The sequence below is a fragment of the Shewanella waksmanii genome (assembly GCF_043643685.1).
Classification (GTDB): Bacteria; Pseudomonadota; Gammaproteobacteria; order Enterobacterales; family Shewanellaceae; genus Shewanella; species Shewanella waksmanii_A.
Genome location: NZ_JBHZSN010000001.1, coordinates 484,113 through 541,783 on the forward strand (window position 1 = coordinate 484,113; position 57,671 = coordinate 541,783).

Consider the following 57,671-nt stretch of genomic DNA (forward strand, 5'->3'; position numbering starts at 1 on the left):
TAACTTTGTTGCCAATAACAACATTACCCTGTTCATCTCGGCTTAGGCCAGCAGCACGGTAGTATACAATTTGTGGTGTGAGACCTAAGAACGCTGAGGCTTCAACGGTGCGTACCTTGTGCTTTAGAAATAGTTCTACACTGCCACGCTCAAGTGCGGGTTCACTTGGGCTGTGAATGAGGTTAAACATATATGGGCCATTTGGCAGTGCCGCTTGAATGCGGTTAATGGCGGCTTCTACACGCGATGGAATTAAACCCGCGGCACCAAATGAGCACAATATACCTGCTTTACCCAGGGCGATAACTAGCTCTTCAGAGGAGATTCCGTTGGCCATCGCACCAGCGTAGTAGGCATATTTTACGCCGTGTACTCGACGAAAGTTGCTATCGCCTAAGCTTTCTGTGCCTAACGCTGGGGCAAAAGCGCTGACCGGATGTGCTTGGCTATCAACTTTGCCACTAGCTGCAACTTGAGCATCATGAGCAATGCCGATGCCTTTTTCAGCATGGTTTATCACATAACAGCTACGGCTAAAATCTTTAAGCTGCTGTCCCATTGCCTGGGTGTCAAACTGGATGTTGCTTTCAGTGACTGACCATGGCCAAGGAGAGAGCTGTTCATTGGTTGTCGTCGAATTCATAATATTCAAAACCTTTTCATTTTTATCGTTCTAGCGCGAATTTTTTATGCAGCCAAAAGTGACCTTTTGGCTGCCAATGGGGTTAGACAGACTCTTCAATGCAGATAGCAATATCCGTCACTTCATAAATACGTAAGCCATCTTTACTTAAACTTGCGTTACCTGTGATGACTTTCTTACCGTCAACATCTTTTACTGAGGTAATGCTGACATCCATCGACATTTGCTTGTTAAGTGGATTAATTTGGCCACGGTATTTCCATTTAATATTGGAGAGGATTTGACCAAATTTAGGGTTGGTAAATCCAGCACCAAGGTCCTGATTAATCGCATAAGTCTGCATGGTTTCAATAATGGCTTCAACACCCAATGAACCTGGCATAACCGGATCTTGATGGAAGTGGAACTGGAAGAACCAATCACTTGGGTCAATGGTGCGCTCAGCGTAAAGGTAGCCTAGGCCCTCTGTGCCGCCTTTTTCAACAATTTCAACGCTATCGATGAAGTTAAGTTGACCACCAGCAAGACGATAGTGTGGCTGGTTAGCAGGCGCTGTAAAGTAACGGCTATGTTTGTCTAGCAGATTAACTTTGTGGTCGGCGCTCACCGCATTTTTCACATGCCACGGTTGAGTCACTTTGCCGTTGTCCAGTCCGAGCTGATCTTTTAGTGCTTCGGCTTTGAAATAACCAAACACTGCAGTACCGCGGTAGAAAGGTTCGCCATCTGTACTCAATTCAAAACTAAAGCTTTGAATGATATTGGTGCCCGCCATCACAGTCGACAGCAGACGCGAGTCGTTGACAATGGTTTTACCGCGCAGATCTACATCACGTAGTAGTTCGCCACTACCGTCGAGGTTACGGAAAAACAGCTCAAGGCCTGGGAACCCTAGGGTTGTACCCATGTAGCCAGAGATAAAGCCATTTGGTTGCAATGAAATTTCCATCAGTACCGAATAAGGCATCACAGCATGGTGGCTATTCTTGTCGAAATACCATGCATCTGTTGGCACTTCATATTCGGCAATACAAGAAGACGGGTTTTTGAAATCGCCACGTTCGCCATTAACCTCAATCACTCGAGTGGTGAGCTGTAAGTCACCACAAGGTGTACGCGGTGGGATCATGCCGCGGTAGATAGAAAACTCCGGACCAAAACAGTTTTCGATATTGCCAGTAGCAAACTCAAACATATGGTAAGGCGTAAACGGTACAGTATCTGGCACTCGGTTTGGATAGTCCGGTGTGATAGGGGCTTCCACATGCTTAATGGGGATCACGCCTTTGTTAGGCGTTTTGCTTAAATCAGGGATTTGAGCCATCAGTGGCGCGTTAACTGAAGCGCCTTGATATTGTTTTTGAGCTGTTTCAGTTGGTGCTTTTTGCTCACTGTTTTGCAGAAGTGGGTATAGCGTACACTCATCTTCCTCTTTGATCATTACCCCTAAGTTTTGGAAATCCACGACAGCTTTGCCATCAAGTAAAATATCGATGTTAGCTTTGGCATATGGACGTGGGCTAAAGCCAATTTCTGTGACTTCCATACGGTAAGTTAGCTGGGCTGACTGTGGGATAACCTGACCGCGGCAACGCACTTTTTGCGAGGCGTTTTCTAGCGGCTGGAAACGACCATTTTTAGTATGGGTGTGCATACCTAAATGCAGCATGTAGAACTGCAGTAGTTGGCCACAGCCTTCGGCCATCAATGAGCCGGCCATGACTTGGTCACCTTTAAAGTGGCATGGGAAGTACCAATGATCGGGCTCAAGTTGCTTATGGCCTTCAATCAGACCAAGTCCCCATGCGCCGCCTTGGCGATCAACTTTGCTCACCTGTTCAATCATTAAGAACTTTTCTGAGGCAAAGCATAGTGAGGGTTGTGCCGCTCCCGCATGGCTTGGACCAAAGCAGCCTTCGATGTTAGCTGAAAGTAGCTGGTGGATTTCCGGGTAGCTAAACTGGGTTTTAGGGCAGTCGAGTAGTGGCTTGAACACCCGTTTTGTCGCCATTTCACGCGCCTTGATCTCATCTTCGGTGCGGATAACCCCTTTGCCATCGGCAAGCTCTTCGTCGGTGAAGAAGCCTGCGCAACCGCCATCCATTTTCAGGATCATCTTATCGCCCACAAAACACTCGTAAGAGAAGAAGAACAATAAGGTATCGCCGTTACGGGCATAGTTATTGATCTTAATATCGTAACGTAGGGTATCGCCGCCACGAGGCAGATCGCCCAAGAAGGTAAGGGTACAATCAAGTAGGCGATAGACGCGCTCACCCTTGTTTTCAAAATCAACACCTAAGTAGCTGATCAGCATTAAGTCGCACTGACCAGATTCCACCGCCACGGCCCAAGGGATCTGACCATCAACCAAGTAAGGTGCATCCACTGGAATGTCATATTCAGTGGTCATCGAACATGGCTTAAACTCGTTCATCGTCGCATCAAGTTTAGTCACGCGAGATACTAGCAAGTAATCTGTGGTGGGTAGACGTACGCGACGAGAGTAACCGTCGATAATGGCGTAGTCTTGGCCAAATACGTTGGCGATATCACCTTCTGCATATTCAACGAGGTCATCATAATTCCAGATGCAAGGTTTCAATGCTGGAACTGGCGCCGTGTAGGGCGGCACGTTGGCATGATCCGGTTTAACTTCTGCCAAGGTTGATGTTGGTAGCGCGGCAACGCTCGCGGCTGGCGCAGGCGTTGAATTCAAAGCTTGGCTGCCAGTGGCTTGGGCAAGTTGCTGCTTTAGCAGTGCATCAGCGACTTTCATACCTGAGGCGCGGCTTTGTAGGAAAGCTTGGTGTGCCTGTTGAGTCAGCTGTTGGTTTTGTTGAAACGCGTTGAGATCACCCTGACTGACATTAATTGTCGTCGGGTTTGTTTTAAGAGTATCTGTTGTCATTGGCGTAGGAGTACCTAATAGCGGGTTGGGTTGCAATGTGGCCGAGGCTTGGTTTCGAGTTTGCGGTTGACGAGCGACGAAACGTAGCGGCGGCTTGCTAACGCTAGAATGTTGAGATTGAGCCAGTTTTTGTTGAATTGTTGGCAACTGCTCAAGGGGCGTGTCGACGATATGCTGATAAATATCACGGCCGCCTAAGTGGACTTGTTTAATCAGTTGGTGTTTGGCGTCCGATTGCAATTCTTGGCTTAGTCGTTGGCTCAATGCTTGTTGTTGCGCCTGGTTTTGGCTAAGCAATAATTGCGACAGCTGATTTTCGCTGATATTGGTGACCAGCGCATGTTGCTGATCTTGAGCCGTGACGGTCTGTTTAGACAAGTTGAGTAAACCATGTAATAAACTCGCCATACCGGCCGCTGCGAAACAGTGACCGATACGCTGTTCAGCACAGGTTTGTTGGGCGCGACTTAAGCCAATTGGACTATAGGCCAAGCTGCCCGGGGCGATGCTGGTTTCAGCCACTTTAATTTGGTTGCTATGGGTGTGAGTCATTGATAGCAAGTCATCACTTATCTGGTTTGCATCATTGACGTGACCAAAGCTGAGTCCGTTAAGTGTTGCGTAACCGGTTTGCCGCTCGGCCAATGCACTGCCTTGTTTGACTAACACCATCGCACCGGCACCTTCACCCACATTCCAGCTACCTGGCTGTGGTGAACTTGGATCAGCAGCAACAGGGGCGATATGGTTTTTCAATATCACTTGCTCAAAGCTGGCAGATAGGTCTACCGCAGCAATGACTACCGCATCGATATTGTCTTCTGACATCAAGTTTTGTGCGACATCGACACAGCGGCTTACCGACTGCTCAGCAGCAGAAATGGTAAAGGCTGGGCCATTGAAATCCCACAGTGATGCAATGCGTGACGCCATGATATTGCCAATAAAACTGGTGTACTGATTAAGCTTGGCTGCATCCAGTACACTGTCCATGGCGATGGCTTCAAGTGCTTGGTATTCACTGTCAGATAAACTCACGCCCATGGCCGCTAAACTTTGTGCCAGCTGGGTATGTAGATTGACTCGACCACGGAATTGATGCAGTTCCAGTTCTGTTTCCATAGCGACCAAGACGGCCACGGTTTGTCCCGGTTGCAATTTTGCATCGCGAATGGCTTCGTCGGTGACCCGCATTAGCATTAATTGCTGTGAAATCAGGCGATCATCTTCATTCGGTGGCAGTTTAAAGCGCAGGAAGTCCAGCTCAAATTTTTCTACATAGGCGCCTTTAGGGGCATCTGCTAAGCCAAACTGGTTGAGCAGTTCTCTGTGTTGTTCTAGCCCTTTCCAACGTTGTTTTGGAAGCGAGATAAAGCCGTTTGTTTGCTTACTGATAGCACTATCAAGCTGGTCGATGCTACTAAGAGGCCCGAAGTGACCAGCCAGGCCGGTGACTTTCATCGCGGCGGGAGTGGTTGGTTTTGGGGTCGCGACTAAGGTTTCATCGGCACAATACGACTCTAACAGCAGGTGCGCATTGCAGCCGCCAAAGCCAAACACTGACACCCCAGCATGACGCGCTTGGTTATCAACCTTAACTGGCCAAGGTGTCACCTGATTCGGCAGGGTGCGGCTGCCAAATAATCCATTGGGTGAACTGATGGCATCGCTGATGTTAATGCTTGGGGGCAGGGCGCCTTCGCGCATGGCGAAAATCATTTTCATGATCCCTGGCATTCCCGCCGCAGTCAGCAAGTGACCAAGATTAGATTTAGCTGAGCCAATCATTGGTGCTGGGTTGCCTTCAAGCTTGTCGGCAAAGAACTGCTCCATTGAAGTTAATTCAATCTTGTCACCCAGCGGTGTTCCGGTGGCATGACATTCGATCACTTCAATGTCCTTAGGCGCAATATCGCTTGCTGCATAGGCGCGTTCGAAGGCCCGCACTTGGCCTTTAGGGTTTGGGCTAAGAACGAACTGGCCTTTACCGTCATTAGATAAGCCAACACCGTTGACGACGGCATAAATCTTATCGCCATCACGTTGGGCATCATCGAGGCGTTTTAGCACTAATACCCCTGCGCCTTCACCTGCAAATAAGCCTTTACTGTCTGCATCAAACGGAACTGAAACACCGTGATCCGGGTAAGCATGGAATATTGAAAAGCCCATGTTGATGAAGAAGGGATCTGCACCTGAAACCGCCCCGGCCAACATGACGTCGGCTTTACCTGTGGTGAGATAATCACAAGCCAGCTTAAGCGAATACACCGAGCTTGCACAGGCAGCATCTAGGCTAAGCTGCGCGCCGCCTAAACCCAGAGCATCAGCCACAACCTTGGAGGTATTATGGGCAATAGCGCCATTGGCGACATCAACCGCTTGACCTTGCTTTGCGCGTGCTGAGTTGGCATTGGTTGGGTTTAATTGGAATGCACTATTACCTAGCTTATCTTGTAACGCTTTTTCGACAGCACTGTGGTAAATAGGCAGAAACAGATCGTTAGAGCGTGCGGTTGGGAAGCTTAACGCACCCATTATTACGCCAGTGCGCTGCAGTGTTTGGCTATCATCGAGCGTCACACCCGCGTCTTCCAGCGCTTTACGGCTGGTGTCGAGTGCCCAAAGAAAACTATCATCTAGTCCATTGAGGGTATCGCTACTTAGCTGATAGCCGTCGGCATTAAAGCTAAAGTTTTCAATGTAACCGCCTTTATCGCAATAAAAACGGTCCGATTGGCCCTGAACACCTTGGTAATCTTGACTGTTAGCGCCTAACTTCTCATCAGTGAGCGTTGAGCGTGAATCACGCTTATCTAGTAGGTTTTGCCAAAACTGTTGTGGTGTTTTGGCATCCGGATAGAGCGTGGCTAGGCCAACAATGGCGATTTTGTTTTGTTTGGTTTTACGTTGGTCTGAAGACTTGTCTACTAACGACATGAGACTTCCCCTATCGGTAAAGTAATGTCATTGGCTCTATCATTGCTGGCGAGCAGCTGCTCACGACATAGGGCAATTTCACGGGCTAGGCCGTTTAATAAAGGCTGTAATGACATCGGCACTTGGTGACTGATTAACTGTCCCAAGGCTTTAAGTAAATGAGTTGCGTCACTGCCACCTTTGGCATTTAACGGAACTGTGCAACAGTGACTGGCATCCGCGCCATCTTGCTTGACGATTTTGTCAATTAAGGTGCAGTTTTGTCTGTCTGCACCAATTTCAACAAATAGCTGCGCACCTTGACGTTGGGCACTATGAATCAGCGCGGTAAAGTCTAAGGGTTGGCAGAAAGTATCGGCGATAGATTTGGCTACCACACTACTGGATAGTGACTGATGTTGATTAACAGCTTGATCATCAGCATTGTTTAAACATGCAGCACTGATGAATTTGACTCGGTTATCAATATCATCACACAGTGGCTGATCGTAGAAGTTGATGACATTAGCATGCTCAGTCAGAGCGGGTGTCGTGTGCATTGCCGTGACTCGGTTGGCGGCAATGCCCCGTTTACCTAATTCGCTTAGCAATGCTTTACATTGCTGCTGACAGCCTGCAATCACACAGGTATCCCCTTGCACAATGGCGAGATAAGCACGCGGATAGTTGGGTAGTAGCGCAGCAATATCTGCTTTGTTACTGCGCACAACGAAACTATTCCAGTCGATGCTGTCATGCTCATCCAGTTGCCAAGCTGCTCTTACCGCCGTTAACGGCCCCGAAATTGCTGAGGTGAATAGCGGATCGGTTTGTGTTTTAGCAATCAATGCATGGGGGTTTTGCCAAACACCTAAACTTGCCCACATAGACGCTTCACCCATCGAGTAGCCTAAGGCAAAGTCTGGGGTAATATTAAACGTCTGCGTTAACAGTTGGGTCAGCATATAACTACTGCCCACCCCAGAAATGGCGAGATCGCCAAGTGACATCTTGGCAGCGACGTTGGAATCGAGGTGATAAATTGACTCGGCTTGTAACATCGCTTTGAGGTTACCAGCTCGCTCAAGTTCAGCGTATAAGGCTGGAAAGTATTGATGCAGCTCACTGAACATGTCCGCATAAACTGTTCCCACCCCAGGGTAGACAAAAGCAAGTGCTTGATGCTGGGTATCGCCTAAGGCCTCCTTTGCAAAATAGCTGCCTGCTGGCGTGCGATAAGGCGCGCTAGCGTCATCGGTAAATTGCCCCTCAAGCGCGGCCATCAATGCATCAATTTCAGCTTGTAGTGCCGTGACCGATGTGGCTTGCAATACCGCGCGATATTTGGCTGTGGCTTCACTGACTGCAAGTAAATTAGCCTGCATGGCTTCAAGCAGTGTTAATGGCTCGCCAATAACTTGCTGCTTGAGCTGCTGTAAACTGCTGCTTAACTCAGTGTGACTATTACCTTGGACCACAAATAACAGTTGTTCGAGGCCCAGTAACGATTTTGCCGGTAACTGACCACTGGCTTGAGACAGCACATAACTGACGGCATGATTTTGCTTATCGGTAAAGCTTATTGTGGCAACACGAGCTTGATGGTGCTCGGTAAACCAGTAATGGCTTTTCGCTTGCTTTGGACTCAGCGATACCCCTTGGTTACTGGGCTCACGCTGCCAAGTCCGTGACGCAATCGCCTCAATCAAACCGTAGACTTCAGCAAATTGAGCTTGGCTGTTTAGGTCATGGAAATCTTGGCTGCGGCTAACATCAGTCGCGCTGCGTTTTGCTTGTTGTAGCGCGGCATTTTGTGCTTGCTCAAGTCCTTGGGCACTTTGTTGCATCGCTGCAAGTTGTGCGTGGGGGTGAATGCGCAGTTGCGCCGCTTTTAGCGCAGGCATCATCAGTAATGATAATGGCTTGCTCGTCTGCGGACATTGGGCGGTTAAGATCACTATCTGATCTTGATTAATCGCCTCAATTGTCGCGGTTAAGTTAGCTTCAAAATCATCCACATTGATGCGAACGATGGTATGTTCAATAGTCTGCTTAAAAACTGCGCTGCGATGCAGGTCCGGTAATACCTGCTCTAGCAACGCATCTGACGGCGAAGCGTTAGGCAGTGCCAATAAGGCGATGCGCAAAGGCATCACCTTATTGGTTGTCGAGTTAACGCTAGAATCATAATGAGAGCTAGCCATTAGCGCGTCGCCTCACTCGCTGGTTGATGGGCAATAAACGCATCATTTAAGCCCTTACTGATGGTGACTTTCGCCGCCGTCATTTTAGCGCTCAGTTCACCGTTGGCGTGATACAAGGCGACATCGGCTACCAACGCGCGATGGCTGTGCTTAACGACACTCATTTCAATCACGGCATCATCACCAAAGTTAAGCGGCGTAAACAGATCAAATTGTTCAATACTGCCAGGTAAACTCGCAGCCCCATATTGCATTCGGGCCCATACCAACATGGCTTGTAACATCAAGTCTTCAGCAAACACTTGATTACCACCTTGGTACTGGCGTGGCGCAAATTCACCACAATCACTGAGACTGACATCGGTGATACGGCAATTTGCCGATAACCCTTGCTCGTCAAAGCGGGTGATTGCACTAATGCCTTGTAAACGCGGTCCATGGAACAAGGTGCCGTCCTGGTACAAGCTCGCCCCTGGAGCGATGACTCCAGTGTATTTGCTGAGTTTGCTTACCAATGGTAGCGGCTGCTTATCAGCAACTAAGTTAGCTTTATACTGGGGTCGATCATTAGCACTGATTAAAGCCTGTAGTGATTGACCATCATCACCGGGCGTCAACGCCAAGGTCAATTGCTGTGGTGCAGCGCTATCAAATACGATGCCCTTGAGCAGCTTATAGTCGCGGACAGAAACGCGTGAACCTAGCATCTCGCTAGCGGCTTCACGCATCCACTGAATCGCGCACACGGTAGGCAATACTGGGTTGCCACCTATGCAATGGTCATTAATAAATGCCAATGCTTTAAGGTCAAGTGTGCGCGTGACCGACGTAGCCGCAAGCGGGCGCGATGCGTTTAGCACCTCACCCGCATTAAGCTTTTTTACAGCAGTCTCTCCAGCTTCATTGCTGCTGTTACCTTGCATTGAGGTACCGATAAGCAGTTGCACACCTGTTTCGTTAAGTAGCTGGTTAGCGAACAGTTCAGCACCAGCTTTTAGCGGAATGACATACACGCCGCGTTCGGTAAACATCTTCTTCAATGCTGGATTAACCATGCCGCCGTCCCAAGGACCCCAGTTAAAGCTCATCACTTTAGCTGGGTAACGAGCACTAAATTGCAGCGCCGCTTTGTTGAGAATGTCATTGGACATGGCATAGTCACTTTGACCTGTATTGCCATAGAAACCCGCCGCTGAACTAAACATCGCTAGCAACTTGAGGTTACTCGGCTCTATCGCAGCCAGTAACGCTTTTAAACCATTGACTTTTGTGCCATAAACGCGAGCAAGCTCGGCAGAGGTTTTATCTTGAATATGTTTGTCTGCCAGTACCCCAGCACCGTGAATGATACCGGTAATATCACTGGCCTGGCTGACGCCTTTTAGTGCCGCAAGGGCTTGGCTGATAGCTTGGCTGTTAGTGACATCCATGCTGACATATTCTGCGCTCGCACCGACCTTTTCAAACTCAGTCAAAGCATGGCTAATTTCTAGACTACTTTGTACCGGCCACACTAGCGCATCGACTTGCTTAGGTGTCGGCTTTTCGCCGCTAGCAATGATATGGGCAATGGCAGCAGGTTTTAGCTCGCTGGCTGTTTTGCCTGCGGCCCACTGTGGAATGGCTTGGTGTTCACTGCGACCTGCCAAGATGAAGTGTGATTGACTGCGCGTAGCAAGCGCCAGTGCACATTCAAAGGTTACGCCTTTTGCGCCCCCGGTCACCAGTATTTTATCTGCGCTATCTAGCTGAGCTGCTGCGGTTTTATTGACCGCTGTATCAGCCACTAAGGTATGACGCAGTAGCTGCTCACCTTGAGCGGCAATCGCTACTTCTGCCACGCCTTTTTGGTCAAATAGTTCGGCAACAATAGCATCTGCAATTTGCACTGCTTCAAGCTTAGGCGCAATATCCAACGCGCGACAAAATACCGTAGGCCATTCATGGCTAAGGGTTTTGGTTAACCCTGAAAGTGCCGCTTGGTTTAGCTCTGCATTTGCTAGCAGATCAGCATTTAGGTAGCCGAACCCGCCATCAATGCGACTGACGGTGATAAAGCTGCGGCGTGCGCCACTGTCTTTACAAAGGGCAGGTTGTAGTAACTTAGCCCAAAGGAAAGCTTGATTGACCTGCTCAAAGCTTGCGTCGTTTAAGTTGATTGCCTGTGACTCATCTGAGCTAAACTCCGGCTGCAGGTGAATGAAACCTGCTATATTGCCCAGTTGTTGCTCGATTTGGCCTATGACAATTTTAATCCCTTCTTCGTCACTGGTTTTGGCTTGAAAACTTGCCACATCACTGCTTAGTGGTGATTGCGGTTGACCTTCAGGTAAGCGAACCACAGCGACTTGCAGTCCCTGTTTAACTAGCTTCTCAGCTAAAACACCGGCGTTGTGACCATCATCGGTGATCACAACACTGCTGTTAGCGGCGAAGCAACCTGTTACTTTGCTCGCCGCATCAAGCTTTTTTAGCGCTACCTCATCATGGGGTGGCAACTCAACACTCGGTTGATTTGGTGCTGCAGCTGGCTTTGCAACAGCAGTTGGCGCGCTGCCTAGTTTGCTGTTCATGTAATCAACAATTTCACCTAGAGTACGACACTCGGCAAGATCTTCTGGGTTGAGTGCAGGTAGTCCTGGCAGCTCGTCTTGCACTGTCCCTAGGATTTCAACACGCTTAATTGAATCGATACCTAAATCGGCTTCCATATCCATGCTCAGTTCAAGCATCTCGGTTGGATAACCGGTTTTATCAGCAACCACACTCATCATGGTGGACTGTACTTTAGCTGCATCTATGTCAGCAGAGGCTACTGCGGCCGTCGCGTCAGGCGCTGCTGCAACAGGGGCTGTTGCCGGTAGTTTGCTGTTCATGTAAGCAACGATTTCGCCTAGGGTGCGACATTCGGCGAGATCTTCTGGATTTAGCTCAGGAAGGCCAGGTAGCTCATCTTGCACTGTACCTAAGATTTCAACTCGTTTAATTGAGTCAATACCTAGATCTGCTTCCATGTCCATGCTCAGTTCAAGCATTTCAGTTGGATAACCGGTCTTGTCAGCGACCACACTCATCATGGTAGCTTGTACTTGAGTAGCGTCTAGTCCGCCAGTTGCTGCGGGTGCAGCACTTTGTTGCGCAGGAGCCACTGCTGCGACGTTGCCGCCAGCAGGTAACTTGCTGTTCATGTAAGCAACGATTTCGCCCAATGTGCGGCACTCAGCAAGATCTTCTGGGTTTAGTTCTGGTAAGCCTGGAAGTTCATCTTGTACTGTTCCGAGAATTTCAACACGTTTGATTGAATCGATGCCTAAATCGGCCTCCATGTCCATGCTCAGTTCAAGCATTTCAGTTGGATAACCGGTTTTGTCAGCGACCACACTCATCATGGTAGCTTGCACTTGAGTCGCATCTAACCCGCCAGTTGCTGCGGGTGCAGCGCTTTGTGGTGCAGGAGCTACAGCCGCGACGCTGCCGCCAGCAGGTAGCTTGCTGTTCATGTAAGCAACGATTTCACCTAGGGTGCGACACTCGGCAAGATCTTCTGGATTTAGCTCAGGTAGGCCTGGAAGTTCATCTTGCACTGTACCCAGAATTTCAACACGCTTGATCGAGTCGATACCTAAATCGGCTTCCATGTCCATTTCAAGCTCAAGCATTTCGGTTGGGTAACCGGTCTTGTCGGCGACCACACTCATCATGGTGGCTTGCACTTGAGTCGCATCTAACCCGCCAGTTGCTGCGGGCGCAGCACTTTGTGGCGCAGGAGCCACAGCAGCCACGTTGCCGCCAGCAGGCAGTTTGCTGTTCATGTAAGCAACGATTTCGCCCAATGTACGGCACTCAGCTAAATCTTCTGGGCTAAGCTCCGGCAGACCGGGTAACTCATCTTGTACCGTCCCTAAGATCTCAACACGCTTGATAGAATCGATACCTAAATCGGCTTCCATATCCATCTCAAGCTCAAGCATTTCGGTTGGGTAACCCGTCTTGTCAGCGACCACACTCATCATGGTAGCTTGTACTTGTGACGCATCTAACCCGCCAGTTGCAGGTGCACTTACTTGTGCAGCAGAAGCTACCGCTGCAACACTATCAGCTGGCAGTTTGCTGTTCATGTAAGTGACGATTTCGCCTAGGGTACGACACTCGGCTAAATCTTCTGGGCTCAGTTCTGGCAAGCTAGGTAGCTCATCTTGTACCGTACCTAAGATCTCAACGCGCTTGATAGAATCGATACCTAAATCGGCTTCCATATCCATTTCAAGTTCAAGCATTTCCGTTGGGTAACCGGTTTTTTCTGCGACAACTGCCATCATGGTAGCTTGAACTTGATCGGCATTTAAGCTCGCTGTTGCAGGAGCCGCGGGTGCCGACATTGCTTGCGCAACAGGAGCTACAGGTGCAACAGGAGTCACTTGAGGCTCTGCGACGGTTTTAGCTGCCATCGGCGCTGGTGTGGCTGTTGGTACCGGTGCGGCAGGGGCTTGAGTTTGCGCTGCTGGTGCTTGAACTGCTGAAGCAGTTACAGGAGCCGCCGATACTGGCGCTGTTGTTACAGGCACAGTGCTAGCTACTTGTGGTGCAGGGGCTGCATTGATCACTGGCGCTGTAATGGCTGGGGCTGTAACAGCATGTACTGCCTGAACGCCAGACAGCGCAGCCAGTGCTGCATTGTTGCTGTTAGCTTGCATCTCAAGGAACTGGGTGTGGCTCTGCACAGTTTGCGCTTGCAACTGATGGAATTGCTCCATAGAGCGCTGTAGGCTTTCTGGTAATGCAACGCCATTGTTAGCCAGTTTAGTCTGCTCGGCCATCAATGTGGTGAAGGTATCACCATATTGCTGCGGGATCTGTAGGAAGTCTTGGTGCAGCTGCGCAGCTTGTTGTTGTGCTGCAAAGAATTGCGATAGCGCATCGGTTGATACACCAACGTTTGGTTTTTTATCTTGAGACACAGATACGGCACTCTCATTGATGGGATGATTAACAGACTGAGCAGCATCTTGATGCGGTGCAGCCACTTCGATAACTTTTTCCACAACCGTTGGTACTTCAACGATTTTTTCTACTTCAACAACTTTCTCTACCACTTTTTCTACGATCTTTTCTTCAACAACAATCGTGCTAGAAATTTGGCCTTGGTTTAGCGAGTCTTGCATCTTCTTGCGTGTGGCAGGACTAATGTAGTTCACCGCATTTAGGGTGATATTCATTGGTGATGCTTTGGCTGGCGCGGCAATATCGGCCTGATATGGATCGATACTGTCTAGGCTTACCCCTGCAACAGCAAGTTGCAATGCAGCTTGCTTAAGTTGAACGTCGCTATCCGCTTTCGGGTTGGTGTTAACCGCAATGGCACAAATTTCTTCGCCTTTGTTGGCTAAGGTGCCTTGTACCAATTTTTGTAGAATGTTCTTAGGGCCAAATTCAACAAATACACGGGCACCAGCGTCATACATTGCTGCTAACTGGTCGGTAAAGCGGACCGATTGCAACATGTGTTTCTTGAACGCTGTTTTAATTTTTGCACCACTATTTTCATAGGCTTTACCCGTGGCATTTGAATAAAGAGTGCGGCTTGGCTTAGTGAACTTAGCAGCGTCGATGGCTTTGGCAAATGGCGCTTGGGCATGACCGACTAACTCGGTATGGAACGCACCAGATACTGGCAGATTAATGGCTTTATAACCTAGTTCTGCTAACGCTTTCGCCGCTTCTGCGGTTGAGGCGGTAGGACCTGCGATAACAGATTGTGTTGGCGCGTTGTAGTTGGCAACTTTCACACCATCGAATTTTGCAATCGTTGCTTCTAGGGTCGCAAGGTCATCATCGGTTTTGGTGATGATGGCGTACATGGCGCCGCTATCAGCTTTAGATTCGCCAGCTTTAGGTTCAGCTTTTGTTGCCATGGCGTCACCACGGGCAAAGGCTAACTTGTAGTAATCTTGCTCGCTAATGACACCAGCGGCACATAAAGCGCTCAGTTCACCAAAGCTGTGACCAGCGACCATATCGGCATTAAAGCCAGCTGCACTGAATAGCGCATATTGCCCCATAGACATAGCACCAATTGCGCTTTGGGCATTGGCGGTATTGGTCAGTACACTTTCTTGGGCTTTAACATCTTGTTTGTTAAATACCGGCTTTGGATAAACGATTTGCGAAAGCGGAGTTTTATCATTGCTGGCAAATACTTTGTCGGCGCTGACCCATTGCTGACGCATTTCTGGGTAGTAACAAGCTAGCTCGCGTCCCATATTTAGGTATTGCGAACCTTGACCTGCAAATAGGGCTGCGACTTTGACTTGGTCGTTGACTAGGGCACTATCACGATAGCTGGTGCCGCTTGGTAACTGCCAACTTGTCTCTTCGCTGCTTTGTAGCTTACTAATTGCTTGGGTTAGCTGATTTTGCAGGCTAGCAGCATCTTCAGCAACAATACCGATACGTGCTGCGGTTGCCTCTATTGCCTTGACGGCATAATTAGCGGCACTGTCTTTGATAATGAAATCAGCTTGCGCTGCTTGTTGGTTTAACTTAGTCAGTTCTGTGATTAGCTCAGCTTTGCTACCAGCACTGATTAGGAAGCTTTGAGCTACCTGACGCTGGCGATATTTTGCTTTATCTGCATCGTCACGGCTATGTTCAGCTTGATACTCTTCCAATACAAAGTGGAAGTTTGTGCCACCAAAACCAAATGAGCTAATGCCGGCACGACGTGGCGTACCATCAACACGCGGTAGCCAAGGGCGAGTTTCAGTGTTGAGATAAAATGGCGAATTCTCAATATCAAGTTTCGGGCTAGGCTGGCTGACATTAATGGTTGGTGGCAGCACTTTATGATGCAGCGCCAATGCCGCTTTAATTAATCCGGCGGTACCTGCGGTTGATTTAGTGTGGCCAATTTGCGATTTAACCGAGCCTAAAGCGATGTGTTGTTTATCATCACAGTCTTGTTCAAACACCGAGCAAAGACCGGCGAACTCAGCCGCATCACCGGCAGCGGTGCCTGTGCCGTGGGCTTCAATCAATCCAAGGGTATGCGGTGCAAATCCCGCATCTTCATAGGCCCGGTTAAGGGCTTTTGCTTGGCCAGATGGGCGCGGCGCGTAAATGGATTTAAACTTACCGTCCGATGATGAGCCGATACCTTTAATCACAGAATAGATTCTGTCGCCATCGCGCTCGGCATCTTCTAGACGCTTGAGGGCAATCATACCGATGCCTTCACCAATCATCATGCCTTTAGAGTCGACATCAAATGGTTGAATAGTGTCATTGGTTGTAAACGCTGGTGTTTTTGAGAAGCTCATGTACATAGAAGGTGAGTTATCGGTACACACACCACCCGTGATCATCATTTCAGAGCGACCTTCAACCAACTCGCTTAGCGCCATGCGCATTGCTGCTAATGAGCCTGCGCAAGCGGCATCGACCACGCAGTTCATGCCGCCAAAGTCAAAACGGTTAGCAATACGGCCCGCAATCACGTTACCCAGTGAACCTGGGAAAGAGTTCTCTTCCCAATGGATGTACTGATCTTGGAACTTTTTGATCAGCATTTCGCTGTCTTCGTCACTGATACCGCTGCTAGCAAACACTTTTTTTAGTACAGGATATTGCAGACGTGCTGTTAGGCTGTGGCTAATTTTCTGGCCGCCACCAACACCCAGTGTGATACCGATTTTATCTCGGTCATAATCTGCTGGCAGATTGGCATCTTCTAGGACTTCTTTGGCAACGATAAGCGATAACAGTTGCGATGAGTCAGTCAGCTCAAGGATATTTGGCGGTAAACCAAATTCCATTGGGTTGAAGTCGACATCGGGTAAAAAACCGCCGCGCTTACAGTAACTTTTATCAGGCATGCTTTTATCAGCATCATAGTACTCTTCTGGTTGCCAATGGCTTGCAGGCAACTCAGTGATCGCATCAATTTTTTCGCTAATAAGATCCCAAAATTTATTGAGATAGCGAGAGTTAGCAAAGATGCTGGCCATGCCGACAATTGCAATGGGCATATCTTTTAGGCGTTTGTTTAAACGAGAATCAGCTTGGCTATCTTGCACTGCGTCTACCGACTTAGGGGCAGACTTTTTTGCTGATGATTTTGAAGGTTTAGAGGTCTGGCTCATTATGAGTCTCCAGTGGATACCCGCTCATCGGGTGTCTTGTTGTTAGTGTCAGCGGGTTTCGGTTGGAGGCCCTGTGTTAACTGAGCTCCAGGAAAGCGCTGCAAAAAAGTGTGGTAGTTGCGAACCAGCAACTTCCTTAAATGAAAAGGCCCATGTCGAAGGACATAGGCGATATAACGTAGTGTGGCTTGGGTATTGCCATCTTGGTATATGTCTAAATAAATCCAATCACTGCTTGGGTCGATGCCCAATAGCACTGAGCTGGGGGATTGTTCCGTTAACTGTGGTGGAATCGTTAACGAGGCCACTTGCACGACGTTGTTGGTATCGTCTGTTGGCAGAGCCAAGGTCCTTGCCAATGTTTCTGGGTTAAGCGTATAGGTGGCAATATCACTGCCTTGGGCAATCGGGAGTTGATTGAAATAACGCTCCGGCACATGGGGTGGCTCAATGCCGGCAATACGCGATACCCCATAACGCTTCAGGCAACGTGCTAAACCTGAACGGGAAACATTGGGATTGATGAACTGTTGGGTCACTTGTAGCAGCCTGTCTAAAGGCAGCTTTAACTGAAATCGTAAGCCGACAACCACATACTCTTGCAGCGGTGTGAGTGTTGTATTGAGGTGATGGGGGGTAGTTGGACTGTCGTCAATCGAGTCGCGCTTGCGCCATTTGCGCACGGTGGCTTCGCTAATATTGAGTACTTTGGCTAATTGCGCCACAGGCAGATCCGATTGCTGGATAAACTGGCGCATCTCGGGTGTCGTTGTAGCATTGCGGTGCCGGGCATGACTGGCACTGTGCTTACACTCATCCGTTTTTGCTGACGGTGGTGCGTTGAGTTGACGAGCTTGTTCTTCCATCAGTTTAGCGGTAACCCGTTAATAATCTTCTGGGACAAATCCGTTAGCTAAGTCATTGGGCGCTGCAGAAACCCTATTAACTGGCGATTTTGTCTTGAATTGGTAGCTAGTGGTTGAGCAGACTACCTGAGGATGACAGGCAATACAATCTCCTGGGACTTATTTAATACTCTTTAGACCAGTTTTAGCGAACAAGTGTGCACTAAAGCAGGTTTTGCTTGTTAAATTTTTGCTGATATTGCTACTAACTAAGTCAGTGGCGTTAAGGGCTTAGCGCCTTTCTGGAGATTTTGCTAACAGGTTATGTCGGTGAAAATTAAACATTGTTAATTAATGTGTCTGTTAGCTGGAGTTGCGAGAGACCAGTTTGCTTTATAGTTAGCTAGTACCAGTAAATTGTTGACGCCATTGACTGGGGGAAAGAGCAAAGGCGGCCTTAAAGTGTTTGCGATAGACACTTTCTGAACCAAAGCCTGCGTGCTCTGCGACCCGAGCAATCGAGTAGTTACTACTCTCCAGTAGTTGCTGGGAAAAAATTAATCGTCGATTCAACAGCCAATAGCCAAACGTACAGCCATAGGCTGCTTTAAAATGGCGGGTGAAGGTTCGCCGGCTCATGGCACAACGTTTAGCGACACTCTCGAGATTATGGGGTTGGTTAAGTTGTTGCTCAATCTGCTCCATTACCTTGGCTAATGCACTGTTTGACGATGCGGCTTCGGCGATAGGAGTCGGTATATATTGTTGCTGCCCACCAGAGCGATAGGGCGCCGTGACCATAACTCTTGCAAGCTCTGCAGCAAGTTCGCTGCCGCATAGTTTACGCACGATATGTAAGCAACAATCGAGTGATGCGGCAATTCCAGCTGAAGTGATGATCTGCTGCTGGTCAATAAATAGTGGTTGGCTATCGATATTTATAGCAGGAAATTGTTGACTAAAACGTTGGCATAACGCCCAGTGTGTGGTGGCCGCTTTGCCATCTAACAGTCCTGTATGGGCAATAACAAATGCCCCTAAGCATAACCCCACTAATAGTGCTCCGCGCTGATGGGCTTTGATTAAGCTGTCAATCAAGTGTTGTGGCGGTGTGGGCAAAGCATTAGGCCAACTGGGAACAATAATGATATCGGCTTGATCAAGTGCTGTTAGGCTATCGTCGCTAATGTGTAGGCCAAAACCAGAAATGGAATGTAAATCCACACTGTCTATACTGCATAGGGACAGCTTAAATCTAGGTTTTTGTTCTACAAATGCATCTTGAAACACCATGCAGGGAACAGACAAGTGAAAAGCGCTGATGCCTTCAAAAGCAACAATGGCGACATGATAAACCTTAGATGAATGCATTTGGCCTGATTTGAGCGTTAGTTGTCCTTAGGGACAGTTTTGCATAATTTGTCTGCATTGCATACTAGGAGCCGTTGACCTTTTGAGCTGATTTTTACTTAGCATGCTAGGCGACAAATCATGTTTAACCGCGAAAAATCAATACGCCCAGCGTGTTTTTAACTAAGTAGATAGCCTCATGAAAATACATCACCTTAGAAACGCCACCATGATCATAGAGTCAGGTGACCATTTTATCATTGTTGACCCTATGCTGGGTCAGCGTGGCAGTCTGCCGCCATTTTCGTTTTTACGTTTTGAACGTCAACGTAATCCGTTGGTCAGTTTGCCTGATAATGCCGATGCACTATTGAGTAAGGTGACTCATGGCATTGTTACCCATAGTCAAACAATGGGAATACGGGCACTACAACATACCGACCACCTCGATGCTGCGGGAGAGAAGTTGCTGCAAACGCGGAATATTGCGGTGGCAACGCCGAAAAAAGATCAGGCTTATTTGCAACGGATCGGCATAACGGTGTCCCATGGTGTTGAAGATTGGCAAACCGTGGACTTCTTGGGGGGGAAAATCACCGCAGTACCAGCGCAACATGGTCATGGCTGGATCCACAAGGTGATGGCCAATGGTAGTGGTTTCTATCTGGCCCTACCTAATGAACCAACACTATATATTAGTGGGGATACGGTGCTCACTGCCGATGTAGAGCGAGCGTTAACCGAGTTGAAACCTGATATTACCGTGGTCGCTGCAGGTCAGGCGCAGATGGACGTTGGTCAGCCTTTATTAATGCCCAGTGATGAGGTGATTAAATTTATCGAGCTGTCTCCGGGTAAAGTCGTTGCCAACCATATGGAGGCCTTGAATCACTGTCCGATAGATCGCCCAGCCCTTAAACAGTATTTACAACAACGTGGATTACTGCAAAAAGTGCTTATCCCGCAAGATGGCGAAACACTCGAGTTTTAAAGCGTCGACGTATCAGCAGTCTGTATAGCCAGTGCAATTACTGTGCAGGCTGCTGATCACCATGCTTAACTCGGCAAATGTAGCTAATTAATGTTACCCGTGTCACAAATTTTACCTCTTTGATAATCTTTACAATTTAAAGTTAAATAAAAACCATTCTCAATAACAATTATTACTGTAGAATCGCCAATTCATCATCCTTGTATCATTGCTTTGTTTGTAGTTGGGAATGAATTGACCGTGTTAGTGACTCAATCAAAATGGCAGCTATTGTTGAATAGGCCAAGTTCTACTGTTTTCTTGCGTGCAACCGCCGCTATCTTTGGCGGTTATCTTTTAGCGGCAAACAGTGTTGGTTTGTTAGCGTTAATGCTGCCGCTTTCTCCTGTTGACAACGTACTGGTGGCAACCATGTTGTCTTTTGCTATTTATGCTGGCGCTGCGCTGTGGAGCTTTAGTGTCAAAACCAGTTGGCAAGCATGGCGCGATCTACTCGCCGTGAGTGCAGGGTTTTATGTGCTGATTTTGTTATTGGGCTAAGCAATGAAAGAGAATTTTTTTCGCACTATGACCTGGCTTCATACCTGGGTTGGATTGTTAGTGTGTTGGGTATTACTGTTGGTATTCTTTGCTGGGACATTAAGCTACTACCGCTATGAAATCTCACTGTGGACTCAGCCAGAGGTGCATCAGGATGTTATCCAGCCTTATCAAGCGCAAAAGCTTGTGCAGCAAGTCGATCAAGCTCAGCAATACCTGTTTGAAACTGCGCCAGATGCCAAAGATTGGCGGGTTTACTTCCCGACCGAACGCAAACCCTATTTGTCCTTTGGTTGGCAAACACAACCTGAGGAGGGTAAGCGGCGAGGCAAGTTTGTTCAGCATATTGTAAAAGCCGATGGCGAGGGCGTGGTCACGGATGTTCGTGAATCACGTGGTGGCCACTTTTTCTATCGATTGCACTTTGACATACATTACATGCCAGCAAAATTTGCTCGCTGGATTGTGGGTTTTTGTACCATGTTTATGCTGCTAGCAATTATTAGCGGCATAGTGATACATAAACGCATATTTAAGGACTTTTTCAGTTTCAGGCCAAGCAAGGGCAGTCGCTCATGGTTAGACGCCCACAACGTTAGTTCTGTGTTAGCGCTGCCATATCATTTAATGATCACTTATACCGGGCTTATCACCTTGATGATGATGTACATGCCATGGGGGGTAATGACCGCTTATGATGGAGATAGTCGCGAATTTAGAGCAGACTTCAAACCCCACCGAGTGAGTGCTAAACCAGTTGGAAGTGAAGCGCAGGTGGTTGCGCTTAGTAGTTTATTGCCGCAGGTCACGTCACTTTGGGGCGATGTGCCGCTTAAAAGCATTGTGGTGAGCAATTTGGGGGATAAAAACAGCCAAGTGAGTTTTTATCAAAATACCCAGCAACAGGTGACAGATCAGCGAATCCCGCTAACGTTTAGTGCGGTAACAGGGGAGCTATTAAATGCTGAGCAGTATGCAAGCTCAGGCGCTAAGCAAACCCATGACACATTAATGGCGTTGCATACGGCGCGCTTTGCCGAACCTGTGCTGCGGATTTTGTTCTTTGTTTGTGGGCTTATGGGGTGTGCCATGATCGCTACTGGCACGCTTTTATGGGCAATTAAAATTCGTCAAAAGCAACAAAAAGCCATTAAGTCGGGACAAAAGCCCAGCTTGGGGCTGCGGATTGTTGAAGGGCTCAACTTAACTTTTATTGCCGGCTTACCATTGGCGACTTGCGCATTCTTTTATGCCAACAGATTGTTGCCAAGCGCTTTGGCAAACAGGGCGCAGTGGGAGATAAATTGCTTTTTCATTGCATTAGCAGCAGTGGCTTTATTGGCCGTATATCGCCGTGACCGTCAATGCTGGCGTGCCGTGCTGAAATTATCTGCGCTGGCATTGATGGCGATTCCTGTGCTTAACGGCTTAACCTCTGCTCAACATCTGCTTGATAACCTATTGTCGCAGCAGTGGACCTTAGTTGGATTCGATCTTATGTGCGTGATATTTGGCATTGGGCTGTGGTTTGCTGCGGCTCGGCTTAAGTTGCCTCAGTCGCAAACTCGTCGAACATTGCGCCGACCAAATAGGGCAACTAATTCGCTAGGGCAAACAGCGAAAACCGAGGAGGTATCATGACAGGTTCGGTATTGGTGACAGCGACCAGTGTCTCACTGCTTTGTTTTGGCTATTTAGCCTTAGGCTGTATGGCATTAGCGATGTTCGGCCATTTTAGGGCGAGTTTTAATCGCTCGCCTAGTTCGCTGCAAAGCCATGGTTTGTATTGGTTTGGCTGGCTAATGATGCTCATCTGTTTTGGCTTGAATGTGCAGCAATTTGGCTGGGCATACGGCAGTATATTTTTTGTTGGTATTTTGTCTTGTGCCGGCTTATTGGTGATACTCACCGCCAGTTACCAGCCTAAGTTTATGCCACACTTTATGTTGGCCTTGGCAGCATTAGGCTGCTTGGCGCTATTTGTCTAGTGTTTAAATTCAAGCCGTAGAAAATCAGCGTTTAAAGGTAAGCAACTAATACCACTGCTTGCTATCAATGAGCAGATTTAGCCAGGCGTGTTGAAGCCACTGCAAAATGAGCTTGCAGTGGCGGGATTAGCTGGCTGAGTGCTTATTGAAAGGTAGCGTGTAAGCGCAGGCCGTCTGGGTCTGGCAAGTCGTCGTTTGGTATCCACTGTGATAAACATTCGCTGTCATTCACTTGCGCGACGCACTCATCGGATAAACTTGTTAAAAATGCGCTGAGCTGAGTAATTTGCTCATCACTTAATGCCACATCTTGCAGTACTTGTTTGTTAGGATCATTACGATCGTTATTGAGTTTATCTAATGCCGCTTGGGTATTTTGCTGCATATCTTGTTGCTGCACATTCATTTGATAAACTTGGCCGCCATTGGCGTAGTTGGCAACTGAGCTATTAACATCTAGGTGGTGCTTAATCACTTCAACTAAGGATACAAAAGCGCCGCTGTGACCGTAGGGACCCGTGAAGGCGACATTGATGAGAGAAGGGGTTCTAAAGGCAAATCGGTCGGCTTCATTTTGGGTGGTACGGAAGCGGCCAAAATCATTGGTGCCAGTGACACCATCACCTTTACCTCGACCAATTTGCGGCATGGCAATGTTGTGAAAAAGCTCATCACTGAAAAAGTCGCCGCTATGGCATTGGACGCAGTTTGCACCACCATTTTCAATGTCGGTAAAAAACAGTTGTGCGCCACGTTTTTCCGTTAGACTTAATGCGCTATCGTCACCCTCAACAAAGGCTTTCCAGGCGGTTTGAGTAAAGGTTTGGCTGCGCTCAAATTCGGCGATTGCGTTAAATAGATTGGCTTGGGTGATCAAGCTATCGGCATTGGCGTTTGGTTGCTGGTAACCCGTCCTGAATGCCGCTAACCATTGGTTATTTGTCAGTTCATTGGTCTCGCCTTTTAGCCTAGCAACTAGGTGCTGACGGATCCCGGCATTGTCTAGATTGCCAAGGTTATGGCCTTTCATCTCTTGTGCTGAGGTAACTGGGAACCGAGCTTGCGTGGCCGTGAGAGAGCTAGCATGGGGATCGGCACTACTGCGATTTGCAGAGTCTGGGCTGATAATGGTGTCGCCAGAACCATTCATTCCAGCGGTGGCTTCAAGACTTTCTAGGCGACCATCATGGAAAATACTGCGATCCCACAATGCGATATTGAAGGTGGTGGGGGCATTTCGTGGTACGGTTGGGCCACCATCGTGTTGGGTGCCACTGCTGCTGTGAGCTCGGCCCAGACCAAGATGGTCAGGATCCACCGCTTCTACGCCAATAGATAAGGCGAGGTTATCGCCACCGCCAAGCAATGGATGATGGCAAGATACACAAGCAGTATCCATTTCACCACTTAGGGCTTTGGAGTAAAACAACTGCATCCCTAGTTGGGCTAATGGCTGATCAATGCTGGGTAAATCTCGCCCTGCACTAGGATCGCCACTGAGCTGCAGAGGGGCAATGAGTTGGCGTAAATCAGCTGTTACTTGTGCTTCAATTTCTGCTTGGGTGGGTTCTGCTGGGGTTACTGTGTCGTTGTTGTCACTATCTGAACATGCGCTGAGTAGCAAAAGGGTACTGAGGGTTAGCAAACGTCCTGTATGCATGGGTGGCCTATCTAGTTGTATTTCAGTAATGACTGATCATAACGTCTTTACATCTGTTATCAAAATGTAAACAGCGTTCTCAATAGCAAACAAACTGGCTTAAGTTCGGCGTATCCTTATGCCGATTGATATAACAGTAGCATTTTATCAGAACTTCAAGGTTGCTTTCTAACGAGATAGTATGCCAAATAACGTGCTTTGGGTTATTACAGCAGTTGGTTTAAACCTTGCTGTAAATCCTCGTGTGAGCAAAAACCTAGTGTTATTGGATATGCGTGGTTAGCTTCATCAATAAAAAATAGCGCAGGAAACCCTGTCACTTGTAACTGGCGCGCGAGCGAAAGGTGTTGCTTAAATTGTTGTTCAGTATTCGCTGATTTGAGAACAGCTAAAAACTGATTAGCATCGATGCCAATTGAGCTGGCACAATCCACTAAAGTAGCTTCTAAAGAGGGGTTTTTAGCTTCCAAGTAATAGGCGGATTGGATAGCCTTAACCATCTTATGTGAGCCGTGTTCGATAAGTTTTTCAGCACTAATGACAGCGCGGCAAGCCAGATAGGTTGAACGGTAAGGGGTGTTTAATTGCCAAAAATCATGGTTAAACTTAACTTGGGCGCGTTTTTCAATCTGATACCAATAGCTAGCGATGGTCTGTTTTAGCGTGTTATCCATAGGCTCAGTCGTGTCTGGGGCTAAGCCACCCATGACCCACTCAATGTTTGCCGAAGGGTAATGTGTTAGAAATTTTTCTAATTCTGGCTGAAAACCATAGCACCAGCCACACATAGGGTCCATTACGTAGATTAATCGCATTTTTCTATATTCGTTTTGTTAGGTTAAATGCAGAGGTTGGTGAGTACCATAACGTAAACGCAAACCTGTGCACAGGGGGAGTTAATGGTTCAATAAAAAGCCTGATAGCATGCACACGCCCCAATAAAGCGGAACCATAAATAAAGTCCGAATAAGGTAAACCATCTTCTGCTTATTTAGGGGCAGGGATTGATCCCGAATCCAGCTAGACAGTGTAACGTTTTGACATGTCTGCTACCTGTCAGCCGGGTGGTGTATTCCGTCGACCGTAGCGATATCACCTAAATCGAAAGGGTTTACCCCTTCAAGACAGCCAATATTAAAACCATAGAGATCGGGGTTTGAACGGCGCTGATGATGAGTATAAATACCGCAGTTACCGCAAAAATAGTGGCGCGCAGTATTGGTATTGAATTGATACAGTTTCAATACGTCTTCCCCCTTAACAATGCGCAAGTCACTTAATTTTACAGATCCAACAATGGCCCCTTTTCTGCGACATATTGAGCAATTACAACGCCTAGGATCCTCCACGCCATTAGGTAAACTCAGTTCCAACTCAACCGCGCCACAGTGACAGGTCGCTTTATGTTTAGCTTTGATTTCTGTATTGCCAATAACTTTAAACATAACGACAGCCTCTCTTGGTTCGCTAATGCCTTACTAAGAGCTACACAATACTTGTTTAAACCTGAGTACGGAAGTGGAGCGGAGCCAATTAAGGCTGAATTACCGAAACTATAAATATAGTGCTGATGTGGCTGAGGCCTTCGACCACAGGACGTGGTCGTAGAGCGTATAGGGATATATTTACAGCGAGCCGAAGCAACATCAGCACATCTCCCGCTGAGGGCGGTTTATAAAATACCCCGTATGCCTTAATTAAACGGAAACGCCCAAAGTTATTAGCTTTGGGCGTTTCTTCTGACAAAATGGTGACGACAAACCGAGCTTTTAAAGCGTCATATGCAGAATTGGAAAGGGTTTTCCCATATCATCCAGTGGTGAGCGTGAAACGACTTTAAACCCCATATGCTGGTAAAAACCAACCGCTTGTGGATTTTGTTCGTTAACGTCTACCTTGGTCGCACCTAACTCTTTGATAGCGTATTGCAGTAGCACTTTACCTACACCTTGACCTCTGGCGCTGTTTAAAATGAACAGCATTTCAATCTTGGCATCATGAGTACCCACAAAGCCTAAAATTGAACCTGTGGCATTTTTAACGCACTTCAAGGTAACGGCCGGAAAAGCCTGCTCAATAATAATGGGTTTAAAAAACGCAATATCTTCTTCTGTTATGAAGTCATGTGTCGCTCGGACTGAGTTTTCCCAAACATTAAGCAGTTCAGCGTAATTTTCAGGAAGCACATTTTCTACAATCATCGTATTTTCTCTAAAGTTGATTGAATGTTATGTGCAGCCGCGAACAGGCATTTTAGCGACTTGCAGCCAATATTGTCCATTAGCTGAGCTAGCCAATATCACGTTTGCGACATAAACCACCTTGGCCATTATATAGGTCACTATTAATTGGCCACTATTAATTAGCCACTATTTATTAGCTACTATGATTTTCTCGTGGGCAAACGAAAACCCACCATCAGGCAATGAGCCGCAAAATTCGCGTATCCCAACTGACAAGTTATTCATTTCTTCAACTCAATAATTTATAGTCATAAAAAAGGATTTTCTCACCAATAAACCGTGTTCGATGGTTAACGGCAACCAAGGAGCCGACATGCGACATTGTTTCAATTTACCGTGGTCATTATCACTAGGTTCTCTGCTACAGTTCATGCCAAAGCTAGTGCAACAGCTATTGCCACTTCTAGGTCGACCTGTTGCCGCTGCGGTGGTGTTCAGCGCAAGTTTCGTTAGCAATGCACTGGCCGCTGAAAGCGCCAGCGACATTGTTGCCAAATCTGACAAACAGATGCGCGGTAAGTCGAGCTTCACCGAAGCGACCATGAATATTGTGCGTCCCGATTGGCAGCGATCGATGCGGATGAAAAGTTGGACCAAAGGGCAAAATTTGTCATTGGTATTAGTCACCGCGCCCGCAAAAGACAAGGGCAGTGCGTCGCTAAAGCGCGATAAAGAGATGTGGAATTGGATCCCCTCCATTGAGCGAGTAATAAAAATCGCGCCATCGATGTTGAGTCAATCGTGGATGGGCTCAGATTTCACCAATGATGATTTGATTAATCAGTCCTCCATCGTGGTTGACTATGACCATCAGATGATTAAACAGGCTGATTTGGCGGGAGATATCACTTATGTGATTGATGCTATTGCTAAAGCGGATGCTCCTGTGGTGTGGAGCAAAGTAAGACTATGGATTTCTACAGAGACCTATTTGCAACGCCGAGTCGAGTTTTATGATGAGTTTGATGAGTTGGTGAATACCATGGAAACCGCTGATGTGCAGATGATGGGCGGGCGAATGTTAGCCACCAAAATGACCATGACGCCGGCAGATAAACCCGGGCAGAGAACCGAGTTAATCACCCATCAAGCACAATTTGATTTTGATATCGACGACGGTTTTTTCTCGCAGCAAAAAATGCGCGCGCTAAGAGACTAAGGAGTCGTTAATGATGTTGCTGAAACTGGGGTGGCGAAACCTCTGGCGGCAAAAACGGCGAACACTGATCACAGCTTGTGCGATAGCGTTGGCGGTATTTTTATCGCTGTTTATGCGTAGCATGCAAGAGGGTGCTTATCAAAGTAATATCGACAACAGTGCGCGCTTTTCCACCGGATTACTGCAGCTACAATCACCTGAGTTTGCCGATAGCCAAAGTATTGAAGATTTATTACCCGCTAAAGCTGATTTTATTGCGCCTGCTAAAACGCTAACTGAAATCGAATATCTGCTGCCAAGAATCGAATCCTTTGCGCTAGCAGCGGCTGGAGATAAATCTAAAGGGGTGATGGTGATTGGCGCGGTGCCCAGTTTAGAAGACAGCTATTCAGGCATTGGTAGCAAAGTAGTGGCGGGGCAATTACTCAGTGATAATGATGATGGCGTCATGGTGGGTCAGGGGTTAGCTGACTGGCTGGGCGTCGGCCTTGGCGATGAGTTGGTATTATACGGACAAGGCTACCGCGGCCAAACCGCAGCCGGACTTTACATCATTAAGGGCATTGTGAAGTTTCCATTACCTCAGCTAGACAAAGCGTTGGTTTACTTACCCCTAGCAAGTGCCCAGCAGTTATATTCAACCGGCGAGCAGGTTAGTGCTTGGGTGTTGCATACCGCCAATATCGAACAGGTGAGCAGGGTGAAACAGCAACTTGAGCACGTTTATGCCAAGCAAGCGGTGAATGTGAGAGATTGGATGCAGATGTCGCCCGATATGGCACAACAAATTGCTATGGATAAAGCCGGTGGCGTGTTCATGATGTACCTACTCTACGGCATTGTCGGCTTTGCGCTGTTTGCCACTATTTTGATGATGACACTTGAGCGCCAGCGAGAGTTTGCGGTGATGGTCGCCACCGGGATGTCGCGGATTAAGCTGCTTAAGTTAATTGCCATTGAGTCGGGCTTGATAGCGATACTTGGCATGATGATAGGTTTAATGGTTGCCGCGCCGGTGATTGGCTATTTCTATATTCATCCTATTGAGCTCACCGGTGACACGGCTCAGATGATGTTAGATATGGGCTGGGAGCCGATTGTACCCATGCAAGTTTCCGCCTCACTGGTGTTAGAGCAGTTGCTGGTAGCGATGGTGTTGATGCTGCTTTGTTTGTTGTATCCCCTTTGGCGTGCCTATCGACTTGATGTGGTCGCAGGCTTAAAAGGAGGTGCCCATGGCTAATGATGGCAATCGCCAAAGTCATATGCCCCTGCGCGGCCCAGCAAATGCGGGGTTAGTTGGTAAGTTGGCATGGCGTAACCTTTGGCGTAACCGCCTACGCACCAGCATCATGTTAGCGTGTATGGTGTTTGGGCTTATGGGCGTGGTGAGCATGATGGGGTTTATGACTGGCATGTATGCCAATATGATTGATAACGCCATCAGCTGGCAAACCAGCCATATTCAGATCAGTCAGCGCGCATATGTTGACGAAGCTGATATTGATCATCAAGTGATTAACCCTGAGCCGATTGTTGATGCGCTCAAGCAACTCCCTTCGCTGCATGCCTATTCTAAACGCGTGGTGATTGATGGCATGGTGGCCTCGGCTAGAGCTAGCCGCGGGGTCAAAATAGTCGGAGTAAACCCGCAACATGAGGCCGATATTAGCCCCGTTGAGCGTCATATTATTGATGGAGCATGGCTCGATGATAGTGCGCGAAAACCTATGGTGATTTCCACCAAAACCGCTAAGCGTTTGAATGCTCGGGTAGGGTCAAAACTCATTATCACGTTTACCAATGCCAATAAGGATGTCACTGGTGCGGCTTTTCGTGTGGCGGGGACATTCCAGTCACCGTCTAGCGACTTTGATGACGGACATGTATATGTGCGAGATAGCGATTTACAACAGGCAGCCGGAATTAGTGGTTTTCACCAAATCGCGGTACTGCTGACAATTGAAGATAATATCGATTCTACCGCTGTGGCGCAGGTGAAGTCACAACTGCAGGCGGTGAGTGCTACTGATAATGTGATTAGAGACTGGCAGCAAATTCAGCCTATGCTCGCCACGCTCATGGGGCAAATGGCGACCAGTAATGCGGTGGTATTAATTATTTTTGTCAGTGCTATGGGGTTTGGTATCGTCAACATCATGTTAATGGCGGTATTTGAGCGTACCCGCGAATTTGGCGTGCTGATGGCCATTGGCATGGTGAAAAAACAGATTTTTGCGTTGATCGTGTTGGAGTCCACTTTGCTTGGGATAGTAGGGGCATTACTGGGAATTGTTATCAGTAGTGTAGTTATTGCCATCTTACAGGTGACAGGCATTCCCCTTGGTAGCATGTCTCAAGGCTTGGCTGCCTTTGGGGTTGATACGACTTTGTATCCGCAGGTGTCACTTAGCACCTACCAATGGGTGTTTATGACGGTGGTGTTGGTCAGTGCATTAGCGGCGGTTTACCCCGCTTGGCAAATATTAACCCAGCGGCCGGTACAAGCCATGGCTGAAAAGCATTAGCCTGGTAGCAAATAAAGGACAACCGATGAGTATAGTAACAAGCCAATTAACTAAGACCTATCATGCTGGCAGTGAATTCCCAGTGCACGCGGTGCAACATGTTGACCTTGAAGTGCGTTCGGGTGAGTTCGTTGCGGTGATGGGGCCTTCGGGTTCAGGAAAAACCACCTTGTTGAATTTAATTGGTGGTTTAGATCATCCCACTAGTGGCAAAGTCTTGATTGATGGTAAGGATATCGCTGAGCTTAACGAGCAGCAGTTGATTGGTTTTCGGCGTGACCATGTCGGATTTATTTTTCAAGACTACAGCCTGTTACCCGTATTAACCGCCTTAGAGAATGTCGAGTTTGTCATGCAACTGCAGGGCGTTAATGGGCAACAAAGTCGCGACAGAGCCGTTGAATTATTGCAAAAAGTGGGGCTGGGTGAACAACTACATAAAGTGCCTGCAAAGTTATCTGGTGGCCAGCAACAGCGGGTTGCCGTTGCCAGAGCGTTGGCGCCGCGGCCTCGGTTTGTGATGGCTGATGAACCAACGGCAAATTTAGATGCCAAAAGCACCGCCGAATTGCTCGATATTATGCAGCATCTCAATGAAACAGAGGGAACAACCTTCATATTTTCAACCCATGATCAGCGGGTTATCAAACGAGCAAAACGAGTCATAGTGTTTGAAGATGGTCAGTTAACACAGGACAAATGTCAGTGATAGCTGCTCGTTATCGCCGCTATAGGCTGTTAACTTTTGTAGGATTTTTGGGGTTCTGCCCTTGGGTGAGTGCTAGTGACATCCCGGGCATGACGCCGACAAAAGCGTGGGATCTAACTGGTTATGTGCATTACAGTCTCAGCAGTCAAAACCCCAATGGGGTCCCGAGCCTAGTGGATCATTTACTGCATCAGCGTTTTAATTTTGAGTATCGGTTTGATAGCAATTTAAGAATCAATGTCGGCATGCGTAATCGATTGTTTTATGGTGATAGCGCCAACTTGCCTGGGTTTAGCCAAGTGATTGAAGCAGACCCAGGCTATTTTGATTTATCCCATAATTGGCTCGATAGCGGCAGCTGGTTAGGTAATAGCCAGTTTGATCGTGCTAACGTCACTTGGGATATTAATTCAGATTGGCAGTTAAAAGCCGGGCGATTTCGCGTTAATTGGGCAATGAGTACCCTGTGGAATCCCAATGATATTTTTAATGCTTATTCGATTTATGATGTGGATTATGCTGAGAGACGGGGTTCCGATGCGCTGTTAATCAGTAGGCAACTTGGTTTTGCCAGTAGCCTTGATGCGGCTTATAGCGTGAATGATGATCAAGGTTCAGGCCGTAATTTAGACAGTTACGCACTGCGATATTTGGCTAATTCCCAAGGCTGGGATATGCAAGTATTGCTGGGGAAATCCTTGAATGATTATGTCTTGGGGGCGGGTTTTGCTGGGGATATTCAAGGGGCTGGAGTACGTGGTGAGTGGAGCTACTTTGACCCTAAAGATGATTATTGGCCGCCGATCGGTAGCGCTATCAATGCTGGCAGTAGCACCGGATATGAAACTGCCGCGGCCGCGTTACTCTTTGCGGCTGACCAACAAGAATTGCGATCGAGCCATGTTGCAACCATAGAAGCGGATTACAGTTTTAGTGGCCAAGGTAATTGGCTGGTACGGGGGACAATACTGTATATCTCTAGTCCGATTGCAGCGCAAAGTGCGCTGGCTTATCTGAATTTACCACTTAATGCTCGTACCTTGAGCTTTGCCAATTGGACTTATTATGCTGATGTTGGCGTGGATATTACGGATTTGAGTCGTTTAACGTTAAGCGGCAGTTACTACCAAGATGGCTCCTATTTTTTAGGTGTAAGCCAGAATTATTCACTCAGCGACAATTGGCAAGTACAGCTGATTTTGCAGCGCTTTGATGGCAGCGCTACAAGCTTGTTTGGTCAAACACCGTCGACCTTAGGCTACTTACAATTTAACTGGAACTTTTAACAGGTTATGATGGTTAGTACTGAGTCACCGTTTACTACAAAGTTAGACTTAAAAGCTAAACCATAAAACTTATACCAAAGAACTTAGACGCTAAATCAAATATGAGTGTAGAGCATAATAAGCAACATCAAGCCCAACTGTATTTCTGTCCTTTAGTTGCAAGTGCGTTAGATACCGCTCAACAAGCGCAGTTAATGGCGTTACTGCCTGATGATGAACGCCGTAAAATTAATCGTTTATATCGCCAAGAAGCACGAGATAAAGCGTTAATGGTGCGCGGGTATTTACGCATTTTGTTAAGTCAGTATGCACGCTTATGGCAAGTGGAAATTGCCCCGAATCAGTGGCAGTTTGATTACGGCGATAAAGGTAAACCCGCTTTATCTGCAGCTGATTTTCGCTTAACTGGGATCCATTTTAATATTAGTCATAGCGGTGAGTGGTTAGTGATCAGTTTATTTCGTAGTCACGCCACGGCGGGGCCGCTTGAGCTCGGGGTGGATATTGAACGCAGTCGGGCCAGTACTAACATCTACGCCATACTTAGCCATTATTTTACCGATAGTGAATCACAGGCGTTGTTGGCCTTACCTGAGATATCGCAACGACAGCGTTTTTTTGATTTGTGGGCTTTAAAAGAGTCATACATTAAAGCGAAAGGGCTGGGCTTGGCGATGTCGCTAAAAGGGTTTAGCTTTAAAATGAACAAGGCAACGACCACACCGATGACGTTATTTGGCGAGCGTCAGACCAGCAAGATTGATGTCGATAACGGCATTGAGCTGCAACTGCATGACGTTGATGACGATCCCCAGCATTGGTCGATTTTGTTTGGCCGCTTGGATGATGAATATCGCTTTGCTATTAGCATCAACTTAGCGCAATCGCCGGCATGGACGGCTCAGTTGGTGTCTCCACAGCAGGTGTTTGATTTAGCCAATTAACTAAACTGCGGTGTTTTTTTTGGTGAAAGATAATGAAAAAAGAGCAGGCGGGGAGCTCACCTGCTCTTAAAAGTGACCGCATGTTGACTATAAGTGTACGGTCATCCTACAAACATGTTTTAGTAGTTAGCTTGGAAAGTTAACCAAAGCTTGTCAGTGTCGTTAGAGAATCCATATCCCGCATCTGCACCACTAAAGCTGGCATACTTCACGCTAACGTTATAGTGCTTCTTAAAGCCATAAGCTGCAGATACACCCCATTCCTTACCCATATCAATACTGCCGTAGTCCGATTCAAAGGTATGGTATTTAGCAAGCAGTTTTAAGCCAACAACTTTGGCTGTAACGATAAAGTGAGTATCAACTAAACCGTTTTGCCAGTTACCCGCACCGCCAAATAGGAACTTATCGGTCCAACCGTTAAAGGCGTGCAATGTAGCTAGTGGCGTGATGAAGCCAGCTTTACCGTCATCTGATCCCAATACTTCATAACCTACTTTGGCACCAAAGTTGTTGAAGTTAATACCGGCACCAAGCTTGTAGTAGTTAGCATCGTAACTGACTGGGTTGTCGCCGCCATTAGACTGCTGCGCGTATTCCGCTTCATAGTTAAGCTTGATGGCATCTAAATCAAATTTACCCGTTGCACGTACACCATAAGTATCGGTTGAGAAAGACGCGACATTTTCATTATCAATTAGGTAGCCGTAACCGCTGACATTCAGTGCATCAACAGGTTTATAGTTTACATTGACTAAGTGAGTTTTGTTTTTGTGCTCATCTTTCCCTGAGCCCTCTTCGAAAATACGATTAACGTTATTAACGTAAGAGTAATAAGCTGTCAGGTTCTTAATTGCTGTATTTTTAACAGAGAAAGCATCATAAGTTTGCTCATTTTGGCGGAAACCAACACCACCAACAAAACGTTGGTTGTCGAGTAAAATCCGCTGACGACCATATTTAGCTAAGGTTTCAGCTGGTGCTTTGAAACCTAAATAGGCTTGGTTAATTTGCGTGTATTCATAATCAGCAATGAGGGGCTCATTGTCGGTAGAGCGCACGTCATCAACTTCGGCTAAGGCAAAGAAATTATAGAGATCACCCGTTTTATAGTTTAGTCGAGTTCGCAATGTTGTTTGGTTCTGTTGATCAACCGTCGCAACGTCGACATCTTCATAGCGTAAGCGGAATTGCACTTTAACTTCGGAATCATCGATAAAGGCTTTCTTGAGTGGGTCAACACTATCAGCAACTGCAGCTGTTGAAGCGAGGCTTGTTAAAATGGCAAGTGTTAGGGTATGAACTTTCATCTTATGTGATCCTTTTGTTTGATCATTGCTCTGGAAGTGTTATAGGTTGGAACGGGCTGACAAAGATTGATCTAAAACAAAGTTGTAAAGTGAAAGGATTTTTGGTTGCATAATTGTGATAAAGATCAATAACTTATACCCCTTTAGGTGTACCTCTAAATAAGTATAGTTTAGCTTTACCTAATTATCAAATTGTTAAATTGGGAAAATAAACCCCGAAAGCGTTAACGGCTTTCGGGGTTGTTGTTTGTTAAAAGTTAATTAGTGGTTGTGAATGTGCTTGTCTTGCTTAGTGGTGGGCACAATGTCAAAGCTTGGGTTAAATTCCACCATGGTTGCTGCGATTTTTTCAAATGCGCTGGCATCACCTTTAAAGCTGACTTTACCTTGCTCTATCAAGGTCGCAAGTGAGGTTTTGCCCAGCAAGATTTGGGTAATATCGGTTTTATTGATGCGCATGGTGGCATCGGCCGCTTTTGCTTCGCTAACTAGGTTGTTACTCAAGTTACCGTTGCTAAGCTCGATATACAAAATTTGGCCATCATCTGGAGTGACAATATTCATATTGATGAAGCCAGTATCGGCTGCTTTTAAGCTGTCGACTTTTACCGCAAGGAAGTCAAATAGGGTAGAGATATCCATTTCACTGAGTACATCGGCAGAGGCGGTTTTTGGCGCGCCGGCCTGTATACCCACTCTTAATTCCTGTGCGCCGGTTAGGTATATGTTACGCCAGCCAGCTCCTTCAGCTTGATACCCAAGTTGCTCGTAGGTGTCAGCGAGCAAGTCACGGGCTGCTTGATGTTGTGGGTTTGCCATCACTACCTTGTTAAGCACTGTAGCGACAAAACGGTACTGCCCTTGGGCGAAGTCTTGCTCTGCTTTAGCCACCACCTTGTCTGCGCCGCCCATGTAATCGACAAACTTTTGCGCCTCAGGTTGGGTAGGCAAGGGGTTGAGGTTGGCAGGGTTCATGTCGAAATAACCCAAGTACTTGTTATAAACCGCTTTGGCATTGTGGCTGTATGTGCCGTGATAACCGTTGGTATGCCACGCCTGATAAATGGTTTGCGGTATGGTGTCTTGAATGGCATCACCGATGTCTTGAATCGTCACGCCCTGGTTGGCTAAACGTAGGGTTTGGTTGTGCACTAAACCATAGTTATCGCGCTGTAGACGTAAGAACTCATTAATCGCTTTATTACCCCAAACAGGCGCTGAATGGGAAGCAAATAACACTTCAACATCGCCGCCAAAGGCGTTGATCATCTCATTGATGTCTTTAGACCATTTCAATGCATCGCGGACTTTAGCGCCTCGTAAGGTATAAATATTGTGCATACCTTGATAGGTTAGCTCGCCAGTCCATAACGCGTGCTTGCTTGGGATGTATGTGATCATCTCCGATTCAGCTTCAGTACCTGATGCGTCCATAAAGATCATTTCTAAGCCATCGATGCTAAGGGTTTCCCATTTGCCTTGACCGTTTAGGGTATAGTCAGGTGCAACATAAGTGATCTCACCTTTCGATAAACCCTTACCCAATGCCGCATCGACAATACCATGGTCATGCTTACCCAATGTGGCACCATATTGATAGGCGGCGCGGCGGCTCATGGCATTACCCGCAAGTACGTTTTCATCCACGATCTCTTTGGTAATATTGTGTGAGCCATAGACTTTAACATCGGGGAACATTTCCTGAATGCCGCGTGCGCCACCAAAGTGGTCTGCATGACTGTGGGAGTAAATCATTGCCACGACCGGGAGATCGCCATCTTTAGGTAGATGAGCTAGGGCAAAGGTGAGTGATGCCTTAGCGGCTTCTTTAGTTAGCAATACATCATAGGCTATCCAGCCATTGTCACTGCGTATCAGGGTAAGGTTAGACAGGTCGGTACCGCGGACTTGGTAAATGCCATCGCTGACTTTATATAGCCCGTTTGGCACCATGTTTAGTTGTGCTTGACGGTAAAGCGATGGGTTAACAGAGTCTGGGGTTTGCTCGCTAATGAAGGCAAACTCAGCACGCAAGATTGCTGCTGTTTTACTATCGAACTTAGCAACAAGGTTTTGAGAAGACTGTTTAAATGCAGTGGTGTCAGCAAAGTTGAGAGTGGCAGCGTGCGCCTTATTGGCCTCAATAGTATGTTGAGTTGCTGCTTTACCTTCGTAGCTTACGCTAATGTGGTCATGTTCATGTTGCGCCGCATAGGCACCGCCATTGATGATTGATACGACCGCTAAAGTTACAACAGACATTTTCATAAGATTTCCTTAAGTCAGCGAGCTGACTGGCGTTAATCGAAATGGGATAACGCGTGGCAACGATAGCGAATTGATTTGTGTCGCTGCGTTGATACATTTGACGCGTTTTTGTTGATTGCAGTCAGTATAAGGCGCTTGATTGATTAAATAATTATGGTTAACTTGGTTTATGGTATTTATATTATGAATGGGTTATTGACCTATGCCGCAGTTAAAACAGTTTGATTTGAACTTACTTCGGGTGTTTACCGTGGTTTGTCGAACAGGTTCATTTAGTCAAGCCGCTGAAGAGCTATCATTGACGCAATCCTCGGTGAGCAACGCCATTGCCCGATTAAAAGCGCGAGTCGGTGAAGCCTTGTTTGTTCGTGAAGGTAGGGGCGTACGGCCAACAGCGGCAGCATTGGACTTGTATGAGCATCTGCAACAGCCGCTAGCGCAAGTGGAGCAGATTGTTGCTGGTTTTGAAGAGTTTGACCCGCAAACCAGTGAGCGAATATTTAAGGTCTATGCCAACGACACAGTGATTGAGTTGTTGCAGGCCAGTGTCGAGCAGTATTTGCAAGGCACTAAACTGTCGGTGGTGTTTAAAGAAACGCCGATCCAAGAACAAGACTTCTTGATGGATATTCAAACCGAGAAAGTAGATTTAGCCATCGACATTTCTAAACCTATGGAGTTAGGGTTTAACAGCCAAGCCTTGATGCAGGAACGCATTGTATGTATTGCGCGTCAAGGTCATCCACGTATCCACAATCGTCTAAGTTACCAGCAATATTTCGATGAAAAACATGTGGTATTCAATTTACGACGCTTCAACTTAAATGTGTTGGATATGTTGACACCTAATGTGATGCCACAGCGGAAGATCTATAGTGAGCAATCATCGCTACTGAGTATGATTGCAACAGCATCGAAAAGTGATGCGTTGGCGATAGTGACAGAGTCTTATGCACGAAAATATGCGCAGTTGTTTGAGCTGCAAGTATTAGAGCCGCCTTTTGAAATTAGGCCGCTAGACATTCAAATGATTTGGGCTAACCGACTTAGCCAAAATAAGGCGAATGTTTGGCTTAGGGAGATGTTACAGCAGCAGATGCAACAGCAAAAACAGCAAATGCGATGAGCAGCCGATTATCGATTTGGGGCTGCTCAATAGCACGTCACTTTTATACCCTTCATACTTGAACCTGCAGCTTTGTTAACTACGCCAATTTACCCAAATCACATAGAACACCTATGCTCATAGGGCTAAATTGGCTTGTTGCCGCGCTACAACTCCAATTCTCTTGGGTATAGTATTACTGTCTTGCTAAGCGTTGATTATCGCCTGGATTTTCAAAGTCACTGCGATAAGGATTGATATCTAACCCTCCGCGGCGGGTGTAGCGCGCGTAAACGGTTAATTTTGCACACTGGCAATAACGTTTCAGATCGACAAAAATACGCTCAACGCACTGCTCATGAAACTCATTATGTTGACGGAATGAGATGAGGTATCTCAACAGCTTTTCGCGGTCAATTTTAGGGCCTTGGTAGCGGATCATTACGCTGCCCCAGTCTGGTTGAGAGGTGATCAAGCAATTTGATTTCAGTAAGTTAGACGTCAGTGTTTCCGCCACCATTGACTTAGCATCGGTACTATCTTGTAGATAATCGCTGCTAAACTCATAATCGTTAACTTCGATATCTAAATCATCAATGCAGGTACCAGGTAGCTCCACAATACGCTGGTGGCTAAAGTGTTTGGGCTCAATCACTTTGACTTTTACTTCACCCTGAGCACACTGGCTGAGATCACGCTCAAGGGTAGTTTGCACTTCTTCTACACTATTAAAGCGAGTTTGATTGAAGCTATTGAGATACAGCTTGAACGATTTTGACTCGATTAAATTTTGGCTACTGAAACACAATACAAACTCCGCGATTGCCACCACAGGTTTGCCTTTGGCATTAAGCCATGAAAGCTCGTAGCCTGTCCAAATGTCACTGCCATGAAAAGGAAGGTCATTGGTTAAGCCAATGGCGTCACGGTTGAGTTTTCTCGGGACCCCTTGCAGCAAAGATGCGTCATATTCTGCTTGATAGCCGGTTGCTTTACCTAGTGTCAGTTCTGAAAGCGCTGGCGCATCTGAATAAGGGTCATGAACTTGTGTCATCAGTTGTGTTTCCATGTCAAAATAGAGCCATATTATACTGAAAATTTGGATGGCTGCTAAGTGTCTTCGCTCACTGCTTTAGAGAAATTTATTAATCGCTACCACCAAGCTTACCAAGATAAGCTAGGGGAACCACCTAGGTATTACCCGCGTGGTGAATTTTCCGACTGTATTATCAGTGATACCGAATTATCTGAATCCGCACTGATGCAACAAGCAGTTGGTTGGCAAGCCGTGAAACGAGAAGATATTGCGAGTTTTGCCAATGTTGAACGGGCGATGGAGCTCAAGTTAGTGGGCGATATCGATGGGCTGTTTAGCCATTATTTTAGCGCGCCGATGATGTTTAGTTCCCAATGGGGAGATGGCGAGATCATTCAGCCATGGAATCAAGTTGATTTCGAGTATTTGCAGCAAAACCTGATTGGTCATCTAATGATGAAACTTAAGTTGAAACAACCGGCAACATGGTTTTTCGGTGTGTTGGGTGATGGTGATGAGATGCTGGTGGTCGATAATCGCGATGGCAGTGTTTGGATTGAAGTCCCGGGTGAAGAACCAAGTAAGCAGCTAGCGGACAGCGTGGCTGAGTTTATTGATCAGCTCACCCCTAGAGTGGCACCTCCAGTTGAGATTGTAGAGGAGTCTATGCCACAAACTGATCATCCAGGGATTTGGCAACGCTTAAAAATCATGTGGCACAATCTACGCGGCAGCCGCTAACGGCTAGTGCAAGTGGCGCTGTTCATCGGCACCGCCACTTGCTGACTAAGTTATAAATGATCCCAGGAAATATTGGATACGATGCGGCAGTTGTCGCAACGGAAGTGAAACAGATCGAGTAATGGCTCGGTTTGATACCAGTCGCTAGAGCCACAACGTGGGCATGGGCGCTGTTTTTCGCTTGCTAGGCTTTCGCCGCCAACGCGGTAGAGATAGTAGTACGTAGGAATACCGGTTAAGTATTCAATACGACCACGTAAATCCCAGCCACGGCGAAACAGGTCACTTTTCTCGCTAGTGAGTTCTTCTAGTGCGGCAAATTCCGCTTTGGTCGCCGCCGCCATTTGCAACTCATCACAGGCTTGCCACTCGGTTTGCCATTTAATAATCCGCTTATGATCACCATTGAATGTTGCTGGTAACTGATACAGCGGAATAGGCTGCAATGTGTCTCCATTACGCACTGGTGAGCACATATGCACGTAGCTGGTATAAAGAACCTGCCAGCTTGGGGTGTCGCAGCTGCTGACTTCTGAGTTTATATCTTGACCGATATACTTTTCCCGCGGTGCTAACAGTTTTGCATCAGTTAATTGTGTTAATGCTACTGTCACCCAAGGGCTGTTGAAACGCTTGGCTAAACTGCTCTTCTCAGGTGTGAGCAGTCGCACGCGAAACTCGCCTTCATTAAAGGCCACCGCAAACTCACGGCCTAAGACTTGTCCATTGGCGCGGTAGGCTTCGAGCAAGCCGTTTATGGCACACTCGGCAGCGGTGATGGTGGTATTGTCGAAGCATTCAAATCGCAGCTCTATGACATGCATGATTATTGGCCTTGTATCCGTTTTAGTTGCTCTTCGAGTTCTGCCACACGTTGGTTCAGTGAACTGTATTTATCATTAAGTTGATTGTAGGCCTGCTGCAGCTCTTCAAGATTGGTGGCTGGGGAGTCCACTTTGGCTGGCTCGGTTACCACTGTTAACGGCACCAGTGCTTGTTGTTCTGTTGCCGACATTGCTTTGTACTGTTGTAAACCTTGTATTAGTGTTGGCATCGGAATGCTGGTGCCAAGCTTGGTTTTTATCAAGGCTAAGGTGGGGTTACGTCCGCTTTGACTGATTGACTTGGCGGCTGCCAATACTTGGTCAATGGCTGAAGTCATGGGTCATATTCCTCAAAATTTAGTAAAAATCACAATCACTGTTTAGTAGCTTAAATTTAACTTCTTATAAAACAGTTGTTTACATTTTGGCATAAGCTTTGCTTTCTCTCTAGTAACTATAATAGATAAACAGGATGTCAAAGTGAAAACAAAATTAATGGGTTTGGTACTTTTAGGGGCAGCGAGTGTTGCAATGTCTGGTTGTGTTTTGAATGTTGGAGACGGTGAGAGCGAATGGAGTAGTTACGATTCATGGGAGCATAAACAGCAACAAAATCGAAGTAATCTGACGCGACTCACATTAGGCATGAGCCGACAAGAAGTACTTGCATTGATGGGGGATGCTGATTTTAATGAGGCCTATTTAGACAAAGACAAAGAGGTGCACGTTCTGTTTTATCGCACCCAGCGTACCAAAGGTGACGGCAAAACGACTAAAGATGAATGCACCCCAATTGTCATTTCTGAAGATGGTGTGGTTGGCTGGGGATCTCGCGCGTATGCCAACATCTAATTGCTAACGTTTACCGGCTAGCGTCGTCTTAATAAGGTGTCCAATTGGTCAATGACTTCCGACCATTGGGCATCTTCTGCAATTGCTTCGCTAATAAATGCCTGTTGTGCATCACTCCAAAATGGAGCTTCGGCTAGGGTAGCTGTAGGTGCCAGTGAGTGAGTTGCTATAAAATTATCAATCGCTTCTTGTTGATTATCCAATCCCAATTGCTTAAAAAGCAGCGCTAAATCTGGCGTATTGGTGTCCATCTTTTTCACTCCTATTTGCTATTATTTTTCTCTAAAGATAGCTGTTTGATTAATATTTGCACTTTTTTATATTCTTGTTAGGTTAACAGTATTGATCTAGATCACAGGATTTTTCGATGACGACCACTGCTGAAGCCACACTGCCGACTGATTTAAAAGCGGTTTATCTAACAGCTGAGGACCTGCGTGTAGCAGCTTCCATTCTTTATAATGCCTACCATGACGACCCCGTATTTATCGATGCGATGCATACTGGTGATCAAACCCAGTTCGAGAAAAAGCTACGTGGTGCGATTCGCGAAGAGTTAAACAGTTTGTGGCAAGAAGAGCAGGTGTTGATAGGGTTATTTGATGGCGACCGGCTGATAGGTGTGGCATGCATTGCCACCGAGCAGTTGCCATTAGGTGAAGCAAGGTTTTGGAATTGGCGTTTTAAGATGTTGTTGAGTGCAGGTTGGCAGACGGCGCAAGCGTTGATGAATAAAGAGCGTTCAATGCTCGAGCATTTACCTAGTGCCCATTGTGGTGTTTTGCAGTTTATTGCAATTAACCCGATTGAACAGGGGAAGGGATATGGCAGTCGCTTAGTGCAGGCTGTTGTGAGTTGGAGTGAAGAGCAACCTGAATTAGACGGCATCGGCGTTTTTGCAGCTAACCCACAACACGTGCAGCTTTTTTCTCAGCATGATTTTTCGCAACTAGAGCGGTTAACTATCGGTAATGTTGAAGGTGAGTTGCTGTTTTATCGAGGTCATGGCAATGACTAAACGCTATAAGAGCTTTGAGGAGTTTTATCCTTTTTATTTGAGTCAGCACCAAGATCCGAGTTGCCGTGCATTACATTATATTGGCTCAACATTGGTGTTGCTGTTGTTCTTCGGCTTTATCATTAGCGGCAATCTGTGGTTATTAGTGGCAATGCCTGTGGCTGGATATGGCTGTGCATGGGTGGGCCATTTTGTGTTTGAGAAAAATCGTCCTGCGACATTTACTTACCCTGGTTATAGCTTGCTAGGGGATTGGGTGATGTTTGCGCAAAAAATAAAGCAGGTGCTGGTTAAAAAGTAGTGGATGCTATCAGCTTTTGTTGTTGAGGTGGCAAGGGAAGAGCAAGGGAAGAGGATGAGCAGTCAGTATCTACTTGTGTAAGAAATAAGCTCATCGCAATATTTTATTGTGATTTACCAAGCCTATTTTTGTTGTTTTTCAATATTAGTAATCTATGTATCAACATGTTAGCTTGGTTTAACTTGTATTCATTTGTTAACTGTTTGTGTTTTAGAACGATTTTTAACCATTAAAGTTATGCTTGGTCGATGGTAGATATTAGGGCAAGTTTACCTGTTAATTGATTCATTTAGCGTTTGGTTTATCGTGGCGATTATCTGTTGTCGCAATTACCATGGAATATAGACAAGACTGGAAAACGCCGTCAAATAAGGGTTTTTAGGGTAAGCGCTTACATTTTGCAGTGATCGTTGAGCAATTTTAGGACATAAGAAAGCAAAAAACAGAAGGTATGCAATATACCTCGATAGTGTATATCGCAAGCTGCTATCAAGCGTGTGAGATATCTCTTACAAAGCTGTAGGACAAATGAGTGATTTTACGGGTGTTAATGTCACGCCAAAAATGCAAAACCACAATAAAACAATAACTTGCTTAATTATTGCGGTGCTGTACAAGTGTTTTTATTTTGTTATTGATTTGTACGGTGAGATATTCGTTGATTAACGCCATATAATTATAACTGTTCAAGGACGGACGATATTCAAGGAAGTTGATCAGGATGATCATATCGCTGACAGGATGTGAGTGATTAAAAGGATATTATCATGGACGACACATTTAGGGATTAAATGTGATAACTGACTAAGGAAAGCCAAACAATCCAGGATGGAAGGTTTGCTGTCTGGAAGGCAGTAGTACGATGGAATGTAATGAAAGGAATCATCAAGGATGAATGTGGAACACACTTATGGATAAGTGCTCTTAACATAGGATTTGTTAGGATAAAGGAACTAAGTACTTAAATGTACATGGAAATATACGGACATACATGGATGATGCAGGATGCACATTTGAACGCATGGACGGTGCAGGGAGCATATTAAATAGCGGGAATGCTTAACAAAAAAAACAGAAGGCGCGGCTTCTCTTGAAGCCGCGTTTTTCCTTTTTAGCGACAACGTCCTGAATTACAGCTACGACGAGCACCGCCACCACACCCACCAACAGATCCTTTGGCAATTGGAGCTTCCATCCATTCCGGCTCAGGGAATATTGGCCACTCTACCTTTTTGATCCGTTTACCGTGCATCCAGATATGTGCACGATATTGGTTAATACCATCGGTGCTAAATTCCATCAAAAACTTAGCATTCCAAGTTAGGCCGCTACTGCCACCAATGCTGGGTCTAGCTGACTCCATGGCGATTGACAGAAGCTGGACTCGTTGTTTTTTACACTCTGAACCGGCATAGACTCGGCTTAGCTCAGCCATTTGTCTCAATTGCCAGAAAAATGCTGCGATCACCACTAACGCGGCAATCATTAAAAAATCGGTCATCATGCTTTAGTTACCTTAAATAAGCCGCCGATAGCAGCTGATAGTTGCGGACTTCGATTTGGATCCCGCAGGGCTTTTAACATTTCTGTACGTAGACTCGGTATTGCCACGATATCAGCAAATACTTGGTTAAAAAAGCTTTGCGGCTGCTTTGCTAATGCTTCTAGATATAAACTGCGGGTAGGATCATCTTTTAACGCATTCCAGCAGCGTGCGGCAATCGCGATTAAAATTTCATCATTGAGCAGCTCATGCTCAGCTAAATGATGAATGAATTTGACAGCGAGCTCGGTATGAGAAGCTAATGCACGTAAATAATACACTTTGTCAGCTTGCAGCGCTTCAAGCCCTGATTGGTAGATAATGGTAGCGAGCTCTTGATCTAAATACAGGTGCTCAAGTTGCTGGCAAAGGGCGATTTTGACTTCGTTAGCTGCAAAACCAAAGGCTGCTTTGAGGTGAGCTAAATGATCAAGCTTACTGGCGTTAACACAGATGTCAGCTAAACCTTGATAACCCACTTGCTGCCATTTATCCGCATCATGTTGTTGGCTAAGGTATTGGTAGGCAAATTCATATTGCTGTGAAGCGGGTAACCCCAACTGCTGACGAACAAGCGCATTAAATATCGCCAGTTTTTCGGAAGAAGGTTTAAAGGCAAATGGGTGATTGGCGAGTTTCTCTTGCTCAGCTTCTGTGAGCACTTGGGCAGGGTTACGCCCTAAGGCTTCAATGACCATTTTGATAAATTGTGTTCTTGGTGCCGCCATTAGCTTACCTTGTTCACACAAAGGTAATTTTAAAAACCAAATATAGTGCTGCATGCTTTTATCCCAAAACACCACGGCAAACTGGGCATGGCCCTGCAGTGGGTAAGGGTATGGGGTAGCAAGGTTTTCAATTTGTTGAAAAGCAACCATATCAATGTGCTGTACTCGACGTCCCAGATCATAGACTTGAAATTGGGTGTTCGCGGTAGATAAAAACTGGGTGAGGGTATTAATCTCTGTCATTGGTCGCCATCAGGTTTATTAAAATTTCAATCGCGGCAGTATAACATCGCCATTCCTGTAATGTTGAGCAGAATCTAATAAATGCGAGTTGGGTGAGCGTTAATAATTTTACGACAACCAAATTTGTTCAGTGGTAAACTTGTTGTTTAACTTATTTTTACTCAAATCGATATTGATGAGCGATTTAATTTATACCGATACCGCAGAAGCATTGAGCAAGATTACTGAGCGTATGCAGCAGCTTGGCTTATGGTCAGATGTTGCTCCTTCTGCTGAGGCGATGGCAGACCCCAGTCCATTTTGTTATGAATCCATGCCTTTTGAACATTGGCTGCAGTTTATTTTCATCCCTAAAATGTCAGCTTTAGTGAATAACAAACAGCCGTTGCCTGCACAATTTTCGGTGAGTGCTATGGCTGAGCTTCGTTTTGACAAGCAGCCGCAGGCTCAAGTGCTTATTGATGAGCTTTTGGCTTTGGAGGCACGACTTAATGCACCGAGATAGTTTTATAGAAGATGAGATGATGAGCGAAGATAACCTCGATAATAGTTCAGATTTGACCGCGTCCAGTGACGATGATTTGGAGCTTGAGCGTGCACCTGAAATTGAAGTGCTTTTTGAAGATGAGGATTTGGTTGCCATTCATAAACCTGCGGGGTTGTTAGTTCATCGTAGCTACCTTGCTCGTAAAGAGCGTTTTTTTGCGATGCAGTTAACCCGTGACAAAGTGGGTTGTCATGTGTTTCCGGTGCACCGCTTAGATAGACCCACATCGGGGGTGCTGCTTTTTGCCAAGAGTAGTGAAATGGCAAATAAACTGTGTGAGCAGTTTGCTGGTAAAAGTATTGAGAAGCACTATATCGCGTTAGTGCGCGGTAATATGCATGAAGCTGGATTGCTTGATTACGCATTAAAGCAAGAGTTTGATGATCATGGAGATAAGCACGCAGACAGAGATAAAGCTGCGCAAGAGGCGCAAACCTATTATCAGCCACTGCTTAACTGTGAAATACCTTTTTCATCAGGTCGTTACGCAACTAGCCGATATTGTTTGATTCAACTAACGCCCCATACTGGAAGAAAGCATCAATTACGACGTCATATGGCGCATTTGCGCCACCCAATTATTGGCGATACTACCCATGGTGATGGCAAGCAAAATCGCTTTTTTAGAGAGCACTTTGCCGTTAATCGCCTATGGTTAATTGCCAAGAAGTTGAGTTTTGATCACCCGCGAACAGGTGAAAGGTTGTGCATTGAAACTGAGTTAGAGCCGCAGTGGCTCAACTTATTTGAACAGCTTGGTTGGCAACAAACTCAGTTAAGCACCGAGGACAGTGTGTTGGTTTGTTAACCTTTAACGCGATATCCCTAGTAACAGGGAGTTATCTTTGTATGGCATTAAAGGCTATTTTTGGGGTGATTTTGGATCCTTGTCCAGTGCGATTATTTGCTCAGTATTGGATTGGTCAACAGAAGTATTGTTTTCAGTAAGGCTTTGAACCGTTCTAAAATAGCACATACGACGTGTGTGGGCAGATTTATGAACATGTTTAAGGTGTTTCTGTCTACTGGTGTGTCGCATCAGCAAATCCTTGAACTTTATGCCAGTATAGCTATCAGGCTTTCAATAAAGTATGTTTGGATTATAGGTAAATATTACGCGAAGGGCTAAGTAAAACATGCGAAAAGTGAATCTAGTATATGGAACTGTATATGGGAATGCTCAGTTTGTTGCCGAAGAAGCGGAGCAAGCTTTACAAAAACAAGGCTGGCAAACCCAGTTATTTGCCCCTGAGCAGCTAGACAATTTTGTGCCTGAGCAGGAAAGTTTATTGTTGGTGATCTGCTCTACCACTGGCCAGGGCGATATTCCAGAAGATATTGCACCCTGGTTTATGCAATTAAAGGATCAAGCTCCTTATTTGCCACAGCTACAATATGCTGTTATTGCATTGGGTGATTCGAGTTATGAAACATTTTGCCAAGCTGGTGTGCAATTTGATGAGTTATTCACTGAGCTTGGTGCTAAGCAAGCTGCTGAGTTACTTAAAATCGATGCTTGCGAGACCATGGAACCGGAAGTCGAGGCTAAATCTTGGTTGCAAAACCTGAGCCAGCAACTGGCATAACGACCACTTCGTTAACTCACATTAACCAACATTGGTTTAAGTTTGCGCAGCGCTTGAGTCAGGCGCTGCTAATACCGATTGCCATTTTACCTGCCGCGGGGGTGATGATAGGCCTCGCTACCAATCCGTTACCGTTTATTCCAGCTGATCTGTCCTTGCTAATGCTGACTGTGGGTCATCTAATTTTTACTATGATGCCCATGTTATTTGCTGTCACCATTGCAATTGGCTTTTGTAAAGATCAGGGCATTGCAGCTTTCAGTGCTGTTTTTGGTTACGGGGTGTTTTTTTCCAGTTTATCGGCGCTAGCTGGGATTAAACAGCTCGACACCGTTGCGCTTTGGGGCGTGCAGACTATAGATACAGGCATTGCCGGTGGCATGATCATGGGGGCGGTGACTTGTTTAGCTGTTTGGTTAAGCGAGCGACTTAGGTTACCCAGTATTTTCTCTTTTTTCGAAGGCAGGCGGAGTGCACCATTGGTATTGCTGCCGATTGCGATGTTTGTGGCCTATCTGTTTTTACTTATGTGGCCGCCGTTGTCGGATAAGATTGAGCTGTTCTCCGATTGGGCGGTGTATCAAGATCCAATGCTTGCCTTCGCGCTTTATGGCACCGTGGAGCGGTTATTGATCCCATTGGGCTTGCATCATATTTGGAATGCACCATTTTATTTAGAATTGGGGCAATATGTACAAGGCGGCGAAGTGATTCGAGGTGAGGTTGCCCGCTATCTTGCTGGTGATCCACAGTCAGGGCACTTAGCGGGTGGCTATTTGATAAAAATGTGGGGTTTACCCGCTGCTGCGCTGGCGATTTGGCGGTGTGCAGATCGCGCCGAGCGGAACCGTGTTGCGGGAATTATGATTTCAGCGGCCACCGCCAGTTGGTTAACTGGTGTCACCGAACCCATTGAATTCGCGTTTATGTTTGTCGCACCATTACTGTTTTTATTGCACGCACTTTTGACCGGCGTCGCCTATGCGGTGGCGATTGGTTTAGACATTCATCATAGTATCGTGTTTTCCCATGGGTTGGTCGATTTTAGTTTGCTATTTGCTCAGTCAAGAAACACCGAGTGGTTCATCATTTTAGGCCCAATGACTGCTGTTAGTTATTATGTGATTTTTAGGGGCGCTATTTTACTATTTAATCTGAAAACACCAGGCAGAATCATAGGTGAAACCTCTGGAAATAAAGGATTAATTGCCATTGTTAATGCCCTAGGTGGTAAAGCCAACATTATTGATATTTCGGCGTGTTTGACCCGTTTGCGCATTAGCGTTAAGTCAGCAGAGTTAGTCAATAAAGGCCAACTGAGTCAACTTGGTGCTAAAGGTGTGGTGATTTTGGGTAATGGTGTTCAAGTGGTTTATGGTACAAAAGCAGAGAGTATTCGACGATTACTTAACAAGTATATCGCTAGGCATAATTAACTCTAAACTAAATTAGCAATTTAAATTAATAGAAAAGCACAATAACGTAAAGTGAGGTGGAGTGTTAATGGAGCGGAAAGTATTAATCACAGACTGTGCGGATGCACCGGGCTTAATAACCAAGATAACCGGTATTTGTTTTGAGCATGGCTTAAATATTATTAAGAACAGCGAGTTTGTGGATAATGCACAGGGTCGGTTTTTTATGCGGACCGAGCTTGAAGGTAAGTTTGATGAAGCCGCGTTTTTAACTCAAATTGACAATGTTTTACCGCTACAAAGTCACCGTCGACTGGTTGAGCAGGGTAAAAAACGCGTGGTCGTGATGGTGACGAAAGAGGCTCATTGTCTAGGGGACTTGTTGATGAAGTCCTATTACGGTGCGCTTGATATTGAGATAGCCGCCATCATTGGCAACTATGATGTGCTCGCACCCCTTGCCGACAAATTTGATGTGCCATTTCATTACGTTGACCATCAAGGCCTGACTCGGCATCAGCACGAACAAAAGATGTTGCAACTGATTGATGGTTATCAACCGCAATATATCATCCTTGCTAAGTATATGCGGGTTTTAACCCCAGAGTTTGTTGAACAGTATCCCAATAGAATCATTAATATCCATCACTCGTTTTTACCAGCGTTTGTCGGTGCGCAGCCATACCGCCAAGCCTGGGAGCGAGGAGTTAAGATCATCGGGGCCACTGCTCATTTTGTGAATAACTGCCTCGATGAAGGGCCTATTATTAAGCAAGACGTGATTCCCGTTGATCATAGCTATAGTGCCGAAGCATTAGCCAAGTGTGGTAGAGATGTAGAGAAGAGTGTCCTGAGTAAAGCGGTGCAACTGGTGATGCAGGAGGATGTGATCGTGTATGGTAATAAGACGGTAGTGTTTTAGGTAAGCCATTTTAATAACAGAAAAAGGCACATTGATGTGCCTTTTTATTTAGCATGCTATAAGTTAAGTTTCCTTTGCGATTTCAATGCTTTTGACTAGATGTCCTACTCAAACAAATTGAGATAGCGAAAGCTCAACAGGTGTTAGGTTCAATAAGCTAAAAGGATAATTGCCCTTAGTAATTTACCGCCATAATCTGATCTTCACCATATTGCATTGCGATATCTTTAATGGTTACATTACCTTTTACATAAGGTGCAATTTTCGCAGCGGTTTTGGTTGCGCCTCTATCTAGCGCAAACTGATGAAAGCTTTTGCCATTACATACTAGCCTTGGAAAAATTCGGTCTTTGTCAATACGATAATCTTTGACGGTACCATTGAGTTGATAGATTTTGTTACTGGCTCCAGCCTTACATACGGCAACTAGCGTATTTTCCAGTTGTGGCGACATGGCGGCGTTGGCTGACATTGACACTGACATTGATAGTGGTGCGGCGATTAAGACGGTTGCAATTAGTGTTTTCATATCGTGCTCCTAGCGGGTTTATCCGTGGTCCGAAACAAATCTACCCCCATTTAATACGAAAAGCTGTAAAGGATTTGTGCGCAACTGTATCGAGATGATATGAATCATTCACCGGGTGACAAGATGTTACAGAGTGTATTTTTATTGCACAGGTTATGAGTATTTATGCATTTTTGTATGGTGATGGCTGAGATGAGACATTCATTATGATTGATGGGAAATTTGCGATTTTTGACTTATAAATTTTCGCAAGATATTCACTTGTTAGTGATTTGGATAATGCAAAGTTTATGACGGCAATCTTTGCTTTGTGAGCTATTGCCACTTATTGTTTAATATAACAGCATTGCAACATAGGAAGTTATCATGCTACGTCAGAAGTTTAATCAATTTTTAACGACCAAGGAGTTGCCCAGTTCGCTTGCCGTTGCTTGGGCGGTTGTTGACGAGCAATTGGTAGTAAAACAATTGAGCGAGGCGTTCTATCATGCTGTGAATAAACCGATTTCGCAAATCCTCAATCATCACTTACACCGTTGCTACTCTAATGTGTCTGAAGTTGATATCAGCTTGCCTTCAGACGGTTGTCGTGCCTTTCATTGGGTAAATGATAGCGGCATTGGCGTGCAAGGTGTGTTTACTCCTTATGATGCGGATAATCATTTATGGTGTGTCAGTGTCACTGAAATGGATTTGGACGAACGTTGGTTGATGGAGTTGCACCCTGATTATGATCATGCGGTTCAGTCCAGTGATGAGTGGCTCGAGCAGATAGAAGCGGTGATCACCTCATCTCCCGATGAGGTATTTAATGTCGCGGTCAACCAAGCCCTCGCTTTAACCGACAGTCAGGTAGGTTATTTGCACTTATATGATGATAAACAAGATCAAATTACCTTGACCGCTTGGTCAGATTCCGCATTAAAGACCTGTCAAATCCCTGATATGGTGCATGGACCGCTCAGTGATGCAGGTATTTGGGCGGACAGCATTCGAACTAAAGAGGCTGTTATTCATAATGATTCTGCGACAGCATTGAATAGAACAGGTTTGCCTGAAGGACACTTTCAGTTAACAAGTCATATGAGTGTGCCCATCCGCTATCGAAACCATATTGTCGGAGTGATAGGTGTTGGTAATCGAGTAAAGCCTTATACCGCAGTAGATGCCAAATCATTGATCATTTTTGCATCCATTTTATGGCATTGCGTTGAGCTACCTAAGTCAATGCGGGTACTAACCAAGCAGTCAGCGGTGATTCGCTCACAGCGAGAAAAGCTCGCCCATACTCTTGTGCAGCTAATAGGAGCAGTATCAGACGCTGTTGAGCTAAAAGATGCTTACACAGCAGGTCACCAAAAGTCGGTGGCGCAGATTGCCTACTTGATTGGCGAGAGGTTAGGTTTAGATAAGGATAGATTAGAAGGGTTAAAGCTAGGTGCCTTGATTCACGATATTGGTAAATTAGCGGTGCCGTCACAAATTTTAACCAAACCTGCAAGGTTGACAGCGGAAGAATATGCCTTGGTAAAAATGCATCCTCAGCAGGGCGCAGATGTCATTGATGAAGTTGAGTTTCCTTGGCCTATTAAAGAGATGATTTTGCAACATCACGAAAGGTTAGACGGTTCTGGTTACCCTTATGGATTAAAAGGTGACGACATTTTATTGGAAGCCAAAATTATTGGTGTTGCTGACGTAGCCGACTCAGTTCTTAGCCATCGCCCCTATCGTGCGTCATTAGGGATGGCAAAACTGGTCGAGATTTTAAATCAAGGCAAAGGCAGCCTGTTTGACACCGGTATTGTGGATATTTGCATTGAGCTACTGTCATCACATCAGGTTGATAATATCACTCGGGTGTCGCATTTAAACCTCGCGCCAGTGATCGCCGTTGAGTTAGACGACAGCTTATGCATTGCCCGAGAGCAAATGACCGCTGCTGGGGTAAAAGTCGCAGTGGTATTGAGCGAGACCCATCGCGACGTTGTTGGGGTGATTGATAATAACCTATTGGATTTGTGGCACAGTCCGCTGTTGGATACGGCGGCGGAAAGAACCATAGATCGTAATATCGAAAATCGTCGTGTACATCAGGTGATGCACCATGATTACCCGAGTATTGAACCCTCGATGATAGTCAAAGATGCGGCTCACTTATTAGATGAAAAAGCCGTTGATTACCTATTGGTGCAAGAGGGCGATAATGTGCTTGGTTGTTTAACTTGGAAAATATTGGCTAATGCCCATGTGCAATTTGATGATTCAGATATGCCCCATTAAAAAAGCCAAGCATGATGGCTTGGCTTTTTTCGATATTGTATCTAGTGCTTAGTCTACGATACGAAGTAATTCGTTTATGCCGACTTTGCCGCGGGTTTTCTCATCGACTTTCTTGACGATAATTGCCGCATAGAGGCTATAGGTGCCACATTTTGAGGGTAAGTTACCTGAAACAACGACTGAGCCCGCAGGTACACGACCGTAATGGATTTCACCGGTTTCACGATCATAAATTCGCGTACTTTGACCAATGTAAACACCCATTGAAATCACACTGCCTTCTTCAACGACAACGCCTTCTACGATTTCAGAGCGCGCACCAATGAAGCAGTTGTCTTCGATAATGGTTGGGCCTGCTTGCAGTGGCTCAAGTACTCCACCGATGCCTACGCCACCAGATAGGTGAACGTTTTTACCAATTTGTGCACACGATCCTACTGTTGCCCAAGTATCTACCATTGAGCCTTCATCAACATACGCACCTAGATTAACGTAAGAGGGCATTAATACGGTGTTTTTACCTATGTATGAACCTTTACGAGCCGCTGCTGGTGGTACAACGCGAATGGCTTCTTCTTTAAAGCGCGCTTCGTCGTAGTCTGCAAACTTCATTGGGACTTTGTCAAAATACTTGGTTTCAGCACCATCAATCACGCCGTTATCAAATATGCGGAACGACAGTAGCACGGCTTTTTTTAACCATTGATGTACATGCCACTGACCATCAATCTTTTCTGCTACGCGCGCTTCACCTTTATCAAGCATCGCGATAGCGGTTTCAACATCGGCACGGACGCTTGGATCAACGGTGTTAGGTGTGATTTCTGCGCGAGCTTCAAAAGCTGCTTCTATACGTTGGCGTAAAGCCTCCATTCATGTCTCCCAAATTTTGCTATTAATACGATAAATTAAACATTTGTTATTGTGCTGCTGGCTTTTGTAGCGCAGTAATTAGCGCTTCAGTCAATTGCTGTTGTTGTTGCTCATTAAGCTGCTGACCTTCAGCCGTTTGCAGCATAAAGAAGTCTTCGGCACGTTCCCCAATGGTAGTGATCTTCGCGGCCAACAATTTGACCTGACAACGATATAAAATATCGCCGACTTTTGCTAGTAGCCCTGGGCTATCTAAGGCGATTAATTCCATCATACTGGTGCCTGCTTTTCTCGATGGAATGAAACTTATCTGGGTTCGAACATTAAATGGCTGCATGCGTCTGGACAGTTTTCTGAATTTTGGCAGCTTTGCGGTATCGCCAGAAAGGGCTTTGTTGATGGCCTTTTTTATCCCTTGAATCCTTGATGGCTGGGCAACTGGGCTGCCATCTTGTTCGAGGATCACAAACGAGTCGATGGCATACCCATCTTTGGAACTCATAATTGTTGCATCATGGACGTTGATATTTTTGTTGTCTAAAACAGCCATAACTGTGGCGAATAACTTAGGCTTATCTGGACTATAAACAAATAGCTCAGTACCACCACGAGTGGTGTGTTTTGACACTAAGGTTAATACCTCTTTGCTCTTGTGTTTCAAAATGGCTTCAGCGTGCCAAGCAAGTTGGTTGGGTTGATGGCGTAAGAAATAATCAGCTTTGAATCTGAGCCAAAGTTTTTCCAACTCTTTTTCTTTAATGCCTCGTCTTAACAGCTCTTTTTTAACTTTTGCTTGGTGCTCTCGAACGCGAGCGCGGATATCAACCGGCTTCTCTTTGCCGCGCGCTAAAACTCGTTGTGTTGAAAAATACAGATCGCGTAATAATGAGCCTTTCCAATTGTTCCAGGTTTTCTCATTGGTGGCGCAGATATCGGCCACGGTCAAACAATACAGGTAGCTAAGGTGGACAGCGTCCCTGACTTTTTCAGCAAACTCGGCGACTACATCTGGATCAGAGATATCTCGGCGTTGGGCGGTGACAGACATGATTAAATGATTTTCTACTAGCCAACTGACTAGGCGGCCGTCATGTTTATTCATGCCGTGTTTTTCACAAAACTCAAGTGCGTCGATGGCGCCAAGTTTACTATGATCGCCGCCTCGACCTTTACCTATATCGTGGAAAATGGCAGCCAGCACCAGTAAGCCTTTTTTGGGGAGCTGATTGATCAATACCGAGCCAAGTGGAAACTCTTCCTTTTGCTCTGGCTGAGAAAAGCGCTCAATGTTGAGTAACAGTCGGTGGGTGTGTTCATCAACTGTGTAGGCATGAAACAAATCAAACTGCATCTGACCTTCGATTTCGCGCCAAGCTGGTAAATAGGCCGATAAAATGCCATGTTGATGCATTAATGACAGCGCCGTAATGCCGCGTGGGTGACGTAATATGGCGAGAAATAATTCTCGACATGGGGCGGATTCGATTAATGGCGAAGTTAGGGTTCGTCGTTTGCGGCGCAGACTACGAAGAGTTGGGGCGTAAATGCCTTTAATATTTGAGTTTTTGGCGATATTGAGAAATAAGTTGAGTAACTCGGTTTCATCATCAAACAGATTTGGCGTTAGGCTTTCGATGAAGATGCCACGGCGCTGGTAGTTATCGTCGATAGGTTTGATTTCAAGGGCTTTAGTGTGCCCAAGTGTTGCCCGTTTAAACAGTTGCAACAGCATTTGGTTGAGCTCCATCACCCGTCTTACGGTGCGATAGTAGCGCTGCATCATCTGCTCAACGGCAAGTTCAGTATCGTCGGTATAGCCAAGTAACTCGGCGACTTGGCGTTGTAGGTCAAACAGCAGGCGATTTTCATCTCTACCCGAAATAAGGTGCAGGGCGAACCTGAGTTGCCAAAGGAAGGACTGGCACTCTAATAACTCAGTTAACTCATCAGGCTCAAGGAAACCATGAGCGACCAGCTCTTCGGCACAAGAGGCATCGAAATAGCGCATTGCCACCCAAGCAATGGTATGAATATCGCGCAAACCACCCGGGCACGATTTAATGTTAGGCTCTAAATCAAATGCATTGGCTTTTTCGTGTCGGGCGAATTGCTCATCCCGTTTAGCAATATAAAATTGACTCGCCGGCCAAAAGTCCGCTTGTCTAATGCGGTCATAAAGTTCATCAAACAGTGATTGCTGGCCAATGAGCTGGCGTGATTCAAGCAGGTTTGTGGCAATGGTGACATCAGCCTTCCCCTGTTCAATGGTTTCATCAACGGTACGCACACTGTGGCCGACTTCTAAACCTGCATCCCAAAGGAAAGCGATAAAAGCCCCGAGTTGAGACTCGCCTTCTTTGCTGAGATCTGGGGCGATTAAAAATAGCAGGTCGATATCCGATTGGGGATGGAGCTCTCCGCGGCCATAGCCGCCAACCGCAATCAGTGAAATAGGGAGCTGCTCTAAGCCTTCGCTTTTCCATTGGTTGATTAACACCTCATCGACAAAACGGCAGCGTTGACTGACGAGCTCTGTGATGGAGTCTTTATTACTAAATTGTTCGAGGAGTTGTTGATTAAGCTCATTCAGCGAGAGTTTAGCAGATAAGGCGTTTTCCATTAGCGTTCCTGTAAAACAACAAAGGCAACCTTATGGCTGCCTTTGGAAAAAGATTATTGATTGATTATGCGGGAAATCTCTTCCTCACCACGTAAGGTGAGAATTTCTACGCCAGTCTCGGTGACCAGTAATGTATGCTCCCATTGCGCCGAGTTCTTGCCATCGGAGGTTGTCACTGTCCAACCGTCGTCTTTATCTAGCACGCAGGTATGACGGCCAGCATTTATCATAGGTTCAATGGTAAAGCACATACCTGGACGTAGCACGGTTTTGTCGCCATTTTTATAGTGCATGACCTGAGGCTCTTCGTGGAAGGTGGCACCAATACCATGACCGCAATAGTCTTTAACGATGGTGTACTTCTCTAGACCGGTTTTCTTGCTCTTTATGTATTTTTCAATAATGGTACCAATTTCACCCAGTTTCATGCCGGGGCGCACTTTTTTAATTGCTTCATACAAGCTTTCTTGGGTGATACGGCATAAACGTTTGTTTTTTGGGGACACGTCTCCGACGAAGAACATTTTTGATGTGTCGCCGTGGTAACCATCTTTGATGACGGTGATATCTATGTTGATAATGTCACCGTCTTTTAACGGTGTATCATTCGGAATGCCATGACAGATAACGTCATTGACAGACGTACAAATTGATTTTGGGAAACCGTGATAATCAAGTGGGGCCGAAATAGCGCCTTGCTCTTCAGTATATTTAGCGCAAATGTCGTTCAGTGTGTTGGTGGTGACCCCTGGCTTGACGTGGGGGGCGATCATCTCCAAAACTTCTGCAGCTAACTTACCAGCAGCTCGCATTTTTTCGATTTCTTCAGCTGTTTTTATCACAATACTCATTCAATGTACTCTTGTCTGTCTAGGCGGTATGTCGGTCGAGGATTTTAAGCCATAAAGTTGTGTTCTGACCACCAATATGGTATAAAGCGCGCCGTTATGTTTGACTCTTCTGATTCAATTTAATTGAGATGCATTAGAGTTAATATGGCGGCCATTATACATGGCTATTTTAAAATACTAAATCACACACGTATCGACACGTTCTTCGGGGTGCCAATTATTGGTCGGAGATATGGGATGCGTGGAGGTCTAACCCCTAAATTAAGGTAAGAAAATGACTACAGTTTCAATGCGCGACATGCTACAAGCCGGTGTTCACTTCGGTCACCAAACTCGTTACTGGAACCCAAAGATGAAGCCTTTCATCTTCGGCGCTCGTAACGGTGTTCATATCATTAACCTAGAGCACACTGTGCCTATGTTCAATGAAGCATTAGCGTTCATCAGCAACGTTGCATCAAAAAAAGGTAAAGTACTTTTTGTTGGTACTAAGCGTGCTGCAAGCGAAGCGATCAAAGAAGCGGCTGTTTCTTGTGATCAGTACTACGTTGATCACCGCTGGTTAGGCGGTATGTTGACTAACTGGAAAACAGTTCGTCAATCAATCAAGCGTCTAAAAGATCTTGAAAGCCAGTCTGTTGACGGTACTTTTGACAAGCTAACTAAGAAAGAAGCGCTAATGCGTACTCGTGAACTTGAGAAGCTAGAGAAGTCTCTAGGCGGTATCAAGAACATGGGCGGTCTTCCTGATGTTATCTTCGTGATCGGTGCTGACCACGAGCATATCGCTATTAAAGAAGCTAACAACCTAGGTATTCCAGTTGTAGCTGTTGTTGATACTAACTCTTCACCAGACGGTATCAACTACATCATTCCAGGTAATGATGATGCGATGCGTTCTATCCGTTTGTACACTGAATCAGTTGCTGCTGCGGCAAAAGCTGGCCTAGGTCAAGACCTAGCTGTACAAGCTGAGCAAGACGGTTTCGTAGAAGCTGAATAATAAGGCGCGATGCTT

General features: G+C 46.2%; 44 protein-coding genes (1 of these 44 only partly in view). 22 read left to right on the top strand and 22 right to left on the bottom strand.

What is annotated here, in order from left to right; all coding sequences use genetic code 11:
- From pfaD to ACHUFW_RS02165, 6 genes are all read right to left on the bottom strand, one after another.
- Positions 1-643, bottom strand: the 5' portion of a protein-coding gene (pfaD, locus tag ACHUFW_RS02140) for an eicosapentaenoate synthase subunit PfaD (RefSeq protein ID WP_394200336.1). The gene continues 986 nt to the left of window position 1, outside the view; the window shows 643 of its 1,629 coding nt (coding positions 1-643); the start codon lies at positions 641-643; the stop codon falls past the left edge of the window.
- Between the two features lie 82 nt (positions 644-725).
- Entirely contained in the window at positions 726-6,494 is a 5,769-nt protein-coding gene (locus tag ACHUFW_RS02145; RefSeq protein ID WP_394200337.1) for a hotdog fold thioesterase, read from the bottom strand.
- Complete coding sequence (locus ACHUFW_RS02150) at positions 6,485-8,677, bottom strand: PfaB family protein (protein WP_394200338.1); 2,193 nt, start codon at positions 8,675-8,677, stop codon at positions 6,485-6,487. Before ACHUFW_RS02150 ends, ACHUFW_RS02145 begins: the two co-directional genes overlap by 10 nt.
- The gene (locus ACHUFW_RS02155) at positions 8,677-16,815 is read right to left on the bottom strand and encodes a phosphopantetheine-binding protein (protein WP_394200339.1); all 8,139 of its coding nucleotides are present in this window, start codon (positions 16,813-16,815) and stop codon (positions 8,677-8,679) included. Before ACHUFW_RS02155 ends, ACHUFW_RS02150 begins: the two co-directional genes overlap by 1 nt.
- On the bottom strand, positions 16,815-17,681 hold the full coding sequence (locus ACHUFW_RS02160; protein ID WP_394200340.1) for a transcriptional regulator: 867 nt from the start codon (positions 17,679-17,681) through the stop codon (positions 16,815-16,817). The genes ACHUFW_RS02155 and ACHUFW_RS02160 overlap by 1 nt, the downstream gene beginning before the upstream one ends.
- A 378-nt stretch (positions 17,682-18,059) precedes the next feature.
- Complete coding sequence (locus ACHUFW_RS02165) at positions 18,060-19,031, bottom strand: GlxA family transcriptional regulator (RefSeq protein WP_394200341.1); 972 nt, start codon at positions 19,029-19,031, stop codon at positions 18,060-18,062.
- 178 nt (positions 19,032-19,209) lie between these two features.
- Here ACHUFW_RS02165 and ACHUFW_RS02170 point away from each other — a divergent pair, with 178 nt between their 5' ends.
- From ACHUFW_RS02170 to ACHUFW_RS02185, 4 genes are all read left to right on the top strand, one after another.
- Positions 19,210-20,001: an MBL fold metallo-hydrolase gene (locus ACHUFW_RS02170; protein ID WP_394200342.1), complete on the top strand. Its 792-nt coding sequence runs from the start codon at positions 19,210-19,212 to the stop codon at positions 19,999-20,001.
- Between the two features lie 240 nt (positions 20,002-20,241).
- A complete protein-coding gene (locus tag ACHUFW_RS02175) occupies positions 20,242-20,541 on the top strand; it encodes a hypothetical protein (protein WP_394200343.1) in 300 nt (99 codons plus the stop codon).
- Between the two features lie 3 nt (positions 20,542-20,544).
- On the top strand, positions 20,545-22,182 hold the full coding sequence (locus tag ACHUFW_RS02180; protein ID WP_394200344.1) for a PepSY-associated TM helix domain-containing protein: 1,638 nt from the start codon (positions 20,545-20,547) through the stop codon (positions 22,180-22,182).
- Complete coding sequence (locus ACHUFW_RS02185; RefSeq protein ID WP_394200345.1) at positions 22,179-22,529, top strand: DUF3325 domain-containing protein; 351 nt, start codon at positions 22,179-22,181, stop codon at positions 22,527-22,529. The genes ACHUFW_RS02180 and ACHUFW_RS02185 overlap by 4 nt, the downstream gene beginning before the upstream one ends.
- 142 nt (positions 22,530-22,671) lie before the next feature.
- Here the strand turns inward: ACHUFW_RS02185 and ACHUFW_RS02190 are convergent, their stop codons facing one another.
- The 4 genes from ACHUFW_RS02190 to ACHUFW_RS02205 form a co-directional block, all read right to left on the bottom strand.
- Entirely contained in the window at positions 22,672-24,189 is a 1,518-nt protein-coding gene (locus ACHUFW_RS02190) for a cytochrome-c peroxidase (protein ID WP_394200346.1), read from the bottom strand.
- Between the two features lie 206 nt (positions 24,190-24,395).
- Positions 24,396-25,004, bottom strand: a complete 609-nt coding sequence (locus ACHUFW_RS02195; protein WP_394200347.1) for a DsbA family protein — start codon at positions 25,002-25,004, stop codon at positions 24,396-24,398.
- A gap of 234 nt (positions 25,005-25,238) precedes the next feature.
- Positions 25,239-25,634, bottom strand: a complete 396-nt coding sequence (locus tag ACHUFW_RS02200; protein ID WP_394200348.1) for a GFA family protein — start codon at positions 25,632-25,634, stop codon at positions 25,239-25,241.
- Positions 25,635-25,958: 324 nt separating this feature from the next.
- Positions 25,959-26,390 carry a GNAT family N-acetyltransferase gene (locus tag ACHUFW_RS02205; protein WP_394200349.1) on the bottom strand — a complete coding sequence of 144 codons (432 nt, stop codon included), beginning with the start codon at positions 26,388-26,390 and terminating at the stop codon, positions 25,959-25,961.
- A gap of 355 nt (positions 26,391-26,745) precedes the next feature.
- On the opposite strand from ACHUFW_RS02205, the gene ACHUFW_RS02210 reads away from it, so the two are divergent.
- The 6 genes from ACHUFW_RS02210 to ACHUFW_RS02235 all read left to right on the top strand — a co-directional run bounded on the left by ACHUFW_RS02210 (position 26,746) and on the right by ACHUFW_RS02235 (position 33,058).
- On the top strand, positions 26,746-27,591 hold the full coding sequence (locus ACHUFW_RS02210; protein ID WP_394200350.1) for an outer membrane lipoprotein-sorting protein: 846 nt from the start codon (positions 26,746-26,748) through the stop codon (positions 27,589-27,591).
- A 10-nt stretch (positions 27,592-27,601) separates the two neighbouring features.
- Positions 27,602-28,834, top strand: a complete 1,233-nt coding sequence (locus ACHUFW_RS02215) for an ABC transporter permease (protein ID WP_394200351.1) — start codon at positions 27,602-27,604, stop codon at positions 28,832-28,834.
- Positions 28,827-30,119, top strand: a complete 1,293-nt coding sequence (locus ACHUFW_RS02220) for an ABC transporter permease (RefSeq protein ID WP_394200352.1) — start codon at positions 28,827-28,829, stop codon at positions 30,117-30,119. The genes ACHUFW_RS02215 and ACHUFW_RS02220 overlap by 8 nt, the downstream gene beginning before the upstream one ends.
- 25 nt (positions 30,120-30,144) lie before the next feature.
- Entirely contained in the window at positions 30,145-30,828 is a 684-nt protein-coding gene (locus tag ACHUFW_RS02225; RefSeq protein WP_394200353.1) for an ABC transporter ATP-binding protein, read from the top strand.
- A gap of 65 nt (positions 30,829-30,893) precedes the next feature.
- Positions 30,894-32,114: a hypothetical protein gene (locus tag ACHUFW_RS02230; RefSeq protein WP_394200354.1), complete on the top strand. Its 1,221-nt coding sequence runs from the start codon at positions 30,894-30,896 to the stop codon at positions 32,112-32,114.
- A gap of 101 nt (positions 32,115-32,215) precedes the next feature.
- Positions 32,216-33,058: a 4'-phosphopantetheinyl transferase family protein gene (locus ACHUFW_RS02235; protein ID WP_394200355.1), complete on the top strand. Its 843-nt coding sequence runs from the start codon at positions 32,216-32,218 to the stop codon at positions 33,056-33,058.
- Between the two features lie 119 nt (positions 33,059-33,177).
- On the opposite strand, the gene ACHUFW_RS02240 is transcribed toward ACHUFW_RS02235, so the two are convergent.
- A complete protein-coding gene (locus ACHUFW_RS02240; protein WP_394200356.1) occupies positions 33,178-34,368 on the bottom strand; it encodes an alginate export family protein in 1,191 nt (396 codons plus the stop codon).
- A gap of 261 nt (positions 34,369-34,629) precedes the next feature.
- Positions 34,630-36,636 (bottom strand): alkyl/aryl-sulfatase, encoded by a 2,007-nt coding sequence (locus ACHUFW_RS02245; RefSeq protein ID WP_394200357.1) that lies wholly within the window; start codon positions 36,634-36,636, stop codon positions 34,630-34,632.
- A gap of 202 nt (positions 36,637-36,838) precedes the next feature.
- On the opposite strand from ACHUFW_RS02245, the gene ACHUFW_RS02250 reads away from it, so the two are divergent.
- A complete protein-coding gene (locus tag ACHUFW_RS02250; RefSeq protein ID WP_394200358.1) occupies positions 36,839-37,762 on the top strand; it encodes a LysR family transcriptional regulator in 924 nt (307 codons plus the stop codon).
- Positions 37,763-37,937: 175 nt separating this feature from the next.
- Here the strand turns inward: ACHUFW_RS02250 and queF are convergent, their stop codons facing one another.
- Entirely contained in the window at positions 37,938-38,795 is an 858-nt protein-coding gene (queF, locus tag ACHUFW_RS02255) for an NADPH-dependent 7-cyano-7-deazaguanine reductase QueF (protein ID WP_394200359.1), read from the bottom strand.
- Between the two features lie 60 nt (positions 38,796-38,855).
- On the opposite strand from queF, the gene syd reads away from it, so the two are divergent.
- Entirely contained in the window at positions 38,856-39,518 is a 663-nt protein-coding gene (syd, locus tag ACHUFW_RS02260) for a SecY-interacting protein (RefSeq protein WP_394200360.1), read from the top strand.
- Between the two features lie 50 nt (positions 39,519-39,568).
- Here the strand turns inward: syd and ACHUFW_RS02265 are convergent, their stop codons facing one another.
- Positions 39,569-40,342 (bottom strand): Zn-ribbon-containing protein, encoded by a 774-nt coding sequence (locus ACHUFW_RS02265; RefSeq protein ID WP_394200361.1) that lies wholly within the window; start codon positions 40,340-40,342, stop codon positions 39,569-39,571.
- Positions 40,343-40,344: 2 nt separating this feature from the next.
- Positions 40,345-40,680, bottom strand: a complete 336-nt coding sequence (locus ACHUFW_RS02270; protein ID WP_394200362.1) for a hypothetical protein — start codon at positions 40,678-40,680, stop codon at positions 40,345-40,347.
- 157 nt (positions 40,681-40,837) lie between these two features.
- Here ACHUFW_RS02270 and ACHUFW_RS02275 point away from each other — a divergent pair, with 157 nt between their 5' ends.
- The gene (locus ACHUFW_RS02275; RefSeq protein WP_394200489.1) at positions 40,838-41,194 is read left to right on the top strand and encodes a DUF3192 domain-containing protein; all 357 of its coding nucleotides are present in this window, start codon (positions 40,838-40,840) and stop codon (positions 41,192-41,194) included.
- 17 nt (positions 41,195-41,211) lie between these two features.
- Here ACHUFW_RS02275 and ACHUFW_RS02280 read toward each other — a convergent pair whose 3' ends face one another.
- A complete protein-coding gene (locus ACHUFW_RS02280; protein WP_394200363.1) occupies positions 41,212-41,445 on the bottom strand; it encodes a DUF2789 domain-containing protein in 234 nt (77 codons plus the stop codon).
- Positions 41,446-41,561: 116 nt separating this feature from the next.
- Between ACHUFW_RS02280 and ACHUFW_RS02285 the strand changes: the two genes are divergently transcribed.
- Positions 41,562-42,212 (top strand): GNAT family N-acetyltransferase, encoded by a 651-nt coding sequence (locus ACHUFW_RS02285; protein WP_394200364.1) that lies wholly within the window; start codon positions 41,562-41,564, stop codon positions 42,210-42,212.
- On the top strand, positions 42,205-42,513 hold the full coding sequence (locus tag ACHUFW_RS02290) for an Mpo1-like protein (protein ID WP_394200365.1): 309 nt from the start codon (positions 42,205-42,207) through the stop codon (positions 42,511-42,513). The genes ACHUFW_RS02285 and ACHUFW_RS02290 overlap by 8 nt, the downstream gene beginning before the upstream one ends.
- A gap of 1,111 nt (positions 42,514-43,624) precedes the next feature.
- Here ACHUFW_RS02290 and ACHUFW_RS02295 read toward each other — a convergent pair.
- Both ACHUFW_RS02295 and ACHUFW_RS02300 read right to left on the bottom strand, forming a co-directional pair.
- Positions 43,625-44,017: a DUF3301 domain-containing protein gene (locus ACHUFW_RS02295; RefSeq protein ID WP_394200366.1), complete on the bottom strand. Its 393-nt coding sequence runs from the start codon at positions 44,015-44,017 to the stop codon at positions 43,625-43,627.
- Positions 44,014-45,027 carry a DUF3549 family protein gene (locus tag ACHUFW_RS02300; protein WP_394200367.1) on the bottom strand — a complete coding sequence of 338 codons (1,014 nt, stop codon included), beginning with the start codon at positions 45,025-45,027 and terminating at the stop codon, positions 44,014-44,016. The genes ACHUFW_RS02295 and ACHUFW_RS02300 overlap by 4 nt, the downstream gene beginning before the upstream one ends.
- 175 nt (positions 45,028-45,202) lie before the next feature.
- Here ACHUFW_RS02300 and ACHUFW_RS02305 point away from each other — a divergent pair, with 175 nt between their 5' ends.
- The 5 genes from ACHUFW_RS02305 to purU all read left to right on the top strand — a co-directional run bounded on the left by ACHUFW_RS02305 (position 45,203) and on the right by purU (position 49,497).
- Positions 45,203-45,532: a YqcC family protein gene (locus ACHUFW_RS02305; protein WP_394200368.1), complete on the top strand. Its 330-nt coding sequence runs from the start codon at positions 45,203-45,205 to the stop codon at positions 45,530-45,532.
- A gap of 16 nt (positions 45,533-45,548) precedes the next feature.
- On the top strand, positions 45,549-46,382 hold the full coding sequence (gene truC / locus ACHUFW_RS02310) for a tRNA pseudouridine(65) synthase TruC (protein WP_394200490.1): 834 nt from the start codon (positions 45,549-45,551) through the stop codon (positions 46,380-46,382).
- Between the two features lie 328 nt (positions 46,383-46,710).
- The gene (locus ACHUFW_RS02315; protein ID WP_394200369.1) at positions 46,711-47,160 is read left to right on the top strand and encodes a flavodoxin; all 450 of its coding nucleotides are present in this window, start codon (positions 46,711-46,713) and stop codon (positions 47,158-47,160) included.
- A complete protein-coding gene (locus ACHUFW_RS02320) occupies positions 47,127-48,596 on the top strand; it encodes a PTS transporter subunit EIIC (protein ID WP_394200370.1) in 1,470 nt (489 codons plus the stop codon). Before ACHUFW_RS02315 ends, ACHUFW_RS02320 begins: the two co-directional genes overlap by 34 nt.
- Positions 48,597-48,663: 67 nt before the next feature.
- Positions 48,664-49,497, top strand: a complete 834-nt coding sequence (gene purU, locus ACHUFW_RS02325; protein WP_394200371.1) for a formyltetrahydrofolate deformylase — start codon at positions 48,664-48,666, stop codon at positions 49,495-49,497.
- A gap of 175 nt (positions 49,498-49,672) precedes the next feature.
- Here the strand turns inward: purU and ACHUFW_RS02330 are convergent, their stop codons facing one another.
- Entirely contained in the window at positions 49,673-50,026 is a 354-nt protein-coding gene (locus tag ACHUFW_RS02330) for a DUF3718 domain-containing protein (RefSeq protein ID WP_394200372.1), read from the bottom strand.
- A gap of 366 nt (positions 50,027-50,392) precedes the next feature.
- Here ACHUFW_RS02330 and ACHUFW_RS02335 point away from each other — a divergent pair, with 366 nt between their 5' ends.
- Positions 50,393-52,309: an HD domain-containing phosphohydrolase gene (locus ACHUFW_RS02335; protein WP_394200373.1), complete on the top strand. Its 1,917-nt coding sequence runs from the start codon at positions 50,393-50,395 to the stop codon at positions 52,307-52,309.
- Positions 52,310-52,357: 48 nt separating this feature from the next.
- On the opposite strand, the gene dapD is transcribed toward ACHUFW_RS02335, so the two are convergent.
- From dapD to map, 3 genes are read right to left on the bottom strand one after another with little or no spacing between them, the layout of a single operon-like run.
- Entirely contained in the window at positions 52,358-53,182 is an 825-nt protein-coding gene (dapD, locus tag ACHUFW_RS02340) for a 2,3,4,5-tetrahydropyridine-2,6-dicarboxylate N-succinyltransferase (protein ID WP_394200374.1), read from the bottom strand.
- Between the two features lie 46 nt (positions 53,183-53,228).
- Positions 53,229-55,802, bottom strand: coding sequence for a bifunctional uridylyltransferase/uridylyl-removing protein GlnD (gene glnD, locus ACHUFW_RS02345; RefSeq protein WP_394200375.1), 2,574 nt, complete (start codon positions 55,800-55,802; stop codon positions 53,229-53,231).
- A 53-nt stretch (positions 55,803-55,855) separates the two neighbouring features.
- The gene (gene map / locus ACHUFW_RS02350; protein ID WP_394200376.1) at positions 55,856-56,653 is read right to left on the bottom strand and encodes a type I methionyl aminopeptidase; all 798 of its coding nucleotides are present in this window, start codon (positions 56,651-56,653) and stop codon (positions 55,856-55,858) included.
- A 274-nt stretch (positions 56,654-56,927) separates the two neighbouring features.
- On the opposite strand from map, the gene rpsB reads away from it, so the two are divergent.
- Positions 56,928-57,656 carry a 30S ribosomal protein S2 gene (gene rpsB, locus ACHUFW_RS02355; protein ID WP_394200377.1) on the top strand — a complete coding sequence of 243 codons (729 nt, stop codon included), beginning with the start codon at positions 56,928-56,930 and terminating at the stop codon, positions 57,654-57,656.
- The last annotated feature ends 15 nt before the right edge of the window (positions 57,657-57,671 follow it).

Excerpts from the sequence above, each read along its gene's own strand:
- queF (WP_394200359.1), bottom strand. The coding sequence starts at position 38,795 with ATGACACAAGTTCATGACCCTTATTCAGATGCGCCAGCGCTTTCAGAA.
- ACHUFW_RS02160 (WP_394200340.1), bottom strand. The coding sequence starts at position 17,681 with ATGGAAGAACAAGCTCGTCAACTCAACGCACCACCGTCAGCAAAAACG.
- ACHUFW_RS02155 (WP_394200339.1), bottom strand. The coding sequence starts at position 16,815 with ATGAGCCAGACCTCTAAACCTTCAAAATCATCAGCAAAAAAGTCTGCC.
- ACHUFW_RS02315 (WP_394200369.1), top strand. The coding sequence starts at position 46,711 with ATGCGAAAAGTGAATCTAGTATATGGAACTGTATATGGGAATGCTCAG.
- ACHUFW_RS02190 (WP_394200346.1), bottom strand. The coding sequence starts at position 24,189 with ATGCATACAGGACGTTTGCTAACCCTCAGTACCCTTTTGCTACTCAGC.
- ACHUFW_RS02305 (WP_394200368.1), top strand. The coding sequence starts at position 45,203 with ATGAGCGATTTAATTTATACCGATACCGCAGAAGCATTGAGCAAGATT.
- rpsB (WP_394200377.1), top strand. The coding sequence starts at position 56,928 with ATGACTACAGTTTCAATGCGCGACATGCTACAAGCCGGTGTTCACTTC.
- ACHUFW_RS02165 (WP_394200341.1), bottom strand. The coding sequence starts at position 19,031 with ATGCATTCATCTAAGGTTTATCATGTCGCCATTGTTGCTTTTGAAGGC.
- ACHUFW_RS02240 (WP_394200356.1), bottom strand. The coding sequence starts at position 34,368 with ATGAAAGTTCATACCCTAACACTTGCCATTTTAACAAGCCTCGCTTCA.
- ACHUFW_RS02280 (WP_394200363.1), bottom strand. The coding sequence starts at position 41,445 with ATGGACACCAATACGCCAGATTTAGCGCTGCTTTTTAAGCAATTGGGA.
- ACHUFW_RS02290 (WP_394200365.1), top strand. The coding sequence starts at position 42,205 with ATGACTAAACGCTATAAGAGCTTTGAGGAGTTTTATCCTTTTTATTTG.
- ACHUFW_RS02215 (WP_394200351.1), top strand. The coding sequence starts at position 27,602 with ATGATGTTGCTGAAACTGGGGTGGCGAAACCTCTGGCGGCAAAAACGG.
- ACHUFW_RS02150 (WP_394200338.1), bottom strand. The coding sequence starts at position 8,677 with ATGGCTAGCTCTCATTATGATTCTAGCGTTAACTCGACAACCAATAAG.
- truC (WP_394200490.1), top strand. The coding sequence starts at position 45,549 with ATGATGAGCGAAGATAACCTCGATAATAGTTCAGATTTGACCGCGTCC.
- map (WP_394200376.1), bottom strand. The coding sequence starts at position 56,653 with ATGAGTATTGTGATAAAAACAGCTGAAGAAATCGAAAAAATGCGAGCT.
- purU (WP_394200371.1), top strand. The coding sequence starts at position 48,664 with ATGGAGCGGAAAGTATTAATCACAGACTGTGCGGATGCACCGGGCTTA.
- glnD (WP_394200375.1), bottom strand. The coding sequence starts at position 55,802 with ATGGAAAACGCCTTATCTGCTAAACTCTCGCTGAATGAGCTTAATCAA.
- ACHUFW_RS02250 (WP_394200358.1), top strand. The coding sequence starts at position 36,839 with ATGCCGCAGTTAAAACAGTTTGATTTGAACTTACTTCGGGTGTTTACC.
- ACHUFW_RS02295 (WP_394200366.1), bottom strand. The coding sequence starts at position 44,017 with ATGATGACCGATTTTTTAATGATTGCCGCGTTAGTGGTGATCGCAGCA.
- ACHUFW_RS02210 (WP_394200350.1), top strand. The coding sequence starts at position 26,746 with ATGCGACATTGTTTCAATTTACCGTGGTCATTATCACTAGGTTCTCTG.
- ACHUFW_RS02145 (WP_394200337.1), bottom strand. The coding sequence starts at position 6,494 with ATGTCGTTAGTAGACAAGTCTTCAGACCAACGTAAAACCAAACAAAAC.
- ACHUFW_RS02270 (WP_394200362.1), bottom strand. The coding sequence starts at position 40,680 with ATGACTTCAGCCATTGACCAAGTATTGGCAGCCGCCAAGTCAATCAGT.
- ACHUFW_RS02285 (WP_394200364.1), top strand. The coding sequence starts at position 41,562 with ATGACGACCACTGCTGAAGCCACACTGCCGACTGATTTAAAAGCGGTT.
- ACHUFW_RS02235 (WP_394200355.1), top strand. The coding sequence starts at position 32,216 with ATGAGTGTAGAGCATAATAAGCAACATCAAGCCCAACTGTATTTCTGT.
- ACHUFW_RS02170 (WP_394200342.1), top strand. The coding sequence starts at position 19,210 with ATGAAAATACATCACCTTAGAAACGCCACCATGATCATAGAGTCAGGT.
- ACHUFW_RS02225 (WP_394200353.1), top strand. The coding sequence starts at position 30,145 with ATGAGTATAGTAACAAGCCAATTAACTAAGACCTATCATGCTGGCAGT.
- ACHUFW_RS02245 (WP_394200357.1), bottom strand. The coding sequence starts at position 36,636 with ATGAAAATGTCTGTTGTAACTTTAGCGGTCGTATCAATCATCAATGGC.
- ACHUFW_RS02275 (WP_394200489.1), top strand. The coding sequence starts at position 40,838 with ATGGGTTTGGTACTTTTAGGGGCAGCGAGTGTTGCAATGTCTGGTTGT.
- ACHUFW_RS02195 (WP_394200347.1), bottom strand. The coding sequence starts at position 25,004 with ATGCGATTAATCTACGTAATGGACCCTATGTGTGGCTGGTGCTATGGT.
- ACHUFW_RS02180 (WP_394200344.1), top strand. The coding sequence starts at position 20,545 with ATGAAAGAGAATTTTTTTCGCACTATGACCTGGCTTCATACCTGGGTT.
- ACHUFW_RS02265 (WP_394200361.1), bottom strand. The coding sequence starts at position 40,342 with ATGCATGTCATAGAGCTGCGATTTGAATGCTTCGACAATACCACCATC.
- ACHUFW_RS02200 (WP_394200348.1), bottom strand. The coding sequence starts at position 25,634 with ATGTTTAAAGTTATTGGCAATACAGAAATCAAAGCTAAACATAAAGCG.
- ACHUFW_RS02220 (WP_394200352.1), top strand. The coding sequence starts at position 28,827 with ATGGCTAATGATGGCAATCGCCAAAGTCATATGCCCCTGCGCGGCCCA.
- ACHUFW_RS02300 (WP_394200367.1), bottom strand. The coding sequence starts at position 45,027 with ATGACAGAGATTAATACCCTCACCCAGTTTTTATCTACCGCGAACACC.
- ACHUFW_RS02335 (WP_394200373.1), top strand. The coding sequence starts at position 50,393 with ATGCTACGTCAGAAGTTTAATCAATTTTTAACGACCAAGGAGTTGCCC.
- dapD (WP_394200374.1), bottom strand. The coding sequence starts at position 53,182 with ATGGAGGCTTTACGCCAACGTATAGAAGCAGCTTTTGAAGCTCGCGCA.
- ACHUFW_RS02330 (WP_394200372.1), bottom strand. The coding sequence starts at position 50,026 with ATGAAAACACTAATTGCAACCGTCTTAATCGCCGCACCACTATCAATG.
- ACHUFW_RS02205 (WP_394200349.1), bottom strand. The coding sequence starts at position 26,390 with ATGATTGTAGAAAATGTGCTTCCTGAAAATTACGCTGAACTGCTTAAT.
- ACHUFW_RS02185 (WP_394200345.1), top strand. The coding sequence starts at position 22,179 with ATGACAGGTTCGGTATTGGTGACAGCGACCAGTGTCTCACTGCTTTGT.